At 66.4% G+C, this 54,819-nt stretch carries 55 protein-coding genes and 1 pseudogene (2 of these 56 cut by a window edge); 23 read left to right on the top strand and 33 right to left on the bottom strand.

All coding sequences use genetic code 11. From position 1 onward, the window contains the following. From ACQR13_RS13625 to ACQR13_RS13615, 3 genes are all read right to left on the bottom strand, one after another. Window positions 1-736, bottom strand: partial view of an ABC transporter permease gene (locus ACQR13_RS13625; RefSeq protein ID WP_315750318.1) — the 5' portion only. Its footprint begins 296 nt before the window's first position; 736 of the gene's 1,032 nt are visible here — the first part of the coding sequence; its start codon is at window positions 734-736; its stop codon lies beyond the left edge, outside the window. Between the two features lie 18 nt (window positions 737-754). Continuing rightward, entirely contained in the window at window positions 755-2,374 is a 1,620-nt protein-coding gene (locus ACQR13_RS13620) for an ABC transporter substrate-binding protein (protein ID WP_315750317.1), read from the bottom strand. A gap of 113 nt (window positions 2,375-2,487) precedes the next feature. After that, window positions 2,488-3,903: an NAD(P)/FAD-dependent oxidoreductase gene (locus ACQR13_RS13615; RefSeq protein WP_315750316.1), complete on the bottom strand. Its 1,416-nt coding sequence runs from the start codon at window positions 3,901-3,903 to the stop codon at window positions 2,488-2,490. Window positions 3,904-4,113: 210 nt separating this feature from the next. Here ACQR13_RS13615 and ACQR13_RS13610 point away from each other — a divergent pair, with 210 nt between their 5' ends. Then, window positions 4,114-5,010, top strand: coding sequence for a LysR substrate-binding domain-containing protein (locus ACQR13_RS13610; protein WP_315750315.1), 897 nt, complete (start codon window positions 4,114-4,116; stop codon window positions 5,008-5,010). Between the two features lies 1 nt (window position 5,011). Here ACQR13_RS13610 and ACQR13_RS13605 read toward each other — a convergent pair whose 3' ends face one another. From ACQR13_RS13605 to hydA, 3 genes are all read right to left on the bottom strand, one after another. Beyond that, on the bottom strand, window positions 5,012-5,773 hold the full coding sequence (locus ACQR13_RS13605; protein ID WP_316171556.1) for an SDR family oxidoreductase: 762 nt from the start codon (window positions 5,771-5,773) through the stop codon (window positions 5,012-5,014). Window position 5,774: 1 nt separating this feature from the next. After that, entirely contained in the window at window positions 5,775-6,746 is a 972-nt protein-coding gene (locus ACQR13_RS13600; protein WP_316193116.1) for an NAD-dependent epimerase/dehydratase family protein, read from the bottom strand. A 198-nt stretch (window positions 6,747-6,944) separates the two neighbouring features. After that, window positions 6,945-8,414: a dihydropyrimidinase gene (gene hydA, locus ACQR13_RS13595; RefSeq protein ID WP_316193117.1), complete on the bottom strand. Its 1,470-nt coding sequence runs from the start codon at window positions 8,412-8,414 to the stop codon at window positions 6,945-6,947. A gap of 128 nt (window positions 8,415-8,542) precedes the next feature. Between hydA and ACQR13_RS13590 the strand changes: the two genes are divergently transcribed. Next, entirely contained in the window at window positions 8,543-9,202 is a 660-nt protein-coding gene (locus tag ACQR13_RS13590; protein ID WP_316193118.1) for an aspartate/glutamate racemase family protein, read from the top strand. Window positions 9,203-9,458: 256 nt separating this feature from the next. Here the strand turns inward: ACQR13_RS13590 and ACQR13_RS13585 are convergent, their stop codons facing one another. After that, a complete protein-coding gene (locus ACQR13_RS13585) occupies window positions 9,459-10,385 on the bottom strand; it encodes an N-carbamoyl-D-amino-acid hydrolase (protein WP_434841264.1) in 927 nt (308 codons plus the stop codon). 143 nt (window positions 10,386-10,528) lie between these two features. Continuing rightward, window positions 10,529-11,758, bottom strand: a complete 1,230-nt coding sequence (locus ACQR13_RS13580) for an amidohydrolase family protein (RefSeq protein WP_316193120.1) — start codon at window positions 11,756-11,758, stop codon at window positions 10,529-10,531. A 256-nt stretch (window positions 11,759-12,014) separates the two neighbouring features. Here ACQR13_RS13580 and ACQR13_RS13575 point away from each other — a divergent pair, with 256 nt between their 5' ends. The 3 genes from ACQR13_RS13575 (at window position 12,015) to upp (ending at window position 15,410) form a co-directional block, all read left to right on the top strand. After that, complete coding sequence (locus tag ACQR13_RS13575) at window positions 12,015-13,271, top strand: GTP cyclohydrolase II (RefSeq protein ID WP_315717746.1); 1,257 nt, start codon at window positions 12,015-12,017, stop codon at window positions 13,269-13,271. Between the two features lie 14 nt (window positions 13,272-13,285). Next, complete coding sequence (locus ACQR13_RS13570) at window positions 13,286-14,509, top strand: URC4/urg3 family protein (protein WP_315750307.1); 1,224 nt, start codon at window positions 13,286-13,288, stop codon at window positions 14,507-14,509. Window positions 14,510-14,780: 271 nt separating this feature from the next. Continuing rightward, window positions 14,781-15,410 (top strand): uracil phosphoribosyltransferase, encoded by a 630-nt coding sequence (gene upp / locus ACQR13_RS13565; protein ID WP_231327004.1) that lies wholly within the window; start codon window positions 14,781-14,783, stop codon window positions 15,408-15,410. Between the two features lie 6 nt (window positions 15,411-15,416). Here upp and ACQR13_RS13560 read toward each other — a convergent pair whose 3' ends face one another. From ACQR13_RS13560 to ACQR13_RS13530, 7 genes are read right to left on the bottom strand one after another with little or no spacing between them, the layout of a single operon-like run. Continuing rightward, a complete protein-coding gene (locus ACQR13_RS13560) occupies window positions 15,417-16,790 on the bottom strand; it encodes an amidohydrolase family protein (RefSeq protein WP_434862897.1) in 1,374 nt (457 codons plus the stop codon). Next, window positions 16,787-17,680 carry a polysaccharide deacetylase family protein gene (locus ACQR13_RS13555; RefSeq protein WP_315750305.1) on the bottom strand — a complete coding sequence of 298 codons (894 nt, stop codon included), beginning with the start codon at window positions 17,678-17,680 and terminating at the stop codon, window positions 16,787-16,789. The genes ACQR13_RS13560 and ACQR13_RS13555 overlap by 4 nt, the downstream gene beginning before the upstream one ends. Then, a complete protein-coding gene (locus ACQR13_RS13550) occupies window positions 17,667-18,485 on the bottom strand; it encodes an ABC transporter substrate-binding protein (RefSeq protein ID WP_315717750.1) in 819 nt (272 codons plus the stop codon). Before ACQR13_RS13550 ends, ACQR13_RS13555 begins: the two co-directional genes overlap by 14 nt. Window positions 18,486-18,489: 4 nt before the next feature. After that, the gene (locus tag ACQR13_RS13545; RefSeq protein ID WP_315750447.1) at window positions 18,490-19,257 is read right to left on the bottom strand and encodes an amino acid ABC transporter ATP-binding protein; all 768 of its coding nucleotides are present in this window, start codon (window positions 19,255-19,257) and stop codon (window positions 18,490-18,492) included. After that, window positions 19,254-20,108 (bottom strand): amino acid ABC transporter permease, encoded by an 855-nt coding sequence (locus ACQR13_RS13540; RefSeq protein WP_315717751.1) that lies wholly within the window; start codon window positions 20,106-20,108, stop codon window positions 19,254-19,256. Before ACQR13_RS13540 ends, ACQR13_RS13545 begins: the two co-directional genes overlap by 4 nt. Beyond that, the gene (locus tag ACQR13_RS13535) at window positions 20,105-20,926 is read right to left on the bottom strand and encodes an ABC transporter substrate-binding protein (protein WP_315750303.1); all 822 of its coding nucleotides are present in this window, start codon (window positions 20,924-20,926) and stop codon (window positions 20,105-20,107) included. Before ACQR13_RS13535 ends, ACQR13_RS13540 begins: the two co-directional genes overlap by 4 nt. Window positions 20,927-20,949: 23 nt before the next feature. Then, a complete protein-coding gene (locus ACQR13_RS13530) occupies window positions 20,950-21,900 on the bottom strand; it encodes an N-carbamoyl-D-amino-acid hydrolase (RefSeq protein WP_315750302.1) in 951 nt (316 codons plus the stop codon). 179 nt (window positions 21,901-22,079) lie between these two features. Between ACQR13_RS13530 and ACQR13_RS13525 the strand changes: the two genes are divergently transcribed. Beyond that, window positions 22,080-23,018: a LysR family transcriptional regulator gene (locus ACQR13_RS13525; protein WP_315750301.1), complete on the top strand. Its 939-nt coding sequence runs from the start codon at window positions 22,080-22,082 to the stop codon at window positions 23,016-23,018. Between the two features lie 109 nt (window positions 23,019-23,127). Here ACQR13_RS13525 and ACQR13_RS13520 read toward each other — a convergent pair whose 3' ends face one another. Continuing rightward, window positions 23,128-23,916 carry a creatininase family protein gene (locus ACQR13_RS13520; RefSeq protein ID WP_315750300.1) on the bottom strand — a complete coding sequence of 263 codons (789 nt, stop codon included), beginning with the start codon at window positions 23,914-23,916 and terminating at the stop codon, window positions 23,128-23,130. 303 nt (window positions 23,917-24,219) lie between these two features. Continuing rightward, a complete protein-coding gene (locus tag ACQR13_RS13515; protein ID WP_315717756.1) occupies window positions 24,220-24,462 on the bottom strand; it encodes a hypothetical protein in 243 nt (80 codons plus the stop codon). Window positions 24,463-25,720: 1,258 nt separating this feature from the next. On the opposite strand from ACQR13_RS13515, the gene ACQR13_RS13510 reads away from it, so the two are divergent. Then, window positions 25,721-26,155, top strand: a complete 435-nt coding sequence (locus tag ACQR13_RS13510; protein ID WP_315750299.1) for a DUF2267 domain-containing protein — start codon at window positions 25,721-25,723, stop codon at window positions 26,153-26,155. 67 nt (window positions 26,156-26,222) lie between these two features. Here ACQR13_RS13510 and ACQR13_RS13505 read toward each other — a convergent pair whose 3' ends face one another. The 6 genes from ACQR13_RS13505 to ACQR13_RS13480 form a co-directional block, all read right to left on the bottom strand. Next, window positions 26,223-28,136, bottom strand: coding sequence for a nitric oxide reductase activation protein NorD (locus tag ACQR13_RS13505; protein ID WP_315750298.1), 1,914 nt, complete (start codon window positions 28,134-28,136; stop codon window positions 26,223-26,225). Window positions 28,137-28,139: 3 nt separating this feature from the next. Further along, window positions 28,140-28,949, bottom strand: coding sequence for a CbbQ/NirQ/NorQ/GpvN family protein (locus ACQR13_RS13500; protein ID WP_315717759.1), 810 nt, complete (start codon window positions 28,947-28,949; stop codon window positions 28,140-28,142). A gap of 59 nt (window positions 28,950-29,008) precedes the next feature. After that, complete coding sequence (locus ACQR13_RS13495; protein WP_315717760.1) at window positions 29,009-30,355, bottom strand: cbb3-type cytochrome c oxidase subunit I; 1,347 nt, start codon at window positions 30,353-30,355, stop codon at window positions 29,009-29,011. 36 nt (window positions 30,356-30,391) lie between these two features. Continuing rightward, on the bottom strand, window positions 30,392-30,844 hold the full coding sequence (locus ACQR13_RS13490) for a c-type cytochrome (protein ID WP_315717761.1): 453 nt from the start codon (window positions 30,842-30,844) through the stop codon (window positions 30,392-30,394). 101 nt (window positions 30,845-30,945) lie between these two features. Next, window positions 30,946-31,209 carry a cytochrome C oxidase subunit IV family protein gene (locus ACQR13_RS13485; RefSeq protein WP_315717762.1) on the bottom strand — a complete coding sequence of 88 codons (264 nt, stop codon included), beginning with the start codon at window positions 31,207-31,209 and terminating at the stop codon, window positions 30,946-30,948. A gap of 3 nt (window positions 31,210-31,212) precedes the next feature. Beyond that, the gene (locus tag ACQR13_RS13480; protein WP_315750296.1) at window positions 31,213-31,791 is read right to left on the bottom strand and encodes a cytochrome c oxidase subunit 3 family protein; all 579 of its coding nucleotides are present in this window, start codon (window positions 31,789-31,791) and stop codon (window positions 31,213-31,215) included. 116 nt (window positions 31,792-31,907) lie between these two features. Here ACQR13_RS13480 and ACQR13_RS13475 point away from each other — a divergent pair, with 116 nt between their 5' ends. Next, a complete protein-coding gene (locus tag ACQR13_RS13475; RefSeq protein ID WP_316201166.1) occupies window positions 31,908-32,063 on the top strand; it encodes a hypothetical protein in 156 nt (51 codons plus the stop codon). Window positions 32,064-32,116: 53 nt separating this feature from the next. Then, entirely contained in the window at window positions 32,117-32,305 is a 189-nt protein-coding gene (locus tag ACQR13_RS13470) for a hypothetical protein (RefSeq protein WP_172112235.1), read from the top strand. 6 nt (window positions 32,306-32,311) lie between these two features. Here the strand turns inward: ACQR13_RS13470 and ACQR13_RS13465 are convergent, their stop codons facing one another. Continuing rightward, on the bottom strand, window positions 32,312-32,557 hold the full coding sequence (locus tag ACQR13_RS13465) for a hypothetical protein (protein WP_315717765.1): 246 nt from the start codon (window positions 32,555-32,557) through the stop codon (window positions 32,312-32,314). 298 nt (window positions 32,558-32,855) lie between these two features. Here ACQR13_RS13465 and ACQR13_RS13460 point away from each other — a divergent pair, with 298 nt between their 5' ends. From ACQR13_RS13460 to ACQR13_RS13425, 8 genes are all read left to right on the top strand, one after another. Beyond that, window positions 32,856-34,274, top strand: coding sequence for a M20 family metallopeptidase (locus ACQR13_RS13460; RefSeq protein ID WP_316201167.1), 1,419 nt, complete (start codon window positions 32,856-32,858; stop codon window positions 34,272-34,274). Window positions 34,275-34,299: 25 nt separating this feature from the next. Next, on the top strand, window positions 34,300-35,865 hold the full coding sequence (locus ACQR13_RS13455) for an amidase family protein (protein WP_316201168.1): 1,566 nt from the start codon (window positions 34,300-34,302) through the stop codon (window positions 35,863-35,865). A gap of 259 nt (window positions 35,866-36,124) precedes the next feature. Continuing rightward, window positions 36,125-36,892 (top strand): molybdate ABC transporter substrate-binding protein, encoded by a 768-nt coding sequence (gene modA, locus ACQR13_RS13450; RefSeq protein WP_315827073.1) that lies wholly within the window; start codon window positions 36,125-36,127, stop codon window positions 36,890-36,892. A 26-nt stretch (window positions 36,893-36,918) separates the two neighbouring features. Continuing rightward, the gene (gene modB / locus ACQR13_RS13445) at window positions 36,919-37,608 is read left to right on the top strand and encodes a molybdate ABC transporter permease subunit (RefSeq protein ID WP_316171718.1); all 690 of its coding nucleotides are present in this window, start codon (window positions 36,919-36,921) and stop codon (window positions 37,606-37,608) included. After that, window positions 37,605-38,699 (top strand): molybdenum ABC transporter ATP-binding protein, encoded by a 1,095-nt coding sequence (gene modC, locus ACQR13_RS13440; RefSeq protein WP_316201169.1) that lies wholly within the window; start codon window positions 37,605-37,607, stop codon window positions 38,697-38,699. Before modB ends, modC begins: the two co-directional genes overlap by 4 nt. Window positions 38,700-38,906: 207 nt before the next feature. Beyond that, window positions 38,907-39,770 carry a xanthine dehydrogenase gene (locus ACQR13_RS13435; protein ID WP_315717771.1) on the top strand — a complete coding sequence of 288 codons (864 nt, stop codon included), beginning with the start codon at window positions 38,907-38,909 and terminating at the stop codon, window positions 39,768-39,770. 11 nt (window positions 39,771-39,781) lie between these two features. Then, on the top strand, window positions 39,782-40,372 hold the full coding sequence (locus ACQR13_RS13430) for a DUF2478 domain-containing protein (RefSeq protein ID WP_315750289.1): 591 nt from the start codon (window positions 39,782-39,784) through the stop codon (window positions 40,370-40,372). Next, window positions 40,369-40,791 (top strand): winged helix-turn-helix domain-containing protein, encoded by a 423-nt coding sequence (locus ACQR13_RS13425; RefSeq protein ID WP_315717774.1) that lies wholly within the window; start codon window positions 40,369-40,371, stop codon window positions 40,789-40,791. The genes ACQR13_RS13430 and ACQR13_RS13425 overlap by 4 nt, the downstream gene beginning before the upstream one ends. Here the strand turns inward: ACQR13_RS13425 and ACQR13_RS13420 are convergent. Further along, window positions 40,700-41,179, bottom strand: a complete 480-nt coding sequence (locus ACQR13_RS13420) for a TOBE domain-containing protein (protein WP_315750288.1) — start codon at window positions 41,177-41,179, stop codon at window positions 40,700-40,702. The two genes, ACQR13_RS13425 and ACQR13_RS13420, sit on opposite strands and share 92 nt — an antisense overlap. Before the next feature lie 21 nt (window positions 41,180-41,200). Continuing rightward, window positions 41,201-42,448: a phosphoglycerate dehydrogenase gene (serA, locus tag ACQR13_RS13415; RefSeq protein WP_315750287.1), complete on the bottom strand. Its 1,248-nt coding sequence runs from the start codon at window positions 42,446-42,448 to the stop codon at window positions 41,201-41,203. 289 nt (window positions 42,449-42,737) lie between these two features. On the opposite strand from serA, the gene ACQR13_RS13410 reads away from it, so the two are divergent. Beyond that, window positions 42,738-45,392 carry a flavin-containing monooxygenase gene (locus tag ACQR13_RS13410; RefSeq protein WP_315750286.1) on the top strand — a complete coding sequence of 885 codons (2,655 nt, stop codon included), beginning with the start codon at window positions 42,738-42,740 and terminating at the stop codon, window positions 45,390-45,392. On the opposite strand, the gene ACQR13_RS13405 is transcribed toward ACQR13_RS13410, so the two are convergent. From ACQR13_RS13405 to ACQR13_RS13385, 5 genes are all read right to left on the bottom strand, one after another. Beyond that, on the bottom strand, window positions 45,373-45,873 hold the full coding sequence (locus ACQR13_RS13405) for a DUF3147 family protein (RefSeq protein WP_315750285.1): 501 nt from the start codon (window positions 45,871-45,873) through the stop codon (window positions 45,373-45,375). The two genes, ACQR13_RS13410 and ACQR13_RS13405, sit on opposite strands and share 20 nt — an antisense overlap. After that, on the bottom strand, window positions 45,873-46,220 hold the full coding sequence (locus ACQR13_RS13400) for a DUF3147 family protein (RefSeq protein ID WP_315750283.1): 348 nt from the start codon (window positions 46,218-46,220) through the stop codon (window positions 45,873-45,875). Before ACQR13_RS13400 ends, ACQR13_RS13405 begins: the two co-directional genes overlap by 1 nt. Further along, complete coding sequence (locus tag ACQR13_RS13395; RefSeq protein ID WP_315750282.1) at window positions 46,217-46,852, bottom strand: phosphatase PAP2 family protein; 636 nt, start codon at window positions 46,850-46,852, stop codon at window positions 46,217-46,219. Before ACQR13_RS13395 ends, ACQR13_RS13400 begins: the two co-directional genes overlap by 4 nt. A gap of 94 nt (window positions 46,853-46,946) precedes the next feature. Then, on the bottom strand, window positions 46,947-47,588 hold the full coding sequence (locus ACQR13_RS13390) for a 2-dehydro-3-deoxy-6-phosphogalactonate aldolase (RefSeq protein WP_315750281.1): 642 nt from the start codon (window positions 47,586-47,588) through the stop codon (window positions 46,947-46,949). Further along, on the bottom strand, window positions 47,585-48,523 hold the full coding sequence (locus ACQR13_RS13385) for a 2-dehydro-3-deoxygalactonokinase (RefSeq protein WP_434862896.1): 939 nt from the start codon (window positions 48,521-48,523) through the stop codon (window positions 47,585-47,587). Before ACQR13_RS13385 ends, ACQR13_RS13390 begins: the two co-directional genes overlap by 4 nt. Window positions 48,524-48,554: 31 nt before the next feature. Here ACQR13_RS13385 and ACQR13_RS13380 point away from each other — a divergent pair. The 3 genes and pseudogenes from ACQR13_RS13380 to ACQR13_RS13370 form a co-directional block, all read left to right on the top strand. Further along, window positions 48,555-48,764 (top strand): annotated as a pseudogene (locus ACQR13_RS13380) (hypothetical protein); the annotation flags it as partial. Between the two features lie 84 nt (window positions 48,765-48,848). After that, window positions 48,849-49,421, top strand: coding sequence for a DeoR/GlpR family DNA-binding transcription regulator (locus ACQR13_RS13375; RefSeq protein WP_434862909.1), 573 nt, complete (start codon window positions 48,849-48,851; stop codon window positions 49,419-49,421). 32 nt (window positions 49,422-49,453) lie between these two features. Then, on the top strand, window positions 49,454-50,590 hold the full coding sequence (locus ACQR13_RS13370) for an MFS transporter (protein WP_316193131.1): 1,137 nt from the start codon (window positions 49,454-49,456) through the stop codon (window positions 50,588-50,590). A gap of 93 nt (window positions 50,591-50,683) precedes the next feature. Here the strand turns inward: ACQR13_RS13370 and ACQR13_RS13365 are convergent, their stop codons facing one another. Next, window positions 50,684-51,646 (bottom strand): cation diffusion facilitator family transporter, encoded by a 963-nt coding sequence (locus ACQR13_RS13365; RefSeq protein WP_434862895.1) that lies wholly within the window; start codon window positions 51,644-51,646, stop codon window positions 50,684-50,686. A gap of 131 nt (window positions 51,647-51,777) precedes the next feature. Between ACQR13_RS13365 and ACQR13_RS13360 the strand changes: the two genes are divergently transcribed. Next, window positions 51,778-52,302, top strand: coding sequence for a nucleoside deaminase (locus ACQR13_RS13360; protein WP_316193133.1), 525 nt, complete (start codon window positions 51,778-51,780; stop codon window positions 52,300-52,302). A 52-nt stretch (window positions 52,303-52,354) separates the two neighbouring features. On the opposite strand, the gene ACQR13_RS13355 is transcribed toward ACQR13_RS13360, so the two are convergent. Beyond that, complete coding sequence (locus tag ACQR13_RS13355) at window positions 52,355-53,476, bottom strand: hypothetical protein (RefSeq protein WP_316187224.1); 1,122 nt, start codon at window positions 53,474-53,476, stop codon at window positions 52,355-52,357. A gap of 577 nt (window positions 53,477-54,053) precedes the next feature. Between ACQR13_RS13355 and ACQR13_RS13350 the strand changes: the two genes are divergently transcribed. After that, on the top strand, window positions 54,054-54,819 hold the start of the coding sequence (locus ACQR13_RS13350; RefSeq protein WP_316193134.1) for an ABC transporter ATP-binding protein. 800 nt of this gene lie beyond the right edge of the window; the window shows 766 of its 1,566 coding nt (coding positions 1-766); the start codon lies at window positions 54,054-54,056; its stop codon lies off the right edge, out of view.

Genomic DNA, 54,819 nt, shown 5'->3' with positions numbered 1-54,819 from the left:
GCGCCGTGCGCACGAAGTCGCTGCCGAGCGACACCAGCATCGAGGCGCGGGTGATGCGCGCCAGCGGCGCGATCACGAACAGCGCCATGGTCAGTGCCGGCAGCATCAGCTGCCGGGCCGCCGCCCACCAGCCCTCGACATCGCCGGCGAGCAGGAAGTCGATGATCAGGAAGCCGGTCCGCGACGGCGGCAGTGTGGCGAAGATATCGATGCGGCCCGTGGGGTCCGGCGCCAGGCCGAGCAGATAATAGAACACGTAGATCAGCAGCAGACCGGAGACGAAGGTCGGAACGCAGACGCCGAGCGAGCAGAACAGCCGCACGCCGTGATCGACCAGCGAGCCCGGCCGCAGCGCAGCCAGCACGCCGAGCGGCACCGCCGACACCAGCGCGATCAGCAGCGCCGTCAGGGTCAATTCGAGCGAGGCCGGCAGCCGCTCCTTGAGATCCTTGGCGACCGCCTGCCCGGTCATCATCGAGCGGCCGAGATTGCCGCGGCCGACGTCGTAGAGATAGATCGCGAGCTGGTTCGGCAGCGGCTTGTCGAGCCCGAGCTGCCGGCGGATGACCTCGATCTCCTCCTGGCCGGCATTGGGGCCGGAGGCAAAGAACACGGCCGGATCCCCCGGCAGCACGCGCATCAGCAGGAAGGTGAAGACCAGGACCCCGAACAGCGCCGGCAGCGACGAGACGAAGCGTCGTCCCGCCCGAGCCAAGGTTGCGACGATCGTGCCCATGGTTATCAGCCGTCCCCGTTACTTGCGACTCAGGTTACGATAATCGACCTGCCGCGTGAACTGGTAGACGTAGCCGTCCACCGTCGGCTGCATCACCGCGTCCTGCGCCGCCTGCCAGATCGGGATCTGGAACATCTGGTCGAAATGGATGGCGTTGAGCGCCTTGCCCTGCTCTTCATATTTCGCCTTGTCGGCCTCGAAGCGCGCCTCCTGCGCGATCTTCTCCAGCTCGGCATTGTCAGTCGAGGAATAGTTCCAGCGCTGCTTGCCCGTGTAGAAGTTGCGATAGAAGTAGTCGGTCGAGGGCAGCCAGGCGACGATGCCTTCGGTGAAGAACGGCAGCTTCTTCTCGTTGATCGCGGTCGACATCTGCGCATCCGGCAGCTTCTGGATGTCCACCTTGATGCCGATCTTGGCGAGCGATTCCTTGACCAGCGCGGCCATCGGCTCGGCGGTCGCCGCCTGGCCGACATTGAAGCTGAAGGTGGTGGAGAAGCCGTCCGCCATGCCGGCGTTCTTCAGATAGGCCTTGGCCTTCTCCAGATCGAGCTTGATCGGCTGCGGGATCGGATAGCCGCCGCTCGGCGGCTTGCCGTCGGCCCACGTCGCGCCGTAGAGCGGCGCGCCGCGGCCGAACAAGGCCGCCTTGAACATGTCGTCATAGGGCAGCGCGTAGGCTATGGCGCGACGCACATTGACGTTGTCGAACGGCGGGATGGTGTTGTTCATCGAGATGAAGGTCACCGCGTTGTATTGCGGCGTCGAGATCACCTTCAGCTTGCCCTTGCCTTCGAGCGACTGCACGTCGCTCGCCTGCAGGTCGATGACGAGGTCGGCGTCGCCGCGCTCCACGAGGTTGGCGCGCGTCGCCGGTTCAGGCACCGACTGGATGATCAGGCGCTTGAACGCCGCCGGCTTGTCCGGCGCGCCGCGATTCCAGGCCTCGCTGCGCTTGGCGATCACCTGCTCGCCGGGCTTGAAGGTCTCGACGATGTAGGCACCGCTGCCGGCCGCGTTCTCCTTGGTCCAGTTCAGCGCCCATGGGTCTTCGGCCGTCGCATGCGCCTTGGCGAGCTTGGAGTTGATGATGATCGGATAGACGGTCGCGAGATTCGGCAGCGCCAGCTTGTCCGGCTTCGGCAAGGTCACTTCGAACGTCAGGGGATCAATGACCTTGAACTGATCGGCCGACGTCAGCGAGCCCGTCAGCAGTTGCGCCTTGCCGAGGATTGGCGCGGTGACGCAGCGGTCGAGCGACCATTTGACGTCCTCGGCCGTCACCGGCGAGCCGTCCTGGAACTTGGCGTCGGGGCGCAGCTTGAAGGTGATCTTCAAACCGTCAGAGCTGACCTGATAGGATTCAGCGAGCTCGCCGGTGATCGTGTCGAGATCGAACACCCACTTACCATTGAGCTGCTTGCGGCCGAACGACACCAGCCGGTCGTAGCTCGACATCGACAGCGCGAAGGCCTCGCGCGTCGAGCCCGGAATGTTCGGATCGAGCGTGTTGACGGTGGCACCGGTGACATAGCGCAGAGTCTCGGCGCGGCTCTGCGCATGCGCCGATGGCGCAGCCAGCATCACCGCGAGCAAGGCGGGCGCAGCGAACAACGAACGTTTGGACATCTCGAAACTCATCGCCCTTGTTCCCTCATTGGTCTCAAAATCCGGGACTGAAATACCCTGCCAGCGGTCACCGGCGACGCAAGCACATCAGATGGAAGCGCATCAGATGGGAGTTCAGCAGCAAATCACGTGCCACGGCGCACCTCGGCCTGCTTCACATCGTAGGCCTGGAAGTTGGCCCAATGCTTGTCGATGTCGGCCTTGAACAGCCCGCGCGTCAGCCCATGCACGAGCTTCGGCACCGCGGTGGTCATTGCATTGATGGAAGATCCCGACGCGCCGAAGCTCATCGTCGAGGCAATGGCAAACACATGGACGTCGCGGATCCACGGCGTCCGGCCAGCCACACGCTCGCACAGCGCATAGTCGTCGGCGAGATAGGGAAAGGCGCCAAGCCGGTCGTTGCGCTCGCCGGCATCGGGCGTGTAGCGATCGCACCAACGCGCGATGTTGGCGGCAAAGCGCTGCAGCTCCGGACGCTTTGCGAAGTCCATCGAGATGCCCGTCGCGCTGACCACGAAATCGACTGTGACTTCGCCTTGCGGTGTCCGCAGCACGACTCCCTCTGACGTTTCGCACGCGATCAGCACAGGCGCGCCCTCATGCAGGTGGAACGCAGCATGACGGGCGCAGCGATCATAGGTGTGCTGCGGAAAGCCCTCGCGCAACTCGAGGACCGCGCGCATGAAACGCCAGCGCCAGACGTCGTCGAGTTCGGAGAAATGCCGCAGGAAACCACGGAACGTCAGCCAGCGATAGGGTTGGATCAGTTGGATTTCCGTGCGGCGGCATAGCAGATCGACGCTGTTCGCACCGGATTCGAGCGCAGCCGCCGCATTGTCGAACGCCGAGGCACCGGCCCCGATCACGGCGACGCGGCGGCCGCGCAAGCTGTCGAAATCGATCTCGGCGCCGGAATGGGCGCAGCGCGTTGCGGGCAAATGGCGCAGCGGCTCCGGAATGCTCCAATCGCCCATCCCCTCCTGCCCGGTCGCCAGCACGATCTTGCGGGCATAGATCGTCGTCTCACCATCCTTGCTGCGCAGTGTCGCCTGCAGCAGTCCGTCAGCGGCCGGTGCGATATCGACGACTTCGCAGCCGTTGCGCACGGGAAGGTCGAGCACCTCGCGATACCAGGCGAGATAATCTGCCCAATATTCGCGCGGAATCAGATCAAGATTGCGCCAGCTCTCGCCGCCAAACTTCGCCTCGTGCCACGCCTGATAGGTCAGACAGGGGATGTCGAGATCGGGTCCGGTGAAGTCCTTCGGGCTGCGCAGGGTCGGCATGCGCGCATAGCTGAGCCACGGTCCTTCGCGGCCTGCCTCGGCTTTGTCGAGCACGAGAATGTTGCTGACGCGCGAGCGCAGCAGCGCGAAGGCGGTGGCAAGACCCGATTGGCCGCCGCCGACGATCAGCACATCGCGCGCAGGCCGGCCATCGGGACCGACGACGGGCGTCAGCCATGGCATGCTGGGATGGGCGATCCTGGCAAGATCGCCACGGACCTGGGCCGTCAGCGCGGCGAGGCCATCGCTCATGCCGGGCACCGGAATTGACACGCGCAATCGCGATCGAAACGCTCGCTGTCGCTCACGCTCTCTCCATCAGTCATGTCACCCGGCACGCGAAGCTTAGCAAAGCAGGTCCGGCACCGACCATACCGATTTGTCCGCCGCCCATAACAGCTTGTTATGGGGCGGCAGCGGCGGCTAGAGTCGACAGCCATCCACAGCGAGACAAGAGGTCGCATGCCGCTCAATCTGCGCCAGATCGAGGTGTTCCGCGCGATTATGATGACAGGCTCGATCAGCGGCGCTGCGCGGCTGCTCTCGGTGTCGCAGCCTGCGATCAGCCGGCTGCTGGCCTATACCGAGGATGGCCTCAAGCTCAAGCTGTTCGAGCGCATCAGCGGCCGGGTGCAGCCGACGCCGGAGGCCAAGCGGTTGTTCGCCGAGGTCGAGCACGTCCATCGCGGCGTCGCGCGCATCAACGACCTCGCCGACGAGCTGCGCGCCGGCGGCACGGGCACCATCCGCGTGGTGGCGAGCCCGAGCGCGGCCCACAGCATGGTGCCGGAGGCGCTGGCGCGGCTGCGCGGCCGCTTTCCAGATCTGCGCGTCGAGTTCGAATCGTTGACCCTGCTGGAGATCGTCAGCCGCGTCGGCACAGCCCGCGCCGATCTCGGCATCACTGTGCTGCCGGTCGACGAGCCGACAGTCGCGGCAGAGACGATCGCGGAGGGCGCGCTGCACGTGATCATGCCGGCCGACCATGCCCTGACGAGGCTGCGCAGCATCAGGCCGAAGGACATGCTGCCCTATCCGCTGGTCGGCTTCGGCCCGCAGACGCCTTATGGTCACATCGTCACGTCGGCCCTGGCCGGCGGCCCGGAGCCGACCACGATCGTGCGCTACACGCCCGACGCCTGCGCCATGGCCCGCGCCGGCGCGGGCCTTGCCGTGGTCGACCAATTCGTGCTGCGCGGCCGCGCCTGGCCCGACCTCGCGGCACGGCCACTCGCACCGAAGATTCCGATGCGCGCGTATCTCCTGACGCCTCGCTTCGAGCCGCTGTCTCGCAACGCGGCCGCGCTTGCGGACATTTTGCGCGGGCGCGATCGGAAGTCCGGCACGGCCAGGCGTTGAGCTACGCCGCGAGCCAGCCGCCATCCACCGGCAGCACGATGCCGGTCGTGAACGACGCCTCGTCGCTGGCCAGGAACAGCGCGGCGGCGGCGACCTCGTCGGCCGCGCCAAAGCGCTTCATCGCGTGGCGCTGGCGCGAGGCCTCGCGCACCGGCTCCGGATCGACGTGGCGCGCAAAGCTCCGGCGCAGCAGCGGCGTGTCGATCGCACCCGGCGCCAGCGCATTGACGCGGATGCCGTCGGTAGCGAAGTCGACCGCCATGGTGCGGGTCAGGCTGATGATCGCGCCCTTGGCGGCGATATAGGCGCTATTGCCTTTGCCGCCGGCGACCGCAAGCTGCGATGCCACGGTGATGATCGACCCGGCCTTCTGCTTCTGCATGATCGGCACCGCGACCTTCGCCCACAGCCAGGTGCCGCCGACATTGGCGCGGAACACCGCGTCCCAATCCATGGGATCGGTCGTGACCACGGTGCCGCCGCAGGAGAAGCCGGCAGCGGTCATCAGCACATCCAGCCGGCCGCGCGCGGCTGCCACGCTCTCGACCGTCGCCTTTGCAAAATCCGCATCACCGACATCGCCGACATACACGCGGCCCTGGCCTCCGGCCTTGGCCAGGAGCAACAGGGTTTCCTCCGCGCCTGCCGCGTCGCGGTCGACCAGCGCAACATAAGCGCCCTCGCGCGCGAACATGACGGCGCTGGCGCGGCCGATGCCGGAGCCGCCGCCGGTGATGACCGCGACCTTCGCCTTGAGCCTCATCTCAGTCTCTCCCGTACTGATCGAACCAGCGGCCGAAATGCTCGGCCGATGCCGCGCAGTCGAAGCGCGCGCGCCAGCCGAACTCCTCGGCCAGTCGCGTCGTCGACAGCCGGCCGCGGCTCGGCGCGAACACAGGCACCGTGGGCGTCTCGCCCTGCTCCGCGAGCCGGCAGACGAAGCAGGGGCGGCCTTGCGCGAAGGCGCGGCCCCAGGCCTCGGCTGTAAACGTGGCTACGCTGGAGATGTTGTAGAGCGTGTGCTGCGGCCTCTCGGCTTCCAGCAACCGGTAGACGGCGTCGGCGACGTCGACCGCATAGACCCAGTCCTTGTCGCCCGGCTCGTTCAGCAGCGCCGGCGCATTGCGCGCGCAACAGGCCGCGATCAGCGCCTGCGGCGATGGCGTGTCGCGCACGCCGCCGCCGCGCTCGAACGGGCCGAACACGGCCGACAGACGCACGCTGATCACGTCGGTTTGCCACAGGTCCGACAGCCGCGCCGCGACGCGCTCAGAGGCGAACTTGCTGATCGCATAGAGCGACACCGGCTCGCACGGCGTGCTCTCCTCCAGCACGGCAAAGCGCTGACCGCTGGCGCCGTAGGACGCCGCCGAGGACAGGTTGATGACGCGGCGGATGCCGCTGCGCCGCGCCGCCTGCAGGATCGGCACCTGCGCCAGCAGATTGACCGCGAGGATGCGCTCGGGGTCGGATGCGTCACGCTCCGGACCGGCGGTGATCGCGGCGCCCATGACAACGGCATCGCAGCCGCTGGCGATCGCGGCCGCAACAGCGCTCGCATCGGTGACGTCGCCCTGCACGAGGTGCAGACGCTCGCAATACGGCGCAAAGGCGCGCTCCGCCGCGTTCGGCAGAGCCGCTGCATCGAAGACCGTCGCGGCATGGCCGCGCTCCAGCAGGCCTTGCGCGATGTTGAGCCCGACGAAGCCGGCGCCGCCGAAGATCAGGACATGCATCAAGGAGGTCCTCGCATGGACAGCGATCGACGAGGGGCATTCAGCTCTCGCCCCACGTCATGGCCTGGCGCCGTCCCGGCCATCCACGTCCGGCGGCATCCCGGGAAGCACGTGGATGCCCGGCTCGAGCCCGGGCATGACGGCGGAGAGCGGAGCGACCGCGTCAACATGATCAGCTACTCCAACAGCTCTTCGCGTCTAGAGCAGCTTCGCCCCAAAATTCTGCTCCGGGTCCATATCCGCGACCAGGCGCCCCGTCGGCTTCGCAGCCTCGCCGCCGCTGCGGGCGAGGAACTGGCCGGAGCCGGGCGCGGCCGACAGTCTGCCGTTGTCAATGATGACGCGGCCGCGCGACAGCACGGTCACCGGCCAGCCCTGCACGCTGCGCCCCGCGAACGGCGTGTAGCCGGCGAGGTCGTGCATGGCGGCATCGCTGATCGTGACGTGCTTGTCCGGATCCCACAGCGCGATGTCGGCATCGGCGCCGATCGCGATCGCGCCCTTCCTCGGATGCAGATTGTAGATCTTGGCCGGCGCCGTCGCCGTGAGCTCGACGAACTTGTTGAGGCCGAGCCGGCCCTTTGACACCATCGCATCGAACAGCAGCGGCAGCCGCAGCTCCAGGCCCGGCAGGCCGTTGGCGATCTGCTTGAAGTTGGGGTTGGAGCCGGCGCGCAGCTTGCCGGTCTCGTCGAAGCGATACGGCGCGTGATCGGAGGAGATGGTCTGCAAATCGCCGAGCGACAGCGCCTGCCACAGCGCCTCCTGGTCGGGCGCGCGGCGCGGCGGCGGGCTGCACATCCACTTCGCGCCCTCGATGCCGGGCTTGTCGAGATCCTCGGCCGTCATGAACAGGTATTGCGGACAGGTCTCCGCGAACACCTTCAGCCCCTGCCCGCGCGCATCGCGGATCACCTTGGCGCCTTCCGCGGTCGAGACGTGGAAGATCATGATCGGCTGATCGACGAGGGCGGCCATGCCGATCAGGCGGTTGAACGCCTCGGCCTCGGAGAACCGCGCGTGGCTGATGGCGTGGTATTTCGGCGCGGTGTAGCCGCGCGACAGCAACCGCTTCACCATCCAGGAGATGATGCCATGGTTCTCGGCGTGCGCGCACAGCATGGCGCCGCCCTCGCGCGCGGCGACGAGAATGTCGAGCAGCGGCTCGTCGTCGATCTTGAGCCGGTCGTAGGTCATGAAGATCTTGATCGAGCCGTGGCCCTGGCGGATCAGCGCCGGCAGGTCGCGCTCCAGCGTCTCCCTGGTCGGATCGGCGACGATCATGTGGAACGCGTAGTCGATCACGGCACCCTTGCGCGCCAGCGCGTGATAGTCCTCGACCACCTGCGGCAACTGCATGCCGACATGCTGGGCCGCGAAGGAGATCACGGACGTGGTGCCACCGAACGCGGCCGACCTGGTGGCGCTCTCGAACGTGTCGGCGTTGACGATCCCTGCCGCCGAGAGCTGCTCGATATGGCAATGGCTGTCGACGCCGCCGGGCAGCACATATTTGCCGCGCGCGTAGATCTCGCGCTTCGCCGGGCCGAGGCCGCGGCCGATCGCCGCGATGGTCTCGCCTGTGATGGCGACATCGGCCTCGAACGTATCGGTGGTGGTGGCGACGCGCCCGCCTCGGATGATCAGGTCATAGGCCGGCTCGGTCATCGCGATCTCCTAGTTCTGCCAGATGGAACGCCGTGGACGCGAGGTGACCGCATCGGCCCCATTGCGTCAGCCGTGGCATAGTGGTTGCCTGTCACGCGCCGTCAACACTGAAGAAGCAGGTAGCTCCCATGTCCCGCCCGCGCATCACCGTGATCAATCCGAACTCCAACCAGGTGGTCACCGACGGCTTGGCGGCGGCGCTCAAGCCGCTGATGTTCGCCGACGGACCGGAGATCGTCTGCGAGACCTTGAAGGAAGGTCCCTACGGCATCGAGAGCCAGAAGGATGCCGACAGCGTCACCCTGCCGCTGCGGCGTTTCGTCGAGGGCGACAACGCATCCAGCGCGTTCGTGATCGCCTGCTACAGCGACCCTGGCCTGCACGTCTGCCGCGAGGCCACGGCACGGCCGGTGCTCGGCATCGCCGAATGCGGCGTGCTCACTGCACTGACTCGCGCCGATACGTTCGGCGTGCTCGCCATCGCGCAGCGCTCGATCCGCCGCCACATCCGCTATCTCCGCCAGATGGGCTTGATGGATCGGTTGGCCGCGGAGCGCCCGCTGGACATGACCGTGGCGGAGACGGCGTCAGGCGAAGGTACTTTGGCGAAGATGATTGCTGTCGGCCGCGCGCTGAAGGAGGAGGACGGCGCCGGTGCCATCGTCATGGGCTGCGCCGGCATGGCACGGCATCGCAAGAACCTGGAGGACGCGCTGGGAATTCCGGTGATCGATCCGACCCAGGCCGCAGTGACCATGGCGCTCGGCGCGGTGGCGTTTGCGGGGTGAGTGGTTCGCACATCCGTCGTTTGCCCCTGCACGGACCTGCCCGGCCGGCCATCTCACACTCCGCTGTCGTCCCGGCCTTGAGCCGGGACCCATAGCCGCCGGCCGACGTGAGGCAGGCAACTGTCAGCTCCGTTCCTCGATAGCTTCCGCGGTATGGGTCCCGGCGTTCGCCGGGACGACACTGTTTGTGTAGCGGCGCTGGTGCCTGACAATGCAACTGCTGATCAGCGTGGTCAGGCCCACTCTCTCTCCTGCCTCACTCCGGCGGCACCGCGCCCGTGCGGCTGGTGATCAGCCCGTAATGCTCGATCCGCCGATGCCTTGCGAAATCGAAGATCGTCTGCTTGCCGAACCGCGTCGCATCGAGATCGCAGGGTGCGACCAGCACCTCGTCGCCTTCCGTCACCGCCTCCGCGACGATCTCGCCGTCGGGATTGACGATCAGGCTGCCACCGATCAGGTGATGACCGTCCTCGACGCCGGCCTTCGCGACCGCGACGACCCAACACGAGTTGTGATAGGCGCCGGCCTGCGCGGAGAGCCGGTTGTGGAACAGGCGCTGCTGCAGTCCCTCGGCCGATTTCAATGAGTTCACCGACGGCGTGTTATAGCCGATCAGCACCAGCTCGACGTCCTGCAGCCCCATGACGCGATAGGTCTCCGGCCAACGGCGATCGTTGCAGATCGCCATGCCGATAATGCCATCGAGACTGCGCCAGACGGGAAAGCCGAGATCGCCCGGCTCAAAATAGCGCTTCTCCAGATGCTGGTGGCTGCGCTCCGGCTCGAACTCCTCGTGGCCGGGCAGATGCACCTTGCGATACTTGCCGACGACGTTGCCGGCGCGGTCGGTGAGAACTGCCGTGTTGTAGTGGTGCCCGTCCGGTGTCAGCTCGGCATAGCCGAGATACATGGCCATCTGATGCTGCGCGGCGCGATCGAACAGCGGCTGCACGGCCGCATTGGGCATCTCGCGCTCGAACCAGCTGTCGACTTCGGCCTGATCCTCCATGTACCAGCGTGGAAAAAACGTGGTCAGCGCCAGCTCCGGGTAGACGATCAGGTCGGCGTCCTTGCGCTTGGCCTCGTCCATCAGTGCGATCATGCGCGCGACGACCGCCTCGTGGCTGTCAGCGCGCTGAATCGGTCCCATCTGGGCGGCGGCGACGTTGATCACGCGCATTGCAGAACTCCTATCCGGACTCCGACGTCATTGCGAGCGAAGCGAAGCAATCCAGGGCTACACGAGGACTCTGGATTGCCTCGTCGCTTCGCTCCTCGCAATGACGAATGTGGCGACAGCGTCATGCAACACCCCTCATCGTTTCACCCCGGCCGGTACAGCACCGGCCGCGTCCGCGAGAACGACGGCCGGCCGCGCTTGAGGCCCCAGAGCGGCTGCGCCAGGGTCGCCACGGCCTCGGTCGGCGTCGCCGCATCGATGCAGACGAGATCGGCCGGCGCGCCGACCTCGATGCCGTAGTCATCGAGCCGCATCAGCCGCGCCGCGTCGTGCGTGACCATGTCGAGACACCCCGCAAGATGATCCGGCCGCGAGACGTGGCAGACGTTGGCGTAGAGGTTCGCCATCCGGATCAGCGAGCCGTCGCCATACGGCGTGAACGGGTTCAGCACGTTGTTGGTCGAGAGCGAGCAGGTCACCCCTTGCGCGCGCAGCGGCTCCAGCGGGACCACGCCGCGCGGGATCGCATGATCGTGCCGGCGCCCCATCAGATGCAGGTCGGTCGAGGGCAGCACGGTGACTGCGACGCCGGCATTGGCGAGCTGCGTTGCGATCGCGTCGAAACGCTCCGGCGGCAGCAGCGACAGCTGCGTGACGTGGCCGACCGCGACGCGTCCGCCCCAGCTGTATTCCTCCGTCTTGCGGCAGACATATTCGATCTGCATGTGATCGAGCGTCTCGGCAAGATCGAGATGCATGTCGATGTCGACGTCGCGGTCACGCGCGATCGCGAAGATGCGGTCGATCTGCGCCGGCGGGTCGGTGTCGAAATACGGGGCGGCGCCGATGGTGCGTGCGCCGCGGCGCAGGCCCTCGATCAAGAGCTCCTCGGTGCCCGGATAGTTGGTGAGCCCTTCCTGCGGAAACACGCAGATCTCGAGGTCGAGCGCCCAGGCATAGTCGCGCGCGAGCTGCTGGATCGCCTCGAAGCCGATGAAGCCGATGCCGGGATCGAGCTCGACATGGGTGCGCATCCGCATCGTGCCGTGGCTGACGCAGCGTTCAACGGTCCGCTTCGCCCTGTCATAGACATCGTCGGCCGTGAAGTTGCGCTTGGCGGCCGCAGTCTCGCGCACCGCCTCTGCCACGGTCCCTTCCCTGATCGTGCAGCGGTCGAGGATGCAGGTCTTGTCGAGATGGATGTGCGTCTCGATGAAGCCGGGCACGACGAGGCAGTTCTCGGCATCGCGCTGTTCGCCGTCGGCCTGCAATGACGGCGCGATCGCCACGATGGTGCCGTCGGAAATTCCGATATCGGCCCGGCGCAGCTCACTGTGCTGCGCCAGCACCGCATTGCGAATGATCAGGTCCATGCCGCCGTTGCCGTCGAGAATTCCAGATGCGCGCCAAGCTGGCGGCGCCGCCTGCAAAAGGCAAGCGCCATGCCAGGGCCTGACGCCGCGGGACCGCCGACCGGGATCCGAAACCATTCGTTTACAAATAACCGGCCACCCGGGACCACTTGTTTGGCGGGGAAAAACTGCTATATTGGTGCATGGAAAACGTGAACGCGTTCTGCTCAGGCCCGTCGTCAAGGCGGGCCGTTGCCGTTTTGGGGGTGGCTGTCCGATGACTCGCTCCAACCGTACGGATCACATCCGCCTGACCTCGCACCCGGTGCCAGGCGCCAAGCATAATTTCCCGCTCCACTGGGGCGCCGAAAGCGCACGCGAGCGCGGACCCGTGATCGGCACGGTATCACGTCCGCAGGACCGCAACGTGATCGGCAGCCATGGCGGTTCCTACACGGTCTACCGCGCGCTCGCGGTATCATCTGGTGCGCTCGACCCGATCCGCCGCCCCGATCTCACCAACACCCATCCCGCCGCCACGATCGGCCCGTTCGCGCAGTGGCGAGAGCCGGCGAAGATCGTCGCACTCGATCCCTGGGGTCATCTGGTGGCCGAGAATTTCGGCGGCGAGATCGCGGAAGGAATCGATATCCGGCCGACGATCGCCGTGACCAAGGCGCGGATCGAGCTTCCTGAGTTGCATGCGGCGCTCGCGGCCAAGCGCCTCGTTCATGACGGCGACGTCGTGCATGCCAATGGCAGCGTCTCCGTGGTGAAGATCGCGATCGACCCGGTGTGGTACCTGCCCGGCGTGGCCGCGCGCTTCGGCACCAGCGAGACCAGTCTGCGCCGCGGCCTGTTCGAGCAGACCGGCGGCATGTATCCGGAGCTGGTGACCCGGCCCGACCTGCAGGTATTCCTGCCGCCGATCGGCGGCACCACGGTCTATCTGTTCGGCGACGTCGACAAGCTCAATGACAGCCGGACGAAGATCACATGTCGCGTGCATGACGAGTGCAACGGCTCCGACGTGTTCGGCTCCGACATCTGCACCTGTCGCCCGTATCTGATCCACGGTATCGAAGAATGCGTTGCGGCCGGGCAGAACGGCGGCCTCGGCATCATCGTCTACAACCGCAAGGAAGGCCGCGCGCTCGGCGAAGTGACGAAGTTCCTGGTCTACAATGCGCGCAAGCGCCAGGAGGACGGCGACGCCGCGGCGGCCTATTTCGAGCGCACCGAATGCGTCGCCGGCGTGCAGGATGCGCGCTTCCAGCAGTTGATGCCCGACGTCATCCACTGGCTCGGCGTCAAACGCATCGACCGCTTCATCTCGATGAGCGACATGAAGCATGACGCGCTGGTGGGCCAGGGTGTCGACATCGTCGAGCGCGTGCCGATCCCCGACGAGCTGATCCCGGCGGATGCCCATGTCGAGATCGCGGCCAAGAAGGCCGCCGGCTATTTCTCGCTGGAGCCGCAGAAGCCCGAGGCGCTCGGCGACACCGTCGGCCGACCGCTCGAAAAGTACTAGCGCAGCGGCTGATCATGACCGACGTTTCATATCTCCTGTCCGCCCGCGCAGTGCGCGAGCGGGCGCATCAGCTGCTTGCGCTCGGTCTCGCCGACAAGCTGCCGCACTTCCGCATCGATCTCGCAAAGCTCGATGCGATTGCCGATCTCGTGCTCGACGTGACCCGCAGGGCCTATCCCGATGGCGAGGTGCCGTTCCACTCGCGCTGGCGGCATTTCGTGGTCGGCGGTGTCGATCGCTGGGCCGCGATCGCCGACAAAGTGAATTGGCCGAATGCGGCTTCACGGGCGCGCGCCGAGTTCGATCTCGCCATCACCAGCGTGCTGCTCGACGCCGGCGCCGGCGCGGCGTGGCGCTATCAGGATGCCGTGACCGGCGCGCGCATCGGCCGCTCCGAAGGGCTGGCACTGGCGAGCCTCGACATGTTCGCACGCGGTGCGTTTTCGACCGATGCAAGCCATCCGCTGCGGGCCGACGCCGCGAAGCTGCAGCACATCATCGTCGCCGATCTCGAACGCGGCTTCCAGGTGAGCGCCGACAATCCGCTGGTCGGACTCGAAGGCCGCGTTGCGCTGCTGCGCCGGCTAGGCGAGGTCACGGCTGCAAAGCCGGATATCTTCGGTCGGAAAGATACCCCACGTCCCGGCGGTCTGTTCGATCAGCTCGCCGCCGGTGCGACCGGCGGCCACCTCCAGGCCGCTGACATTCTGCAGCAGGTGCTGCTGCAGCTCGGCCCGATCTGGCCGTCGCGGCTGACGCTGCAAGGCATCGCGCTCGGCGACTGCTGGCGCCATGCTTCCCTGGTCACCGATGACGCGACCAGCGGTCTCGTCCCATTGCACAAGCTGTCGCAATGGCTGAGCTATTCGCTGATCGAACCGCTGCAGCGCGCCGGCCTCGTGGTCGAGAACATCGACGGCCTTACGGGACTCGCCGAATACCGCAATGGCGGCCTGTTCGTCGACGGCGGCGTGCTGGTGCTGCGCGATCCCGCCGATGCCGCGCGGGCGCATGCCGTTGATTCCCCGCTGGTGGTGGAATGGCGCGCGCTGACCGTCGCCCTGCTCGATCGCCTGGCCGCGCTGATCCGCCAGCGCACCGGCCAGACGGCGGAACAGCTGCCCTTGGCGCGCATCCTCGAAGGCGGCAGCTGGGCTGCCGGCCGCAAGCTCGCCTTCGCCCGCCGCCCGGACGGCTCGCCGCCGCTGACCATCCTCAGCGACGGCACGGTGTTTTAAGAGGTGTTTGGTAGCCTTGCTTCATAACAGCCGACGTCATTGCGAGCGAAGCGACTTGTCCGCCATAGCCCGAAGGGCGACGGCGGAAGCAATCCAGGGCCCGGAAGAAAGTCTGGATTGCTTCGTCGCTTCGCGCCTCGCAATGATGCGATTCATAAGTTGCGCGTAGGGTGGGCAAGGCGCAGCGTGCCCACCATTCCAAGCTGAGCTAGTATCAGGTGGGCACGGCGCTTCGCGCCTTTGCCCACCCTACGCTTTGGAGATGAAAGCCATGGAAGGCGTCACGGTCGTCGATCATCCGCTGGTGCAGCACAAGCTGACCTTGATCCGCGACAAGTCGATCTCGACCAAGTCGTTCCGCGAGCTCTTGAAGGAGATCGGCATGCTCCTGTGCTACGAGGTCACGCGCGACCTGCCGCTCACGGAGGTCGAGATCGAGACGCCGCTGGCGCGAATGCAGTCGGCCAAGATCGCCGGCAAGAAGCTGGTGTTCGTGCCGGTGCTGCGCGCCGGCGTCACCTTCGTCGACGGCATGCTCGATCTGGTGCCGACCGCCCGCGTCGCCCATATCGGCCTGTATCGCGAGCCGCAGACCTTCACCGCCGTCGAGTATTTCTTCAAGGCGCCGTCCGACCTGCACGAGCGCCTCGCCGTCGTGGTCACGCCGGTGCTGGCGACCGGCAACAGCGCAGTCGCCGCGGTCGACCGGCTCAAGGAGCGCGGCGCCAAGGATATCCGCATGGTCTGCATGATCGCGGCGCCCGAGGGCGTCGAGCGCGTCCGCGGCCTGCATCCCGATGTCGCACTGTGGACCGCCGCGATCGACGACGGCCTCGACGACGACGCCTTCATCGTTCCCGGCCTCGGCGACGCCGGCGACCGCGCCTACGGCACGCGGTAGCAGCATTCAGCCGGCGAATGCGGCCTCCGCCTCCGGCAGCGCCCAGATCCTCTCGATCGCGGCAGTCCCTGCGGCGGTGATGGCAGCCTCGTCACCGTGGAGATAGCGGCCGTCGTGGATCAGCAGCCGGCCGTCGATCATCACCTGGTCGATGTTGGCGCGGTTCGCGAGCGCGATCAGGCCGCGACGCGGGTCGTGTAGCGGCTGAAGATGTGGATGCGTCATGTCGACGACGGTGAGGTCGGCGGTCGCGCCCGGCGCGATGACGCCGAGATCGTCGCGCTTGATCATGGCGGCGGCCGTCGTGGTGACGGCGTCGATCAGTTCCGGCGCGCTCGCCGTCTCGGCGCTTCCCAGCGCGATCTTCGAGATCATCGACGCCGCGTTGAGCTCGCCGAGCAGATCCATGTTGTAGCCGTCGGTGCCGACCGCGGTGCGGACGCCATGCGCGGCGAAGCGGCCGAAGGCGGCGGTGACTCCGGCGCGCGCGAACACGCGCGGGCAGTTCAGCACGCCGGCACCACGCGCCGCCATCAGCGCAAGGTCCGCATCGGTCGACGCGTGGCAATGCGCCGCCAGCAGATCGGGTCCGAGCAGGCCGAGCCAGTCGAGATATTCGGCCGGGGTGCGGCCGCCATGGCGCTGCGCGATCGTCGCGACCTCGCCCGCGCTCTGCGCCATGTGCGTGGTGATGGGAACGCCGAGCTCGCGCGCCCGGCTGGCAGCCGCGCGCAACAGATCCGGTCCGCAGGTATCGGTCGCGTGCGGGCTCATCGCAAGCCGGATGCGCCCGTCGCCCTGGCCGTGCCAGCGCTGATGGAGCGCATTCCAGACCGCCATGTCGGCCTCGCCGTCATCGCCGGCGTAAGTCACGACGCCGGAGGCATCCGCCTTGGCATCTGATGTCGAGAACAGATAGGGCGCGCCATAGAAGCGCAGGCCCATCTCGAGAGCCGCATCGAACAGCTCCGGGATCGTGTTGCGGAACGGCTCCATCACCGTGGTGGCGCCGCCCTTCAGGAGCTGCAGCACCCCCATGCGGCCGATCGCCAGCCGCTCCTCCACCGAAAGGATCTCGGCCCCGCGCTTGGACAGCGGCAGCAGCACGGTGTAGACGATGCTCTTGTTGTTGCGCCGGCCGTTGCCGTCCTCGGTGAGCGTGCGTGCGATCGCCTCGCTGAAGATGTGGTTGTGCAGGTTCAACAGGCCCGGCAGCACGAAGCGACCCGGACGATCGAACATCTCGTCCGCCGCCGGCCGATCACGCGTCACGGCCGCGATGCGCCTGCCCTCGACCAGCACCCAGTGATCGCGCAGGACGTCCTGCGCGCCGTCCTTGCGCGTCAGCACGTAGCTGCCGAAGATCGCCGTCGTACTCATGCGTCCTTCGCTTCCGCCGCCTCATGGCGCTGGTAGTTCGCCGCGATCTCGGCTCCGGTCGTGATCCACACGTCCCGGCACGATTTGGCGTAGGTCAGGAACTCGCGCAGCAGCCGGAAGCGCATCGGCCGGCCCGAGACCTGCGGATGCAGCACGGTCGTCACCATCGCGCCCCAATCGCGGACTTCGTCCAGCTCATCCTTCCACATCGACAGCACGTGCTCTTTCGGAAAGATCGAGCGCGGCGAGAACCGCGCCGACAGGCCGTGCATCCAGTCGTCATAGCTCGCGGTCACCGGGATTTCGATCGTGCCCGGCGAGCCGGAGGCCAAGCGATGGCGATAGGGCCTGACGTCATCGCGGAACGAGGAGGTGTAGACGATGCCCTGGCGCACCAGCGCTGTCAGCAGCTCCTCGCAGAACTCGCCGAACGGCGCGCGGTAGCCGATCGGCCGGATTCCGAGCCGGCGCTGGATCGCCTCGAAGCCGCGCTCGATCTCCTCGACGATGAAGGGATCGCCGGGATCCGGCAGCAGATGGTGATAGCCGTGATGGCCGATCTCGTGGCCCGCCTTCAGCACCGCTTCCGCCATCGCCGGATGCGCATCGACCGCCCATCCCGTGATGAAGAACGTCGCCTTGAGATCGAGCTCGGCGAGCAGCTCGAGAAGCTTCGGCGTGCCGACGCGCGCCTCGAAGCCGCCGAAGCTCATCGTGACCAGACGCGCCGCATGCGCGGGATCCTTCGAGGTCCAGGCGCTCTCGGCGTCGATGTCGAACGAAAGGAACATCGCCGCTCTGTGCGGCGCAGGCCATGGATAGTCCGGCGCCGGCGGCGCGGTGTTGGCGGGAACGACCGGGATTCCCGCGAGCGCCTTACTGTCCAGCATTGATCAGCACCTTCTCGATTCCATTGTCGCTCAGCTTCCACTTCGCCAGCAGCGCCTTGTAGCTGCCGTCGGCAATCAGGCCCTCCAGCGCGGCGCGCAGCGCCTCGCGCAGTTCGTCCGCCTTCACCGGCGTCGCCAGCCCCGTATATTGGTACGCGATGGGCGTGCCGACCGGCACGTAAGTGTTCGGCTCGAGATCCATGATGTAGGGCAAGGTCTCGTTGCCCTGCACGGCGGCGTCGATGCGGCCCTGCTTGAGCTGCGTGCGGGCGTCGGCCGAGCCCTCGGTGCCGACGAACTCGATTCCGCTCGCGCCGCAGTTCTTCTCGCTCCAGGCGGCGATGTCCTTCGGGAACATCGTGCGCCTGGAGGCGCCGACCCTCTTGCCGCACAGCGCCGTCGGCTCCTTGAACTCGCTGGCGCGCGAAGCCTGCACGAAGAATCGCGGACCGCTGCGCAGGTAGTCGATGAAGGTCGCGGTATCCTGCCGGCTCTTGTAGTCGGTCATGCCGGTCAGGATGATGTCGAAACGCTGCGTGGCGAGGCCCGGCATCAGCTGGTCGAAGCTGGTCTCCTGCCACACCGCGTTGACGCCGAGCTTCTTGGCCAGCGCCTCGCCGAGCTCGACGTCGAAGCCGGTCAGGGTCGCGGTGGCCGGATCCTTGAACTCCATCGGCGGATAGTTCGGCACCACCGCGATGCGCAGGCCGTTCTGCTTGATCTCGGCCGGCAGCTCGGCGGCGAGAGCCGCGCCCGCCACGGCCGCGCTCATGAGCCCAGCCAACACGATCGACTTCAATTCCATCACCTCACCCCACTTCAGCTGCCAGAAATGCCTTGGTCCTCGCCTCGCGCGGCGCACGCAGCACCTCGCCGGCCGGACCACTCTCCACGATCACGCCCTGGTCCATATAGACAACCCGGTCGGCGACCTCGCGCGCGAAGCCGAGCTCATGCGTGACGACCAGCATGGTCATGCCGGACCTCGCCAGCTCCTTCATCACACCGAGCACCTCGCCGACCAGCTCCGGGTCGAGCGCCGAGGTCGGCTCGTCGAACAGCACCAGCCGCGGCTTCATTGCGAGCGCGCGTGCGATCGCCACGCGCTGCTGCTGACCGCCGGACAGTTGCGCCGGATAGGACTGCGCCTTGTCGGCAAGGCCGACCCGGCGCAGCAGCGACAAGGCCTCGTCCTTCGCCTCGGCAAGCCTGCGCCTCTGCACCTGCACCGGCCCCTCGATCACGTTCTCCAGCGCCGTCATGTGCGGGAACAGGTTGAAGCGCTGGAACACCATGCCGCAGGCGAGGCGTTGCCGCGCGATCTCGCGCTCCGACAGCCGATGCAGCCGACCGGCCGTCTCGCGGAAGCCGAGCAGCGCGCCGTCGAGCCAGATGCCGCCGCTGTCCGCCGTGGCCAGCTGGTTGACGCAACGGAGCAAGGTGGTCTTGCCGGAGCCGGATTGCCCGATCAGGCACACCACCTCGCCCTCGAAGACATCGAGCGAGACTTGCTTGAGCGCCTGGAATTCCCCGAAGCGCTTGCTGACCTGACGGATGGCGACGAGCGGCGTCATCAGCGCCCCCGCGCGATGCCACGGGCAAAACGGTGTTCGAGCAGCATCTGCAGCGGCGTCAGGACCGAGACCACGAGCAGATACCAGAGGCCGGCGACGATCAGGAGCTCGATGACGCGCGAATTGGCGTAGTAGATGTTCTCGGCCGAGTGCAACACCTCCGGATACTGGATCACGCTGGCGAGCGAGGTCGCCTTGACCAGGCCAATGAACTCGTTGCCGAGCGGCGGGATCACCACGCGCATCGCCTGCGGCAGGATGATCCGGCGCAGCGCCTGCAGCCGTCCCATGCCGATCGCCTGCGCCGCCTCGTATTGCCCGATGTCGACCGAGAGCAGCCCTGCCCGCATCACCTCCGAGGTGTAGGCGCCCTGGTTGATGCCGAGCCCGAGCAGCGCGGCCAGGAACGGCGTCATCACGTCGACGGCGCGCGCGCTCCACAGGCCGGGGATGCCGATGGTCGGAAACACCAGCGCGAGGTTGAACCACAACAACAACTGGAGGATCAGCGGCGTACCGCGAAACAGCCAGGTGTAGCCGGCGGCGACCGACCGCAGCACCGGATTGGGCGACAGCCGCATGATCGCGACGACCACGCCGAGCGCGATGCCCAGCGCCATCGCCGCGACGGCCATGACCATGGTGTTGACGATGCCGCGCAGGATCACCGGCGCGGTCACGAAGCGTTCGACGTAAGACCATTCGATCTGGCCTCTGGCGAAGGCGCGGCCGATCGCCAGCAGGATCACGACAATGACGGCAGCCGTAAGCCAGCGGCCCCAATGCGCCTTGCGCGCGATCCTGTGCGCCGACAGGTCGGGAAAGCCATCGGCCAGTACGTCGGCGCGGCTCATTGCGGCGCCGCGTTGAGCATCGGCTCGCGCACCGCATTGGCGCCGAGACCCCATTTGTCGAGAATGGCCTTGTAGCTGCCGTCGGCGATCATCGACTTGAGCTGTTCGGTCACGACCTCGCGAAAGCCTGCATCGTCCTTGCGGAACATGATGCCCTGGTAGCCGAAGGCGATGGGCTCACCGACGATGCGATACTTGCCGGCCTCCTGCGACTGCGCATAGGGCAAGGTCTCGCTGCCCTGCACGGCGGCATCGATGCGGCTCTGCTTGAGCTGATTGCGGACATCGATCGAGTTCTCCCCCGGCACATATTGCGCGGCAGGCTTGCCTGCGGCCTCGCAATTGGCCTTGCTCCATTTCTCGATCTCCTGCGGGAAGCTCGTCGAGCGCGTGGTGCCGATCTTCCGGCCGCACAGATCGGTCGCGACCTTGGCATCGCTCTCCGCCAGCACGAAGAACTGCGGGCCGGTGACGAGATAGTCGACGAAGTCGGCGGTCTCGCGCCGCGAGGCACGGTCGGAGATGCCCGAGATGATGAAGTCGGCGCGCCGGGTCTGCAGCGAGGGAATGAGTTCGGCGAACGCCGTCTCGCTCCACACGATCTTGACGCCGAACCGCTTCGCCAGTTCGTTGGCGAGATCGATGTCGAGCCCCTTCAGCTCGTTGGTGGCGGGGTCGTGATATTCCATCGGCGCGTAGGTCGAGTTGACCGTGAGCTTGAGCACGCCAGCCTGCTTGATCTCAGCGGGCAGCTCCGCGGCCCCCGCCGGAGCAAGCGAGGCGAGGATGACGAAACCTGCGAACAACGAACGGCGCATCCTGCAACTCCCCACGTGAACGGCTAATCGACCACGACCGGCTCGACGGCGCCGGCGCGCTCGGTGATGAGCCTGTACTGATCCGGCCGACGATGCGCCGCGAAGTTGAACATCTTGTCCTTGCCCTGGCGGCACAGATCGAGGTCGATGTCGGCGACGACGACCTCGTCGGCGAGCGTCTTCGCCCGCGCCACGATGCAGCCATTGGGATCGACGATGCAGGAGCCGCCGATCAGCCCGCTGCCGTCCTCGTCGCCCGCCTTTGCGACCGCGATCGCCCACGTCGCATTCATGTAGGCGTTGGCCTGCGCCACCAGGGTCGAATGGAAGGTGCGCAGCGAGGCATCCTCGGTGTTGCCGCCATTCGGATCATAGGCCGCGGAATTGTAGCCGACGCAGACCAGCTCGACGCCCTGCAGCCCCAGCACCCGCCACGATTCCGGCCAGCGCCGGTCGTTGCAGATCATCATGCCCATGATGGCGCCGCCCCACTCGCGGCCGGCGCGCACGGCCGGAAAGCCGAGATCGCCATAGCTGAAATAGCGCTTCTCCAGCTGCTGATACTTGGCACTCGGGCGCGGCTCGACGGAGCCGGGCAGATGCACCTTGCGATATTTGCTGATGATCTCGCCGTCGGGATCGACCAGGATGGAGCTGTTGAAGCGGCGTCCGTCCGGTGTCAGCTCGGCATAGCCGACATAGAAGCCGACGCGAAGCGCCCGCGCCCGGTCGAACAGCGCGGCAACGGACGGGTTCGGCATCGCGCGCTCGAAATAGCTGTCGAGCTCATCGCCTTCGAGGATCCAACGCGGGAAGAAGGTCGTGAATGCGAGTTCCGGAAACACCACCAGCTTCGCGCCCTGGGCGGCCGCCTGTTCCAAGAGCCCGATCATGCGCGACAGCGTGTGCCCGCGGCTGTCGGCGCGCTGGGTCGGCCCCATCTGGGCGGCGGCGGCGCGGAAGATACGGCTCAAAACTCTGCCTCCGATCTGTGCGTCATGCCTTTCCAGCAGGCGGCAGCACCGCCCCCTGCGACGCGCAAGAGAAGCATCAATGAAGCGAAACCGGCGCAGGAATTGCAACCAGTCGGGACGACCTCGGTCTATGATATTTTGGCCGAGACCATCACCCGGGCTAATAGGGCGACCATGCCATGAACCTGCGCCAGTTGGAGATCCTGCGGGCGGTCATCCGCCACCACACCACGGTCGCTGCGGCCGAGGAGCTCGCGCTGTCGCAGCCTGCGATCAGCAATGCGCTGAAGGCGATGGAGGCGCAGGCCGGCTTCACGCTGTTCGAGCGCGTCAACAACCGGCTGTTCCCGACACCCGAGGCGATGACGCTCTATGAGGAGAGCGAGGCGATCTTCACCCTGCACGTCCGGCTGGAAAACCGCGTGCGTGACCTGCGCGAGCAGAAGACGGGTCATCTGTCGATCGTCGCCACGCCGCCGCTCGCCTACAGCATCATCCCGCCGACCTTGTCAGGCTTCCTGCGGCGCCGGCCGCAGACGCGGATGTTCTTCGACGTGCGCCGCTACGAGGGCATCATCGAGGGCGTGCTCGGCAACGTCGCCGAGCTCGGCTTCGCGCTCGGACTGTCCGATCATCCCGGGATCGCCCATGAGGTCGTGCATACCGGGGAGATGGTGTGCGTGATGCCGGCCCGGCATCCGCTTGCCGAATGCGACGTGATTTCAGCGCGGGATCTCGCCGGCTTCCCGCTGATCGGCCTTGAACGCGGCACGCGCCTCGGCGAAGCGGTGCGCGAGAGCTTCCGGCAAGCCGATGCCGACTTCCAGCCGACCGTCGAAGTGCGTTACTGCAACACGGCCTGCGTGCTGGCTTCGACCGGCGTCGGCGTCGCCGTGGTCGATCCATTCTCGCCGCGCCAGGGCGGGCATGATCTCGTGGTACGGCCGTTCACGCCGAGCACCAAAGTCTCGGCCTATGTGCTGTGGTCGGAGGCGCGGCCGCTGTCGAACCTGGCGAAGACGTTTCGCAGCGAGGTGCGAAACGCGAGCCGCAGTCTTGCGGACGGCCTCGACGCGATCGGAGCTCCGAGCCTCGCCGCTTCCGCGCAGCACGGCTGAGCTTGCCGATCGGCATGCGTCCATCAAACCCGTGGACGTATCGTTTGCGGCCCATCATCCGAAACGCCCGCCTGCGACGGGCTTCTCGGGATGATGCTCCGCGTCACTGTCATCTTGCGGCTGGCGGCGGAATTGGTGCAGTGGACCATGGCTCGCCCGCCCGCAATCGCGCCGCCAGCGCCGCCGCGCAGCCGGCGAGCAGCTTCTCGCCCTTTGCAGCAGATGCCTTGCGCGCATCGCCTGCGACGCCGGAGGTGGTGATGTCGGCGAACGATCTGAACATTTTCAGCGACGGGACCAGCGAGCCCATGATGTCGAAGCTCGGCCCAAAGGCAGCGTCGAGCCCCGCCGCGTCGACGAGGCCGGGATGAGCCGCCATCATCATCGAGGTCTCGGCTTCGCAGGCATGCATCACGCCCGCCTGATCCTCGAGGACCTTGGCCATGGTCTCCCGCCCTTCCATGAAATAGGTCGTCGTCGCGATCGGCGCGTTGAGCTCGCGCGTCAGTTCGCCGGTGAGGGTGGCCAGCGCCTGGATGTTGCCGCCATGGCCGTTGACGATCACGATGCGGCGGAAGCCGGCATTCAGAATCGAGCGGCACAGGTCTCTGAGCACGGCGTGGTAGGTGGAGAGACCGAGGGTGAAGGTGCCACCGAACGGAACGTGATGGTCGGCGAGCCCGCACCAAACGGTCGGCGCGACCACGATGGGATGGTCTGGAGTCAGCTCCAGCGCGGTGCGACGGCAGACCTCGCTGCACAGGAAGTCGTCAACTCCCGTCGGCAGATGCGGGCCGTGCTGCTCGGTCGAGGCCACCGGCAACAGCACGATCGCGTCTCGGGCCGCGAGCGCGCGAAGCGCTGCGGCGGAAAGTCTGTTCCAGGCGGTTTCGGTCATGATGGCTGCTCGCATGGTCGGAGATGAGGCAGATTGGCTCATATCACGCAGCCACCGCAACAGCCCATCCCGGCGTATCGGGCGCGCAGGCCGACAGTCGCCTGCGTGCACCTCAGACCGCACGCCCCTGCGCGATACTGCGCCCTCTCCCACAGGGGCGAGGACGCGGCGACCGACACCGCACCCTCGGCTACATCAGGAGCATGCTCTCCATGCACTCAAACATCGACAGCGATTGCGGGCTCGACAAGGTGCAACGGCCTTGCGTCCTCACAACACCACGGCCCGCGCGGCAGGCCGGTCTCACGCCCGCGTCAGTTCGATGTCGTGGGTCTGCTTCGTCTCCGCGTCGTACACCCTGATCTGCAACATCGGAAACCGGCGCTTGAGGTCATGCGCGCCGTTGTGTGCGCCATCCTTGGTCTTGAATTCGGTCTTGATCTGACCATCGACCACGACGGCATAGCCGGTCAGCGGAAGGTCGTTGCCGGATTTGTCTTGAGCAGGCTTGTTGTGAACAGACTTCTCTTGGGCAGACTTGAGCATTGCGAGCCGACGTCGATTCGTGAGTTGAAAGGGGTGTCGAGCGCGCGATCTCTCCGCCTCGGACGACTCCGATGTAAGGTGAGTCTGTCGCGACGAGCAAGCGAAGACGTGTTCTTCACAAGCAGGGCGATTACGGGTTCAACCTGACGGCGCAGCGACGGCCCGCGATGATCTCGGGATGTTCGGCGCGAACGAGTCGCGCAAGTTCCGGACTTGCAACGCGAACGTTCCGGTCGCTCGCCATCATGCGCGCCACCGCGAACGAGGAGCGCCGTGGTCGCGCGTCTCTCAGCGCCCGCAGCGCCCACCTCGCGCCGCCCCCAAGGCAGCAGCCCGATCCCAACTTGGATGCGCTCTCCGACTGAGCACGGGTAGACGCAAAATCCCGGGGCCCTCGGACGAACGAATCAGCATGACCGCCATGCGCGAATTGCCCGTCGTGCCAGTCTGCCGCAGATAAACAGCTTGCCCCGTCGGGCAAATCAGGACGACATTTCCGCGCATCCCGCCTCATGAAGAGGGGCGTGTCGCGAACGTCACGAGACGTGGAGTGCGGGATGCGATGGACGCGACGTGTCGCAGCGGGTGTCATGCCTGCGGACGAACGGCACGGCGCGGACGGCGAAGTCGCATGGTCCTGGCGCCGCGACGCTGGCGTCAAGCTCGTGACGAGGTTTCAACCTCGCGCGGGTGACGGTGGCAAGACAGCCCGTTCACCGGGGAGAATGCGTATAAACCGTAACACTATCGCGCAGGGAAGGCCGGGATGTCTCAGCCGATCCTGTGGTTCCTGCCCCGTGCATTCTTTCCGCACGGGGGCCATGGGGGCGGCGAGCTCCCGGCCTTCCCTGCGCCCTCTCACTTGAAGAGGGCTCCGTCAAGCAAGACTCGGGCGCGATAGGCGCCGCGAGATCGCGACGTGCTGATTTGTAGACGTTCTGTTTGTCGATGGCTGTTTATCAGTGTGAACTGCTGACCACGTGCCGCGCACGGGACCACGACGATCCCCGTAAGATGACGGATGGGCTTGCCGACCGCTGGTGCCGCTGCGGCAGCGAGGGATCGTAAACGACTGCGCGGGACGTTGACCCGCCATTTACCTCACGGTCCAACCACGACATCGTGATTTGATGCAGGTCAACATGACCGACCCGAACGCACCACCTACTGACAAGGCGTTCAAGCGAATCAGGCCTTGCCGTTACCTTGTTCGGCGTCCCTCGAACGGTCCTGTGCACTTGTCATCATGGAGAACCACATGAGCGAGACCGGCGTGACCGCCCTGGATCACACCGTCCAGGAAACCAACATCTGGCTGAAGGCCATCGAGCAACGCCTCGCGCTGGCGAGCCGGCAGCAGGCCTACAATGCACTGCGTGCCGTGCTGCATGTGCTGCGCGACCGTATGCCGATGGCCGTCGCCGTGAATTTCGGCGCCCAGTTGCCGATGCTCATTCGCGGGATCTACTACGAGGGCTGGCACCACGCGGCAACCCCGACCAAGGACCGCCATCTCGAATATTTCGTCGATGACATCTTCCGCCAACTGCCGCCGCAATTCCCGGTCGATCCGCTCACGGCTGCGCGCGGCATCTTCGAAATTCTCTGGGAGAAGCTCGATCCCGGCGAGTTCGACAAGCTGATGGGCCACCTGCCGGTGCCGCTGCGCAATCTGCGCGAGCCGGCGACCTGAGGGCCGGACCCCTTCGATCAGCTGACCGGTATCGGTCGTCGGTACGGCGGCAGTGCGCCTCTCGCCTTCAATGCGCGAGCTGCCGGTACAGCGCCGGCAGCGCGGCGGGCAGTCGCCTGATGTTGCCGACGATGGCGTAGCCGCCGCGGCCGAACAGGGTGGGAAAATACGACTGCGCCGACGCATCGATGGTCACGCCGAACACCGCGACGCCGCCGCGCCGCGCTTCCTGCACCGCCTTGCGCGTGTCCTCGATCGCGAACCGTCCCTCATAGTGATCGACGTCGTTCGGCTTGCCGTCGGTCAGCACCAGCAGCAGGCGCTTGCGCTCGGATCGCTCGGCGAGCTGGCTGGCGGCATGACGCACCGCCGTGCCGATACGCGTATAGTAGCCGGGCCTGAGCGCGCCGATGCGGCGCTCGACCCGCCCGCTCATCGGCTCGTCGAATGCCTTCACGGTCTCCAGGCGGACCCATGAGTTGCGCCGCGAGGTGAAGGTGAGAATGCTGTGGCTGTCGCCGCAGGCCGACAGCCCATGCGCCAGCACCAGCAGCGCCTCCTTCTCGACGTCGAGAACGCGCACGCCGTCGATCCACGCATCGGTCGATAGGGACACGTCGACCAGGAGAGTCACCGCGAGATCATGCGCGAGCGGGCGCATCGCCAGATGCACGCGATCAAGTCCGCCATGGCCGGCATTGAGATCGCTGCGCGCGCGCACCAGCGCGTCGATGTCGAGGTCGTGGCCGTCGGCCTGCGCGCGCATCACCTCATGACGCGGCCGCAAGGTCTCGAACCTGCGCCGCACGCTGCGGATGCGCCGGCGCATCGCATCGTCCGGAGACCACGCCTCGCCCGCCTCGGCGGCATCGCCGGTCACGACGCGACAATGGTCCGGCAGATAGGCGCCGCTGCGATAATTCCACTCGGGATACAGCCGGCCGCTGTCGAGCCGGGCCGTGTCCACCGCCTCGGGCGGCAGGTCGAGATCGAACTTCAGCTTGCTCGCCGGACGCCCCTTGCGCCTGGCGATCGCGAGCTCATCAAGATCGTCGGCAGCCTTGCGGGCGTCGTCATCGTCGGTATCGTCGGACGGACGATCGACATTGACCATCTCCGCCATCGCCAGGATCTTCTCGAAGCGGTTGAGGATGAATGGATCGCGCTTGGCCGTGTCGTCGCGCTCGCGCCGTGCGAAGCGCTTGCGGGTGTCGGGTGCCCCCTCCTGCTCTGCGGGCGTCTGCGTCTCGTCGTCCTCGCGCGCCGCGGCAACGGCATCGCGGCTCCAGCAATCGCCCCACAGCGGACACGGCAGCATCGGCCGATAGCCGGGCGGGGCGGCCTCCGGCAACGCGCCGCCAGCGATGACCGCATTCCACAGCGCGCCCTTGGGCGGCGCGCCGGCGCCGAGCAGGGCCATGACGATGTGCTCGACCTGCTGCTCGAGCCGAGGCAGCGGCCGCCGCGGCCGCGCCGCAGCCAGCGCTTCGGCGAGTTGCGCATGCGGACACGCCAGTCCAGGGAAGCGCGCCAGCACCAGCGAGGTCGTCTCACAGGCCCGGCGCAGCGCCAGCAGATCATGCCGCAGCGGATCGCGCTCCGTGATCGGCTCGACCGCCATGGTCGCGAACCACGCCGCGAGCCAGTGATAGAGCTGCGCATTGAGCGCGCGCCCCGGCAGCAGCGCGATGGTCTCCGGCAGGAACACGGTGGCGCCATCGCGCCCGGCCTGATCGAGGCATTCGTCCCCGAGGCCAATGCGCTGGCGCCAGCCGAGCCGATGGCCCGATTTGCGCGCCTTGGCTCCGGCGACCTGCACGCCGCTCTCGCCGCCCAGCGCGCGGAACATCACGGCGATGCGGCCGCTGATCTCGTTCAGGGCGACGGCCTGATCCGGATGGACCGGATAGCTCGAGGTCGTGCCGACCAGGCGATGCCAGGCGCGGCCGACGGTCTCCTCCAGTTCGAGGAAGTCGAGCATGGCTCACCCGATCACGGCATGCGCGACCTCGCGCAACGCGGCCTTGACGTCGGCGTCGTCGGTGAGCGGCTCGATCATCGCGGCGAGCACGGCGTCCGCGATGGATGCTCCGGCAGCGACGAGCGTCGCGCAATAGACCAGGAGCCGCGTCGAGACGCCCTCCTCCAAGTCATGGCCTTGCAGCGCGCGCAGCCGATGCGCGAGCGCCACCAGCGGCCGAACGCGCTCCGGCGCCAGCCCGCTCTCGGCGGCAACCACCGCGATCTCCTGCTCGGCGGGCAGGAAGCCGAATTCGATGGCGATGAAGCGCTGCCGTGTCGATGGCTTCAGCGCCTTGTGCAGCGACTGATAACCCGGATTGTAGGACACCACCAGCATGAAGCCGTCGGGCGCGAGCAGCTCCTCGCCGGTGCGCTCCAGCGGAAGAATGCGGCGGTCGTCGGTGAGAGGATGCAGCACGACGGTCACATCCTTCCGCGCCTCGACGACCTCGTCGAGATAGCAGATGCCGCCCTCGCGCACCGCGCGGGTCAGCGGGCCGTCGGTCCACACGGTGTCACCGCCCTTGAGCAGATATCGCCCGGTGAGGTCGGCGGCGGTGAGGTCGTCGTGACAGGCGACCGTGTGCAGCGGCAGGCCCAGTCGCGCCGCCATGTGCGCGACGAAGCGGGTCTTGCCGCAGCCGGTCGGCCCCTTCAGCAGCACCGGTAGGCGATGTCGGAACGCATGCTCGAACAGCGCGCATTCATTGCCGGTCGGCGTGTACGAGGGGAACGACAGGACGGTATCGATCGCGTGCAGCGCGGGCTTCATGATCACTCTCCGAATCGGGGGATGCAGGCGGCGGCATCGAAGCCGCCGCCTGCGGGGTTTTACTCCGCCGGCTGCAGGGCGCCGGGGATGATCGCCTGCTTGGCGCGGCCGGGCACCAGCACGGCCCAGACGAACATCAGCGCCGCGATCGCCACGAACACACCGGAGCCGAGCCGAACCCAGTAGAACATCGCGAGCTGGTCCTGCACGTCCATGTAGCTCTGGCCGAGCACGCGCTGCAGATGCACCTGGATGATGCCGGCGAAGGTCAGCGCAAAGGTCATCGTCATCATCGCCGTGCACATGATCCAGAAGCTCGCCATCGAGAGCCACTGATTATACGGCGCACGCTGGCGCAGCTGCGGCACCGCATAGGCCATGACCGCGAGGTTGAGCATCACATAGGCGCCGAAGAAGGCGAGATGGCCGTGCGCGGCGGTCACCTGGGTGCCGTGGGTGTAGTAGTTCACGCTGGACAGCGTGTGCAGGAAGCCCCACACGCCGGCGCCGAGGAACGCCATGACGGAGCAGCCGACCGACCACAGCAGCGCGGCGCGATTCGGATGCTTGCGTCCCGCCTTGAGCGTCATCTGCACCGTGAAGATCACCATGGTGAAGAACGGCGCGACCTCGAGCGTTGAGAACAGCGAGCCGATCCACTGCCAATAGCCGGGCGCGCCGATCCAGTAGAAATGATGGCCGGTGCCGAGGATGCCAGAGAACAGCGCCAGGCCAATGATGACGTAGAGCCACTTCTCCACCACCTCGCGGTCGATGCCGTTGAGCTTGATCATCAGGAAGGCCAGGATCGAGGCCATGATCAACTCCCAGACGCCCTCCACCCAGAGATGGACGATGTACCACCAGTACATCTTGTCGACGGCGAGATTTGCCGGATTGTAGAACGCGAACAGGAAGAAGATCGCGACGCCCCACAGACCGAACAGCAGGATGTTGGTCACCGTCGTCTTGCGACCCTTCAGGGCGGTCATCGTGACGTTGAACAGGAACATCAGGCAGACGACGACGATGCCGACCTTGATGATGAAGGGCTGCTCGAGGAACTCACGGCCCTCATGGTAGTGGAAGAGATAGCCGACGACGGCCGCACCCGCGGCGCCGAAGAACATCCAGAACTGGATCTTGGCGAGCAGCGGGCTGTAGAGCTCGGTCTCGGTCTCCTCGGGCAGCAGGAAGTAGGTGGCGCCCATGAAGCCGATCAGCGACCACACGATCAGCGCGTTGGTGTGGATCATGCGGACGATGTTGAAGGGAAGCAGGACCGACAGCGTGTTCGGCAGCACGTAGATGGTGCCGGCGAGCAGGCCGAAGATGACCTGGGCGAGGAAGAGCGTCAGCGCGCCGTAGAAATACAGCATCGCGACCTTCTGGGTCTCATATCTCATCGCGGATCTCTCTCATGACGGGGACGGGATGCCGGCTCAGCCGGCCTTGTTCGGCGGCCAGTCCTGGCGCTTGATCGTGTCGGTCCATTGCAGGAAGTCGGCGAGGTCGTTGAGCTCCTGGTCGGACAGATTGAACTGCGGCATCTGCCTGCGGCCGGGCGCACCGGAGGGTTGCGACTGCATCCAGGATTTCAGCATCTCGCGCGCGGCGGCCGGGTCCTGCCTGCCGCCCCAACGGTCCCAGACATTGCCGACCTCTGGCGCGAAATAGGCGCCCTCGCCGAGCAGGGTATGGCAGTTGATGCAGGAGTTTCTCTCCCAGACGTGCTTGCCGCGAGCGACTCCGTCGGACAGCGTCGACGCATTGGTCGAGGTCGTGACCATGTAGTAGTGGCTGTGCGCTGTGAGCCCGAGGAAGATCGCAAAGAAGAAGGCCGAACCGCCGTAGAAGACGTTCCGTGCGGCCGACTTGGTCAGGCGTTCCGCCATGACACGTCCTTTCCGTTTTGGTGAAGGTCGATGGTGAAGGCAATCTACCGGCACTGCCGGGAGTCTCTTTGTCGCGGCGCAAGCAGCACGGCGATGGCCCGTCAGACCAGCGCGCGGAGCGCCACCGCCAGCCCGGCGAGCGCAACCAGGCCTAGGAGCCACGATGCGAGCAGGCCGCGCCACAGCGCGGGCGCATGGCGCAGGCCGAGAAAATCCAGCACGATCACCCTGCCCTTTGCCAATGCGAGCGCGAGCACGAGGGCATCGGCGAGCCAGCGATTCGGCAGCAGCAGCGAGGCCGCGAGCGTGGCAACGGCGAAGCTCAGCAATTGAAGCCAGGCGAGCGTGAGGCGATCGCGGACCATGACTCATCCCACCAGATAGAGGATCGGGAACATCACGATCCAGACCAGATCGACCATGTGCCAGAACGCCGTCCCGGTCTCGACGCTGGTGGGCGCGGCATGACGACCGACGATTCCGAGGATGACCATCCCGAGTACGACGTGAAGCAGATGGAAGCCCGTGAGCAGAAAATAGAGCGTGAAGAACGGCGACGTCTCCAGGCCTGCGCCGGCGGCAATCTCCCTGCCATACTCGGTCAGCTTGACGGCAATGAAGGCCGTGCCGAGCAGGATCGCCAGCATGATCCAACGCCGTGCTGTGGCCGGCGATCCGCCTCTCGCCGCCGCCGCCCCGCGCGCCGCAGCCCACCCGCTCGTCACAAGCACGATCGTGTTCAATGCGGCGAGAGGTCCGTCCAGCATGGCCTGCCCGGCTGCGAACACGACTGGATTGACTGCGCGCGCCACGACGAAGGCGCCGAGCAGCAGGCCGAAAGCGACAAGCTCGCTGAGGATCAGGACCCACATCATGGGGTCGCCCGGCAACCCGTCGAGCACGCCCCAGCGCTCCGTTGGTTCCGGTTCGTATGTGAGTGCCGACACCGCCACCTCCGATCAGATGTCGGCAAAGCTAATCGGGGCGGCAGACATGCTCTTTGTCGGCGCACAAACAGCACGGCGCCTGGATGCGCTACCGGATCGACATCAGGAGCATGTCCATGACCGAAGCGCGGCTCGGCCTCGTCACCGCCACCCCGATCATCATCGTGTTTGCAGCGGCGCTGCGGCGCATGGGCGTGCTGTCGACCACGGGGACCGTGTCCGCGATCGCGCTCTCCGTTGCGATTGCGGTTGTCCTGTTCACCACGCAATAACCTGGCCTGGAACCTTTGCCGTCCTCGGGCGTCAGATCGTCCGGAGGTGCCGCATGGACGACAACCGGTTCGCAGAGCTGCTCGGCAACGCCGCCATCGGCGTCTGGGGCGACATGCCGCGCGACATCCAGGAAGCGCTGTTCGAGACGGCGATGCGCGGTCACGACGATCTGAGGCACGAACTCGCCAAGCTGCTTCACGACCGGCATCCGCGGACACAGCATCCGCCGCATCCGGCTTGAGCGGTCTCAGTCGCGATGATCATCAGCCCCGAACTGTGATGGCTCGTCGTAGCCCTTGCGGCTGCTGTAGAACAACAGCACCATCAGCCCGATCCCCACGATGAGCGAAAACACCACGCCGAGCGTGAGCGCGATCCAGCCCTCGGTCGGCATCGGATCGCCGGGCAAGGTCATGCCCTGATAGGCGAAGACGACGGCGGCCGCGAGAATCAGCAGCAATGCGACGATGATAGTGATGGGTCCTGCACGCATGGCGGTCGCACTCCTGACACGAGAACAGGACGCGACCACGATCGTTCCTGGACGGGTGCGGTAACGGCGCACGGCGGCAGTTCCGAAATTTGAGGACGGCGTCCCACCCTTCTCGCTGCGCCGCCGAAAGCATCGCGCTGCATCCAATCGCAGCATCATCTGCTCAAAGGATGACGCGCGCTCCACCGCGCCTTGCCGCGCGCCGCATGGCTGCTCTCGCGGCGGATCGCTAGGCGTCGGGGAACTTAGCTGATAACCATACCGGCTCCCTATCGGCAGCAGAGGACAAGGACCGGAGATGGACAACCGCAGCGAGATCTGGCGCGGCGTCGACGCGATCAAGACCCGTTTCATCGAGCTCAGCGACCGGGTGTGGAGCATGCCCGAGATCTGCTACACCGAGGCCCGCTCGTCCGCCGAACACCTCGCCGAGTTGAAGCACCAGGGTTTTCGGATCATCGAAAAGGTCGCGGGCATCCCGACCGCGCTGATGGGCGAATGGGGCGAAGGTGGTCCGGTCATCGCGTTCATGGGCGAATACGACGCCCTGCCCGGCCTCAGCCAGGAGGCCGGCGTCGCCGAACATCGTCCGATCGAGACCGGCGGCCATGGCCATGGCTGCGGCCACAATCTCCTGGGCTCGGCGGCGCTGCTCGCGGCAACCGCCGTGAAGGACTGGCTCGCCGCCAACAAGGTTCCGGGACGCGTGCGCTACTACGGCTGCCCTGCCGAGGAAGGCGGCGCCGCAAAGGCCTTCATGGTGCGCTCAGGCGCGTTCGAGGATGCCGACATCGCAATCACCTGGCATCCGTCGAGCTTCTGGGAAGTGGTGATGACGCCCTCTCTCGCCAACACGCGCGCCGACTTCATCTTCACCGGACGCACCTCGCATGCGGCCGCCTCGCCGCATCTCGGCCGCAGCGCGCTCGACGCGGTGGAGCTGATGAATGTCGGCGTCAACTACATGCGCGAGCACATGCCGAGCGACGCCCGCGTGCATTACGCGCTGCTCGACACCGGCGGCATTGCGCCCAACGTCGTGCAGGCGCATGCGCGCGTCCGCTACTCGATCCGCGCGCGCGACCTGCCCGGCATGAACGAGCTGGTCGGGCGCGTACACAAGATCGCGCAAGGTGCCGCGATGATGACCGAGACCAAGGTCGAGATGAAGATCATCTCGGCGGTCTCCAACATCCTGCCCAACACGCCGCTCGAAGAGGCGCTGCACGGGATCATGGAGGAGCTGGGGCCGCCGCATTTCGACGCGAGCGACAAGGATTTCGCCGGTCAGATCCAGGCGACCCTGACCGACAAGGACATCGAATCCGTCTACTACAGCATCGGCATGGATCCGACCGACAAGCCGCTGGCCGACTTCCTGGTGCCGCTGAACGCCAAGCGCAATCCGCAGATCGGCTCGACCGATGTCGGCGACGTCAGCTGGGTGGTGCCGACGGTGCAGGTGCACGCGCCGACGGTGGCGATCGGCACGCCGTTCCACACCTGGCAGGTCGTTGCGCAAGGTAAGACGCCGGCCGCGCACAAGGCGATGGTGCAGGCCGCCAAGGCGATGGCCGGTCTCGGCATCAAGGCGCTCAATGAGCCGGCGCTGATCGCAGCCGCCAAGGCCGACCTGAAGAAGCGGACGCTGCGCACGCCCTATGTCAGCCCGCTGCCCGCCGAGGTCGAGCCGCCGCTGACCATGTCGGTCGTTTGAGAGATACACTGGGGGGGGAAACACAATGGCGAAAACAGCGACAAGGAAGAAGCCGGCGGCAAAGACCGCCAAGCCGGCTCCGAAGCGCGTGGCCACGCGCGCCACGGCCAACAGGAAGCCCGCAAAGGCGAAGCCGCAGGCCAGACCACAGGCGAGGGCCACCGCGCCGAAGCCGCGGCTGCCGAGAGGACCGGTTTGGCAGTGGTCGGCGCTCGACACCGCCGCTGCGATCCGCTCGGGCGCGGTCTCCTCGGTCGAGGTGACCGAGGCGCACATCGCGCGCATGCATGAGGTCAATCCGAAGCTGAATGCGGTCGTCGTCGATCTGTCCGAAGAAGCATTGAAAGCTGCGCGCACCGCGGACAAGGCGCGCAACAAGGACGGCCTGCTGCATGGCGTGCCCGTCACCATCAAGGAGAACGTCGACTACCAGGGACGGCCAAACCCCAACGGCGTTCCGGCGCAGATGGGAATCATCGCGCCGTCGGACGCGCCCGTCGTGCGCAACCTCAAGAACGCGGGCGCGATCGTGCTCGGCCTCACCAACACGCCGGAATTCTCATTCCGCGGCTTCACCGACAACCCGCTGCACGGACTGACCTTGAACCCGTGGGATCCCGAGATCACCTGCGGCGGCTCGTCGGGCGGCGCTGGAGCTGCGGTCGCCGCCGGTATCGGCACCATCGCGCATGGCAACGACATCGGCGGCTCGCTGCGGTGGCCGGCGCATTGCAACGGCGTTGTCACGATCAAGCCGACGCAGGGGCGCATCCCGGCCTACAACGAAAGCGCCGCGGCCGAGCGGCCGATGCTGGCGCATCTGATGTCGTCGCAGGGCCCGCTGGCGCGTAGCGTCGCCGACGTCAGGCTGGCGCTGGAGGTGATGAGCCGGCGCGATCCGCGCGATCCCTGGTGGGTGCCGGCCCCGCTCGAGGGCGAGAAGCCCAAGCGGCCGATCAAGGTCGCGCTCGCCAAGATCCCCGATGACATGGACGTCGATCCTTCGGTGCAGGCCGCGCTGCGGCAGGCCGCCGATCATCTGGAACGCTCCGGCTACCGGGTCAGCGAGGTCGAGGTCCCCGACATCTCCGGCGTCTGGCAGACCTGGTGCGACGTCATCACCACCGAGGTGGTCGTGATGCAGGAGGCCAAGATGCTGGCCGTCACCTCGGAAGACTTCCACAAGGCGTGGGGCGGGATGCGGGCCAAGGCCGAGATCCTCGACCTCGCGGGCTGGATGAACGCGACGGCGCAGCGCTCCACCCATATCCGCGCCTGGCAGCTGTTCTTCGAGGATTATCCGGTGGTGCTGGCGCCGACGACGGTCAAGCCGACGCCGGGCCCGCGCGAGGACACGGTAAGCCCGGAGCGCGTGCGCGAAATCTTCTTCAACGATATCCGCTTCATCTCGGCCATCAACGTGCTCGGGCTGCCCGGCGCGGTGGTGCCGGTGGCGGTTCACAATGGCCAGCCGATCGGCGTGCAGCTGATCGCCGGCCGCTATCGCGAGGATCTCGCGCTCGATGCCGCCGCGGCGATCGAGAAGCGTGCGGGCATGCTGGTGCGGCAGCTCTGGGAGCGGATGGCTTAGTCTCGCGCCGGCCCGAGAACCCCGGCTCTCGGGCCGTCATGTTTCCAACATCGCTTCAGCCTCGATTGTCGAAAGTCGTACACTGACGCCCATCGCGTTTGCCCGAGGGGCCCCTCGGGTTGACGGGACGTCGCCGACCTGTCTATTTTGATGTATACGAATGAATATAGCACGGCATCGGTACGGGCGCTGCGCCGGAACGGGACTTGCAATTCACCGAAGCGAACCCGTCTCTGCGATATGAACGAGGACAATTGTGATGAGATCGATGCGCTTCGTCGCCGCTGCCCTGTGCGCGGCTGCCGCTCTCCTGACTGGCGCAAATGCGTTCGCCGGGAGCGCCAACATCGCCGTGGCCGCCAACTTCACCGAGCCGGCCAAGGAGATCGCCGGTCTGTTCAAGGCCAAGACGGGACACGAATTGGTGCTGAGCTTCGGCGCGTCCGGACAGTTCTACACCCAGATCAAGGAGAACGCGCCGTTCGCGATCCTGCTCTCCGCCGACGACGAACGGCCGAAGAAGCTGGTCGACGAGGGCCTCGGCGTCGCCGGGAGCCGTTTCACCTACGCGATCGGCAAGCTCGTTCTGTGGAGCAAGGACCCGAACGCGGTGAGAGGCGAGGAAACGCTGAAGGCGAACGCGTTCAACAAGCTGTCGATCGCCAATCCCGCCGCCGCGCCCTATGGCGCGGCTGCAGTGGAGACGCTGAAGGCGCTCAATCTCTATGAGACGATCAAGCCCAAGATCGTGCAGGGCAACACGATCTCGCAGGCGTTCCAGTTCGTCGATACCGGCAATGCCGAGGTCGGCTTCGTCGCACTGTCGCAGCTGATGCCGAATGCGGGCGGCTCGCGCTGGCTGGTGCCGCAGAACCTCTACAGCGAGATCCGTCAGGATGCCGTGCTGCTGAAGGCATCCGCCGGCAACGAGGCGGCGACCGCGTTCCTGACCTTCCTCAAGACTCCGGAAGCCCGTGCGGTCATCGAGAAGTTCGGCTATGCTCTGGACCCGAAGTCCGGCAGCTGAGCGCTCACGTCGATGAACTTCCAAGGATGAACTTGCACGTCTCGGCCGATATCTGGCAACCGGTCAGTCTGACCCTCGAATTGGCAGCGATCACGACCGTCATTCTGATGATCGTGGGAACACCGATCGCATGGTGGCTGGCGCGGTCGCAGGCGTGGTGGAAGGAGGCGGTCGCAGCCCTGGTGGCGATTCCGCTGGTGCTGCCGCCGACCGTGCTCGGCTTCTATCTGCTGGTCGCGCTCGGCCCGAGCGGTCCGGGCGGGGCGCTGGCGTCCTTGTGGGGCGCACGCACCCTCGCCTTCACTTTCCCAGGCCTCGTGATCGGCTCGGTGCTGTTCTCGATGCCGTTCGTGGTGCAGCCGATCCGCAACGCCTTCGAGGCCATGGGCGAGAAGCCCCTGGAAGCAGCCGCCACGCTGCGGGCCACGCCCTGGCGCGCGTTCTGGACGATCGCCGTGCCGCTGGCGAGCCCCGGCTTCCTCACCGGCGCGATCCTCGGCTTTGCCCACACCGTCGGCGAGTTCGGCGTCGTGCTGATGATCGGCGGCAACATTCCCGGCAGGACAAAGGTGCTGTCGGTCGCGATCTACGACTACGTCGAGACCTCGCAATGGACCGAAGCCTCGGTGCTGGCGCTCGGCATGGTCGTGTTCTCGTTCGGCGTCATTCTGACGATGATGCTGATCGAGAAGAAGATGACGCGACGCGCGTCATGAGCACCGTCAAGGTCGATTTCCGCGGTACGCTCGGGCGCTTCGAGCTGAACGCGCGGTTCGAGGTGCCGGCGCGCGGCGTCACCGCGATCTTCGGCCCGTCCGGCTGCGGCAAGACCGCCGTCATGCGCAGCATCGCCGGCCTCAACCGCCTGGACGGACGATGCTCCGTCGCCGGCGACGTCTGGCAGGACGAGAAGACCTTCCGCCCGGTGCACCGGCGCCCGATCGGCTACGTCTTTCAGGAAGCCAATCTGTTCCCGCACCTCTCCGTCCGCCGCAACCTGATGTACGGGCATCCCGGCCCGTCCGGCCCCACCGCCATCGGCTTCGATGAGGTCGTGTCGCTGCTCGGCATTGCCAAGCTGCTGGAGCGCTCGCCGCGCCATCTGTCCGGCGGCGAGCGGCAGCGCGTGGCGATCGGCCGCGCGCTGCTCAGCCAGCCGAAGCTGCTGCTGATGGACGAGCCGCTGTCGGCGCTCGACCAGATCACCAAGGACGAGATCCTGCCCTATCTGGAGCGGCTGCATGCCGCGCTCGACCTGCCGATCCTCTACATCAGCCACGATATCGCGGAGGTCGAGCGGCTCGCCGATCAGCTGGTGCTGATGCGCAATGGCAGCGTCCTGGCTTCAGGTCCGCTGTCCGTGCTCCAAGCCGACCTGACACTGCCGCTCGCGCTCTCCCGCGATGCAGCGGTCAGTCTCGACGCCACCGTTCTGAAGCACGACGCCATCGACGGCATGGTGACGCTTGCGGTGCCGGGCGGGCATTTCGTGCTGCCGGCCGAGCCGCTTGCGCCGGGAACACGCCGCCGCCTGCGCGTGCTGGCCGATGATGTCAGCCTCGCCTTGGAAACGCCGAGCCGCAGCACCATCGTCAACGTGCTACGCGCGAAGATCCTGGAAATCCGCAGCCAATCGGACCACCGCGTCACCGCCCTGCTCGGCCTCGGCGAGGACGGCCAGGGTGCACGATTGCTGTCGCGGGTCACCCAACGCTCGTGGAACGAGCTCGGCCTGCAGGTAGGGCTTGCCGTCTACGCCCAGGTCAAGGGCGTCGCGCTGGTGCGCCGCGAAGAGCCCATCGCCTGATCGGCACGCGCCGACCTCCCCCGCACCATCACAACATGTTGTATAAGCGACAATATAGCATCCGATGTTATATCCTAAACAATACATCTTTGGATCAGAAAAACCGAGGCCTGCCTGCTTTTCCTCAATGCAATGAACAAGTTGATCGGCGCGCAACGATCTGGCCCGCGGCTTGCTCGTTCGATCTCGCAACACGAGGTCATCAGCATGAAAGCCGCCGCCGTCACCTGGCATCCGAACGCGCCCAAGCCGCTCGCGCTGGTGCTGGGCACCAACGAGATCGCCTCCGCGATCGCGGCCAAGCTCAACCATGAGCGCTTCGCGCTCGTCCTCTGTCACGACGCCTTTCCGCCGGTGATCCGACGCGGCATGGCCTTTCACGACGTCCTGTATGGCGAGGCCTGCGACATCGACGGCGTGGTCGGCTGCCGGGCCGAGGGCATCGCGGACGTCGTGCGCATTCATCGCGAGCCCAGCCAGGTCGCCGTCACCGGGATGCATCTCACCGACATCATCGCGTTCCGCTATCCCGCGGTCATCGTCGACGCACGGATGCAGAAGCATCTGGCCACGCCGGATCTGCGCGGCGTTGCCGGCATCGCCGTCGGCATCGGACCGCGCTTTGCGGTCGGGCACAATTGCGACATCGCGATCGAGACGCATCCTTGCGAGACCGGCGCGATCGTGGCGCACGGCACCACGCGCGACGCGGACGGCAAGGCGCGTGCGCTCGGCGGCGCCGGCCGCGAGCGCTTCGTCTATTCCAATCAGGACGCCGTCTGGCATACGCCGCTCGACATCGGCACCCGCGTCTACAAGGGACTGCAGCTCGGCTCGCTCGGCGGCACACCTGTGCTGGCGCCACTCGATGGCGCACTGCGCGGCATCGCCCGCGACGGATTGCGCGTGCCGGCCAACGTCAAGCTGCTGGAGATCGATCCGCGCGGCCGCCACGCCGCATGGACCGGCATGGACGACCGCGGGCGATCGATCGCCGCGAGCGTTGTCTCGGCGGTCCACGCGATCATGCAAACCGGTCGGAAGGCGGGCCGCGTCTCCGCCAACGTGTGAGGAGGACTGCCATGGGTGTCGCGGAGGTCGGGACGTGTCAGATCGTGGCGCTGCAGGGCGCTGCGTCCACCGTCATCCAGGAGCTGCTCGATGAGCTCGCCACGCGGCTCGCAGGCATCGGGCTGCGCGTCTCCGGCGTGATCGAGAGCAGCGCCGACAAGACCAGGCCGTGCAAGGCCATGATGCTGCGCAGCCTCGACGACGACCGCGTGTTCTCGATCTCGCAGGATCTCGGCCCGGGATCGCAGGCCTGCAATCTCGATCCCGAAGGATTGGTGCTGGCCTGCGCCGCCGTGCAGCAGTCGATCGCGCGTGGCACGGATGTCGTGATCCTCAGCAAGTTCGGCAAGCAGGAGGCGGCGGGAGGAGGCCTCGCCGACGCCTTCGGCTCGGCGATGTCAGCCGGGCTTCCGATCATCACGGCGGTATCGCCCGCGATGATGGAGGCGTGGACGCGCTTCGCCGGCGTGTTCGCCGAATGCGTCCCGGTCGATGTCGCGCGCCGTCCCGGCTGGATCGAGGCGTGGTCCGGCCGCATGGTGACAGCGCGAAGCCCGCGTGACATGATCGGCTCACAACGCGAGCGGATCGGAATAGGATGAAGCGCGAAGCTCAGATCGCATTGACCATCACTTTCGGCAACGGCGGAAGTCTGTCGCCCGAAGATCTGCTGCTGATCGACTTCATCCGCCGGGAGCGCTCGATCCTCGGCGCTGCGCGCGCGAGCGGCATCTCCTACCGCAAATGCTGGCTGATGGTCGATGCGCTCAACCGCACCTTCGAGACGCCGGTGTTCGAGACTCATCCGGGGCGACGGGGCGGCGGCGCTGAGATCACGCCGTTCGGCGAGCGGCTGATCGCGCTGTATCGCTCGATGGAGCGGCGCACCCGCACGGCCACCGCCGCGGCGCTCGCTGAGCTGCAGAAGGCTACCGATCCCCGCTATCAGAAGCGGGCCAGCGGCGCGGCCGAGGCAGCTCCGAAGGCCGAACCGCGCCGGGCCCGATCGCGACGCTCTTGATCATCGCCCAGGCCGACAGATCCGGCTCCAACGCCAGCCGCTCGACGGACTCCAGCGTGACCAAGGCGTGCAGCTTCGTCGCACCGAGATCGAACGTCACGCGCACATAGGGCGGATCGAGCGGCAGGATCTCCTCGATCCGGCCGGGCAGCCGGTTGGTGATCGAAACATCCATCGGCCGCGACAGCGCGATCGACACATCGCGGGCCTCGATGGTCACGGAGACGCCGGCGTCGATCGCGGCGTCGACCATCGGAACGCGCAACTCGCCGTCGGCGAAGAACAACGTCGACATGCCATATTGCGGATCATGGCGCAGCACGCGCGCCGGCACCGTCGTGCTGAGAACGACGGTCGAGGCTGAGGACGATGCAGACGAGCCGGTCATCGCGCGGCAGCCTCCACAGCCTCAGGGCCGGTCGTGATCGTACAGGACGCGAACGCGGATCGTGCCCTCCACCGCGCGCAGCTCCGACAGCAGCGCCTCGCCCTCACCGCCGACCACGTCGGTCTCGAGCACGACATAGCCGACCTCGGGATCGGTTTGCAGATATTGCGCGAGGATGTTGATGTTGTGCCGCGATACCGCCTCGTTGACCTGGCGCAGCACGCCGGGCACGTTGCGATGAACGTGGATGAAGCGCGTGCCCGTCGGGCGCGCCGGCAGTTGCACCTGCGGGAAGTTCACGGCGCCGAAGGTCGAGCCGACATCGGAATAGTCGATCAGCTTGCGCGCGACCTCGCCACCAATGCGGTCCTGCGCCTCCTCGGTGGAGCCGCCGACATGCGGGGTCAGGATCACGTTGGGCAGGCCCTGCAGCGGCGAGACGAACGGATCGGCGTTCGATGCCGGTTCGACCGGAAACACGTCGACGGCAGCACCTGAGAGCTTGCCCTCGCGCAATGCGCTGGCCAGCGCCTCGATGTCGACCACCGTGCCGCGCGAATTGTTGATCAGATAGGCCCCGTCCTTCATGTGACGGATCTGGCGCTCGCCGATCATGTTGGCGGTCGCCGGCGTCTCCGGCACGTGCAGCGACACGACGTCGCTCATCGCCAGCAGCTCGTCGAGGCTCTCGACCGGCTCGGTGTTGCCGTGACGGAGCTTGTCGGTGAGATCGAAGAAGATCACCCGCATGCCCATGGCCTCGGCGAGGTTCGACAGCTGCGAGCCGATGTTGCCATAGCCGATGATGCCGAGCGTCTTGCCGCGCACCTCTCGGCTGCCATTGGCCGACTTGTCCCAGCCGCCGGCATGCGCCGACACCGAGCGCGGGAAGATGCGGCGCATCAGCATCACGACCTCGGCGATCGTCAGCTCGGCGACGCTGCGGGTGTTCGAATAGGGCGCATTGAACACGGGGATGCCGAGCCGCTTCGCGGCATCGAGATCGACCTGGTTGGTGCCGACGGAGAAGCAGCCGACCACCATCAGCCGGTCGGCCGCCTGCAGCACATCGGCGGTGAGATGCGTCCGCGAGCGAATGCCAAGCATGTGCACGCCCGACAGCATACGCTTCAACTCCGCCGAACCGAGCGCCTTCGGCAACCGCTCGATTTCCGTATAGCCGTTGGCCTCGAACATGCGGACAGCCGAGTCGTTCACGCCCTCGAGGAGCAGAACGCGGATCTTTTGCTTGGGAAGCGATAACGGCATGGGCCTGGCCTGGTTCAGTCGTGGATGTGGCGTAGTGTAGCGGTTGTTACAGTCGCGATGCGTTGAAACTTGGTGAATGCGACGCGGCAGGGTCGCTTTCTGTCGCTTTCTCAGGGTCTTGTCCACTCCGTCGCGGCCTTTTGACCGGCGATGCAAAATCAGCGCCTGGCATACCGGCCGCACCGCACGGCCCGCACTGCAACAACCGCAGATCGCTGTTTTGGCTGCTGACAAACCATGCGAGCAGAGCTAGCCTTTCTTCCAATCACAAAATCATCGGGAGGTCAGCATGTCAGACGGGGTTGTCGAGACACGCGCGTCGGAGGTGTCGGGCGGTGAAACGCAGACGGTCGATGTCGCCGTCGTGGGTGCCGGATTTGCGGGACTTTACCTGCTGCACCGCCTGCGCAAGGCGGGCTTCTCGACCGTGGCTCTGGATACGGCCAACGATGTCGGCGGCACCTGGTACTGGAACCGCTATCCCGGCGCGCGCTGCGACATCCAGACCGTCGACTACAGCTACACCTTCGATCCCGAGCTCGAGAAGGCCTGGCAATGGTCGGAGAAATACGCCACCCAGCCGGAGATCCTGCGCTATCTCGGCTTTGTCGCCGATCGCTACGATCTGCGCCGCGACATCCGCTTCGGCACCCGCGTGCTCGGCGCCTCCTGGGATGACGCCAAGGAGCGCTGGCTGCTGACGACCGACAAGGGCCCCGCCGTCTCCTGCCGCCACTACATCATGGCGACCGGCTGCCTGTCGCAGCCGAAGCCGCCGGAGATCGACGGCGTGCACGACTTCAAGGGCGAGATCTACTTCACCAGCCGCTGGCCGCATGACGGTGTCGACCTCCGCGGCAAGCGCGTCGCGGTGATCGGCACCGGCTCGTCCGGCATCCAGTCGATCCCGATCATCGCCGAGCAGGCAGCACAGCTCACGGTTTTCCAGCGCACGCCGAACTTCGCACTGCCGGCGCATAACGGCCCGCTCCCGGCCGATCGCGCCGCGCAGCTCGCAGAAGATCGCAACGGGCTGCGCGAGCAGGCGCGCTGGTCGATGGCTGGCGTGCCGATCCCGCCGGCCACCGACTTCAGCTGGGCGTTGAGCGAGGCCGAGCGCCGCGAACGCTTCGAGAAGCTGTGGGCGTCGGGCGACCTCGTCGGCATGCTGACGCAGCTCTGGGCCGACCAGGGTGTCGACCCCGACGGCAATGCGCTGCTCGCCGACCTCATCCGCGAGAAGATCCACGAGATCGTCAAGGATCCCGAGACCGCCGCCGCGCTCACGCCTCACGACCATCCGTTCGGCGCCAAGCGCCCGTGCTTGGACACCAACTACTATCAGACGTTCAACCGCCCCAATGTCACGCTGATCAATCTGCGCCAGGAGCCGATCACATCCATCACCGCTGATGGCATCAAGACCGACAGGCGCAGCTTCGACATCGACGTCATCGTGTTCGCGACCGGCTTCGATGCCATGACCGGTGCGATCCGCGCCGTGCATCCGATCACCGGGCGCGGCGGCAAATCGCTGGAGGATGTCTGGGCCAACGGACCGCAAACCTATCTCGGGCTCACGGTCGCAGACTTTCCCAATCTGTTCCTGATCACGGGTCCCGGCAGCCCATCGGTGCTGTCGAACATGGCGGTCTCGATCGAGCAGCATGTCGACTGGGTCGTCGATCGTCTCGTCGCCCTGCGCGAAGCCGGGTTCACGACCATCGAGGCCACGGAGACTGCGCAGGCCGGCTGGGCACGCCACATGGCGGACTGCGCGACCGTGACGCTGCATCGGCTCGCCAACACCTGGTACACTGGTGCCAACGTGCCGGGCAAGCCGCAGACCCTGATGCCCTATACTGGCGGCGTCGGCCCCTATCGCGGCATCTGCAACGAAATCGTCAGCCGCGGCATGCTCGGCTTCAAGCTGTCAGGTCCGAACGGCGCGTCCCAATGCAATGACGGCGAGATCGTGCGGCTGCAGCCGGATGTCAGGCTGGTGCTGAACATGCTGGCCGAGATGAACTTGCCGCCGATCGAATCGATGGGCGCCGCTGGCGCCCGCGAATTCGTTGCGCAGTTCAACGCGACGAGGCCGCCTGGACGTCCCGTTGGCGAAGTCAAGGATGGCACATTGCAGGGCGCCGACGGTCCCCTGCCCTATCGGCTTTATCGGCCGGCGACGCCCGGGCCGCATCCGATCGTCGTCTACTTCCATGGCGGCGGCTGGGTGCTCGGCGACGAGCAATCGGACGATCCATTCTGCCGCGACATGTGCCGCCGCTCCAACATGATCTTCGTCAGCGTCGGCTATCGCCATGCGCCCGAGCACCGCTTCCCGGCGGCGGCCGAGGACGGCTATGCGGCGACGCGCTGGGTGGCCGAGCACGCCGCCGAGCTCGGCGGACGCGACGGACCGGTGCTGGTGGCCGGCTGGAGCGCCGGCGGAAACATCGCTGCGGTCACTTGCCAGCTCGCGCGGGATCGTGGCGGGCCTCTCGTCGGCGGACAGTTGCTGGTCTGCCCGGTGACCGATTGCAGCTTCGATCGGCCGTCCTACACCGACAACGCGGCCGGCTATTTCCTGACGCGCGGCCTGATGTACTGGTTCTGGGACATCTACTGCTCGCCGGCGGATCGCACAGATCCGCGCGCGTCGCCGTTGCGAGGCAAGCTGCAGGGCCTGCCGCCGGCCTACATCGTCACCTGCGAGTTCGATCCGCTGCGCGACGAGGGCGTCGCCTATGCGGAGGCGCTCGCCGCCAACGGCGTGCCGGTCGGGCAGCTCAAGGCCCACGGCCACTTCCACTCGTCGTTCACGATGGTCGACGTCGTCATCACCGGCGTCGGCGGCCGCATGCAGATGGCGGAGGCGCTGCAGGCATTCACCCAGTCTGCGGAAGAAGGCGAATCGCAGGAGATCAACGCCGCCGCCAGCTGACCAGCGGAGGCTGCGGCCGAGACGTATCGCAACGGCCCGCAACTTTGCGGGTCGTTGCCGCAACACGCAGCTTGCGCCGGATCGCCCACGCTGTCACCGAGACAACGAGCCATGCCGTCGTTGCGGCGACGAAGGCGGTCGCGACGCTTGACTGAACCAGCGTCGAGAATACGGCCGCGAACGCCAGCATGCCGAGGCTGCCGAGCACTGCACCTGCGGTGTCGAGTGCGGCCGCTTCGCGTCCGCGCCGCTCGCCGGAGAGTCCCTGACGGCGCTTGCGCCTGATCTCGTGCGCCTCGATCAGGGTGACGCTGGCACAGAAGATCGCCGGCAATGCCAGGAAGAGGCCGCCGATCGCAGGACCGAAGGCTTTGGCAATGAGCCCGGTCGCGACTGTGGCGGCGCCGCCCAGCGCAAAGCGGATGACGTATTCATGCCACTTGCCGTCCTTCAGCGCCGAGGGCGAGATGCGGATCAGCATCACGCCCCTCCGGAGAGGACCGCCTGCAGTCCCAGCGCTGCGACCAGCCACACGGCCGTTGCGAGCAGGCTCGCGCTCAATGCGCGCATATGCTGCCGCATCAGCAGCCGGCACACGGTCATGCTATAGAGACAGAGCGCGGCTGCGCCGAACATCATCGAACGGCTCTGGACCGCCGCATAGGCGGCATCATGCGTGACAACCGCAACGCCCAACGTCGCCAGCGCGACCGAGGGCGCTGCTCCGAACAGCCCGGCAAAGCTCTTCGGACGCAACACATCGCCAATTATCGCGAATGTCGAAACGATGACGCCGCCGATCAGGAAGCGGATGACGGATTCGGTCATGTCCGGCTTGCTCCCGGTTGTTCGTAGCCGGTCCATGCGCGCAAGCTGCGCTCGAGGGCAGCGCCGAGCATGAATCCGACAACGACGTCGCTGGCCCAATGCGCAAGCAGCATCACGCGCGTGACACTGAGCCCGACGGCAGCACTCCTCACCGCAATCCTTGCGCGTGCCGGCAGCGGACCGGCGGCGGAGTAGAGCGCACCCATGTGCAGCGCATGTCCCGAGGGAAAGGCGTCCTGTGCATGGCCGGACGGCGCCACGCCGTTGAGATGGCCGCGCAAGGTGGTGCGATCCGGCCGGGTCTGATCAAAGATCGCCTTCAAGGCATGCGGCAGAGCCGAAGCCGCAACCGTGACCAGCAATGCATGAGTGGTCGTCGCGCGAACGCGGCTGCTTTGGCCGCGCGTCACCAACCAAGCCACCGATGTCAGGGCCAACCACACCTTCTCGTCCGCACCCCACGCGAGGCCGCGTGCGAGCTTTTGCAGCCACGGCTCCGTGGTTCGTGCAGCTACGTCCGCAATGATGCGGTCCGCCTTGGTCGGCTCGACGTGGATGGCCGTGGCGGAACTTTGCTTGAGAAAGGGCACCGAAATTGCCGGTGTGATCTTCTTCCCGATGGCGCGGATCATGGCACTTGCCAAGGACGAACGATAGTTCACCTACAACGCCGAGCCCTCACCACGGGTTTCAGGAACAGTCACGAAACTGTCACGAGTTACCAGCTCAGCCCTGATCGCGAATAGTCTCGTCATACGCCTTGACCGAGGCGCGAGCTGTCTCCCGCACATCGCTCGCGCTCATGCCCGGCTTGTACAGGCTCGAGCCGAGACCGAAGGCGCGCACGCCGACGGCGACGTAGGAGGCGAGCGTCTTGTCCGACACACCGCCGACGGCGCCGACCACGACGCCTTTCGGCAGGACGGCAAGTTGCGCTGCAATCCCCGACGGACCGAGCACCGACGCCGGAAAGTATTTCAGGGCCGAGGCGCCGCAACGCAAAGCAAGAAAGGCCTCCGTCGGCGTGAAGACCCCGGGCATGGTGACCATGTCGTAGGCCTGCGCCGTCGCCAGCACTTCGACATCGACGTTGGGGCTGACCATCAGACGCCCGCCGGCCTCCGCGACACGCACGCAATCTGCGGCATTGACGACCGTCCCTGCACCGATCAGGCAGTCCTTGCCGAACCGGGCGGCGAGACGCTCGATCGAGACGAACGGTTCCGGCGAGTTGAGAGGAACCTCGATCAGCTCGAAACCGGCTTCGATCAGGACATCGACGATGGCCTCGGACTCGTCGGGTTTGATACCGCGCAGGATCGCAACGAGCGACCGCTTCACATGCGGCCAGGCAACGGACTTTGTCATGGTCGGAAACGCGCTCCCCAGATCTGCCGCGCGGCCTTGACCAGGCCGCGCCGGGACGCCTGCTCGGCATCACATTCGTTCACGTCGAAACCAGCAGCGGCGAGCGCCGCGCGATAGAGCCGGCCGAGCCGGCCCGCTCCGATCAACCGGAGTGGAAGCTCGGCGCCAAACCGCGCCCGAGCGTCGGCGATCTCACTGCCGATCAGAAGCCCGGAGAGCCTCGCAGCCCCATCGGACCGCTGCTCAAAACCGAGGAGCTGGGCTGCGCGCAGCCGGAACAGCGCATTGGTCAGTGCCGTCGGCGCGGCAAGCGACGCTGCGAAGCTCTCGCGGAACGCCGCGTCGTGCTCGACGGCCGAGGCCTCCGGTTCGACGGCGTGCATCAAAATGCTATGTTGAGAGACGACCGCGAACAGCTCGCCGGTCATGTAGGTGGCAAAGTCGATCACAGCGCCGGCATCGATCCGGATCCATTTGCTGTGGGTGCCCGGAATGCAGACGATCCCGGTGAAGTCCGGCTCGGTGACGCCGAGCAGCTGGGTTTCCTCGCCGCGCATCACGTCCGGCTGATCCGCCCGCGCCTGCGCCAATCCCGGCAGAATCCTGACGTCGCCATCCATGTCGACGCGAATCGCGCCGGCATGCAGCGCCTCCGGCCGGGTGGGCGTGTGCAGATAAGGCGCCTCGACCCAGCCTTGCCGCGCGCCGGCCATGCCGCAGATCAGCACCGGAACATCGGCCGGCGCGCCGAGCTTCGCCAGATGGTCGCGCAGCACCGGCGCGAAGCCAGATGTCGCGCAATGCAGCATGCCCTCGCTACCGCGGCTCTCGGCCAGCTCCGTCCCGTCTCCGGCCATCAGCCAGGCGCGGAAGCTGGATGTCCCCCAGTCGACGGCGACAAGGGCCGGCGTTGCTGACGAATAGACGGCGGTCACACCCTGCTCCCGATCACTTCGACATCTGGCAATGCCATGCCGCGCGGGCCGCGCAAACAACAAATTGCGCGGTGCACGATTATGCACGTTGTTATTCTTGTTTATGCCTGATATGAGGACGGCCATGTCAGACCTTCCACTGGCGCGCCGCGACCAGATCGCCGGCCGCCTCTCGGCGGGGCACGCGGTCGTCGCGGCCGCCCTGGCCCACGAATTCGGCGTCTCCGAGGATGCCATCCGGCGCGATCTTCGTGCGCTTGCCGCCGAAGGACGCTGCCGCCGGGTGTATGGCGGCGCATTGCCGATCGCCGGCGGCATGACACCGATGGCGGCGCGGATCGGGCAAGATCGCGAACGCAAGCTGGCGCTCGCCCGGACGGCCGCCCGCGGCATCGCGCGTGGCGAATTTCTCTTCCTCGATAGTGGCAGCACCAATCTCGCCCTCGCTGAAGTCCTGCCCGATGATTTCGATCTCACCGTCGCAACCAACGCCATCGACATTGCCGCAACCGTGCTGCACCGGCAGGACCTGCAGCTGACCATGATCGGCGGCTCCGTTCACCCCGCAGTCGGCGGCAGTGTCGACGCCGACGCCCTCATGCAGGTGCAGCGCTTGAACATCGACCGCTGCTTCATCGGCGTCTGCGCTGTATCGGCGCAAGGCGGCATCAGCGCGGTTGATCCGACTGACGCAGCATTCAAGCGGACGCTGCTGTCGCTGAGCCGCGTAAGCGTCGCAATGGTCACCAACGAGAAGCTCGAGACCCGAGCCCCCCACCGTATCGCCGGCGCCAAGACCATCAGCCAGCTCACCGTCGAGCATGATGCGCCGGCGGCCCGCCTCGCCCTGCTCAAACGGGCGGGAGCCGCCATCATGACGGCCGCCCCGCCGGTGTGACGGCGCCCTTCAGAAAGTCAGGGATCTTCCAAATGAGTTCTGATCACAGCGCGGCGCGGCTCGCGACCCGCCTGGCCTTCTTCGTCGCCGGCTTCGGCATCGCCTGCTGGGCACCGCTGGTGCCGTTTGCCAAACAGCGGCTCGGCGTCGATGATGCGACGCTCGGGCTGCTACTGCTCTCGCTCGGCGTGGGCTCAGTCGCATCGATGCTGGCCGCCGGACTGCTGACCGCCCATTATGGCAGCAAGCCGGTCGTCATCGTCAGCGGCATCGCTCTCGCGCTGTTCCTGCCGCTGCTGGCGATCGCAGCAACGCCAGCGACTCTCGCACTCGCATTGTTCGCCTTCGGTGCGGCGCTGGGCTCGCTCGACGTCGCGGTGAACATCCAGGCGATCGACGTCGAGCGGCTGAGCGAACGTCCGCTGATGTCAGGTTTCCATGCCCAGTTCAGCATCGGCGGCTTCGCGGGCTCCGGCGTCATGACCGCGCTGCTCGCGTTCGACGTCGCGCCGCTGCTCGGCACGCTCGCCTGCTGTGCCCTCGCCCTGGCCGCGATGATCGTGGCTGCCCCGCGACTGATGGCGAGCAAACCCGCGCAATCGGGGCCTCTGCTCGTGCTTCCGCACGGCGCGGTGCTGCTGCTGGCGGCGCTCGCCGCAATCATGTTCCTGGTCGAGGGCGCGATGCTCGACTGGAGCGCGCTGCTGCTCGCCGGTTCCGGCCGCCTGCCGGCCGCGCAGGCCGGATTGGGCTACATCATGTTCTCGATCGCAATGACCGCAGGGCGCCTCGTCGGTGACGCCGTGGTTGCACGGATCGGTGATCGCGCAACGTTGCTCGGGGGCAGCGCCACCGCCATCGCGGGCTTCGTCCTGCTGCTCACGGCTCCGTGGGTTGCTGCTGCCATGGCGGGCTTTGCGCTGATCGGCCTCGGCGCGTCGAACCTGGTCCCGGTGCTGTTCCGCCGAGCCGGGGCGCAGACCGCCATGCCGGTCGGGCTGGCCGTCGCGGCCGTCACCACCGCAGGCTACTCAGGCGTGCTGCTGGGCCCCGCAGGCATCGGCTTCATCGCCGCAGCCACCAGCCTGCCGGCCGCATTCTGGATGTTGGCTGCGCTGCTGGTGATCGTGCTGCTGAGCGCGCCGTTGGCCGCGAGCACGCAGCCTTAGGAACGAGGAGCGCGGCGCCGGCTTGACCCGGCATCTCATGCCTCGGCCGTTCGTCTGCACGAAGCGACGTCGTCTATCGCTGAGCTGCCGATCTCACGCCGGAGTCGAGCCATCTTGGAGCACGCTCTCGCGCATTTCCTGATAGCGCGCACCGGTCTGCGGCTTGGCGAACAGCGCCGCGACGATCGGATGCCGCGCCCTCAGCTCGCTCTCGATCGCAACCACGGCGCGCTCAATGTCGTCGGCGCGCTGATCGTCCGCAAACTCGATGCTCAGCGCGACAACGACATGCTGCGGTGACAGCTGCACCGTGAGCAGGCCATTGGCTGACTTGACGCCCTTCCTCTTGCGCGCGATGTCGAGGATCGAACGCGCCAGCTCCGGGTCCGCCGGCTCGCCGATCAGGAGACTCTTGCTCTCCCGCGCGAGCACCATCGAGGTCGCCGCAAGCAGCACACCGATCAGGATCGATCCGATGCCGTCCCATGCCGGCTCATCGAAGGCGACGGCCGCAGCCATCGCGGCAGCAGCAATCACGATGCCGATCAGTGCCGCGCTGTCCTCGAACACGACCATGAAGGCCGGCGGGTCCTTGCTGCGCCTGAACGCCTCGAGATAGGAGAGACCCGGCGCAGCCGAGCGAAACCGCCGCACCGCCACCCACCAGGAGCCTGCCTCGAACACGAAGGAGAGCCCGAGCACGACGTAGTTCACCGTCGGGTCTTCGATCGGCAGCGGATGCATCAGGTGCGCCACGCCTTCGTACAGCGAGACGCCGGCGCCCAGCGCGAACAAGAGCAGCGCAACGATGAAGCTCCAGAAATAGAGCTCACGGCCATGGCCGAGCGGATGCCGCTGGTCGGGCGGACGGCTTGCGCGATGAAAGCCGTAGAGCAGCAGCAGTTCGTTCGAGGTGTCGACGGCGGAGTGGATCGCCTCGCTCATCATGGCCGAGCTGCCGGTCCACACCGCCGCGGCGGTCTTGGTGCAGGCCACGAGCAGATTGCCGGCAAGCGCGGCATAGACGGCAACCTTGGAATCCGCGTTTGCCGCCATGTCGCCTGCCTGTTCTCTTCTCTGCGCTCGTGCGCCGGGCAACGCGAGCTGCGGGGCATCGGTTCCCTTGGCGCGCTTGCGGACGTCGTCGCGCCGGAGCAGGATCGCCCGATCCGCAACGGAGCAGAGTGATGATGGCGCCGAGAGATCAGGCGAGAGACGGACAGAGGCAAGCCGGCGCCCAAGACCGGGACACACATTTCCTGCGGCACAGCTTCGCCATCGCCCGCCGCGCGACGTCCAACGGCAATCATCCATTCGGAGCGGTGCTGATCGCTGCCGACGGCCGCGTTCTGATCGAGGCTGAGAACGGCTACATGCCAGCTCATGACGCCACGGCCCATGCCGAGCGGCTGGTCGCGACCCAGGCCTGCGTTTCGATAGCGCCCGAGATCAGGGCGGCGGCCACGCTGTATTCATCGGCAGAGCCGTGCGCGATGTGCGCGGGCGCCATCTACTGGGCCGGCATCGGGCGCGTGGTGTACGGCCTCAGCGAGCGGCGACTGCGCGACCTCACCGGCAACCATCCGGAGAACCCGACGCTCGATCTGCCGTGCCGCGACGTGTTCGCGAGCGGCCAGCGTGCGACCGAAATCGTCGGCCCCCTGCTGGAGGAGGAAGCCGCGACGCTGCATGAGGGAGCCTGGGACAAATGAAGCAGGCGCCGCGACCGGAGGCGCGGCGCCCGCTTGCGTGGCTCGATCGATATCAGAACTTCACGGTCACGCCCGAATACAGCGACGACTCGGTGCAGGCGCCCGTGGCGACACGGGTGCCGCCGACACCGGCGACGGAACAGCCGACCGCGTTGTTGTGGTCGAGGCCGAACTTGTTCTGCCAGTAGCGATAGGCCACCCAGACGTCGATCAGGTGGCTCTGCTTCTCACCCCACATCGCCTTCGACGCATCGAAGGTCAGGCGGATCGGCTCGGAATTGAACTCGATCTTGGTCGGATAGACGCCGTTCGCGACGCTCGCCGGGAGCGGCTCGGTGTCGGTGCCCTTCTTGCCGTACCAGCCGGCGCGGCCCGAGATCGAGAAGAACTGCATGCTCTCCGGCAGGAAGCCGAGATCCATGTAGTAGTTGGTCTCGACGGCCCAGGTCGGCTTGAACGAGGTATTGCCGTCATTGATGCAGGGGTTCGACCAGCCGGCCCCGCACTGCGAGAACGAATTGTGGTTGGCGAACTCCCAATACATCAGGGGAGCGACGTTGAAATAGCCCTTGTAGGGCAGGTTGAACGCGAACTGCAGGCCGGCAACCACGTCGCGTTTGGCGGCGCCGAAATAGCGGTTCTCGGTATTGGCATCCATGCCCACTTCGAACGAAATGTTCTGCAGCGGGCCCATCGTGAAGGCCTTGGTGTTGAAGATCTGGTTCCAGCCGAAGGTCGAGCGGAACAGTCCGTAGATTTCGGTCGCACCGGCACAGCTCGCCGGCGTGAAGGCGAAACCTGCGTTGGGCGACACGATCCCGCCGGTCTGCGTGCACGGCCCAGCCGGGTCGTTGTGGTCCGACTTGAACAGCGAGATCGTGAAGAAGTTGGTGCCGTAACCCCAGACGTCGAAATGGGTGAACGAGTAGACCTGCTTGGCGGTCTTGGCGTTGAATGTGCCGTTGCCGTTGACACTCCATGCACCAGGCTGGCTGGCATCGAAGATATAGGAGTAGCTGACGCGATTGTCGACGACGAGGAAGAACGGCACCTCGGCCGGCGCCTTCTTCGCGATCGCCTTGGCGGGCAGGTCAGCGGCCCCCGCTGCACCGACCGACGTCAGCGCTGCCGCGCCCAGTGCGACGACCGCCGCGATTGTTTGACGTAACGACATTCAGAACACCCCCAGTTGACAAGCGCCGATTCCCGACTTGCATGCACAGTTGCGCCGTTCCACGGGTGGGAGAAGCCTCAACTTTCTCCAGGACTTGCCCGCAGTTTGATCAAGGTTCCGTCGTATTGCAGCGGCGACGACATCGGTCGCGAGCTTGGGCATGGGACGATTGGCCGCGGCCACGATGCTCCCAGACTCCGATCTTGCGGCTTCACATTGCTGAAGTTTTTCCGAAGAGCCCCGCCTGCCCTTCCGCGCGCGTTCGCGGCAACGCGCGAGCGCAAGCGCGCCCCTGGACGCGCATGGGATGACGCTGCTCATCCAACGGGCAACGTGCTGCGGCGGATCGATTTCCGGCCGGTGTCTCAAAACTGCCACAGAACTTTATCGTTCGCTCCGCTCGACCGATTGCGGGACGTGATGCCTGCAACCACTGGCGCACGGCATTCGCCGATCGCGGCGCGATGGACGCTTGGACAAGAGTTGGGCAGAGGATGGCGCTTTTCGCCTCTTACGCGCCGCGGCAAATTAGATCACAATTGAGGCAGCTTCATTCCCCTGCCCCATGACGCAGCAAATGCCTGACCTCGCGCCGGCCGATCCGACCCCTACGCCTCCGCTCCTGCAGACGATCGGATTGACCAAGCGCTATGGCGACTTCGTTGCCAACGACAAGATCGACATCGAGATCCGGCCACGCGAGATTCACGCCTTGCTCGGCGAGAACGGCGCCGGGAAGTCGACGCTGGTGAAGACGGTCTACGGACTGGTGCAGCCGAGCGCCGGTGAGCTGCGCTGGCAGGGTGTGCCCATCAGGCTGTCCGGTCCCGCGGAAGCGCGATCCCTCGGCATCGGCATGGTGTTTCAGCATTTCTCCCTGTTCGACAACCTCACCGTGGCTGAGAACGTGGCGCTCGGGCTCGATGGCAAGGAGCCATTCAAGGCCATGTCGGCGCGGCTCGCGGACGTCGCGCGTGACTACGGACTGCCGCTCGATCCGAAGCGCGAAGTCTGGCAATTGTCGGTGGGCGAGCGGCAGCGCATCGAGATCGTGCGCGCGCTGATGCAGAATCCGAAATTCCTCGTCCTGGACGAGCCCACCGCCGTGCTGACGCCGCAGGAGGCCGACCAGTTGTTCGTCGTGCTGGAGCGACTGAAAGCGGAAGGCCGCGCCATCCTCTACATCAGCCACAAGCTCGAGGAGGTGAAGCGGCTGTGCGACACCGCCACCATCCTGCGCGGCGGCAGGAAGGTCGCGACCTGCAATCCGAAGCTGGAGACGGCTGCCTCGCTGGCCCGCATGATGGTGGGGACCGAGATCAAGGACGTGAAGCCGCCGGCCG

This window comes from Bradyrhizobium sp. HKCCYLRH3059 (assembly GCF_051168035.1).
Taxonomy (GTDB): domain Bacteria; phylum Pseudomonadota; class Alphaproteobacteria; order Rhizobiales; family Xanthobacteraceae; genus Bradyrhizobium.
The sequence above is the reverse complement of the archived record's forward strand: the minus strand, read 5'-3'. Positions and strand labels throughout refer to the sequence as shown.

Excerpts from the sequence above, each read along its gene's own strand:
- ACQR13_RS13460 (WP_316201167.1), top strand. The coding sequence starts at position 32,856 with ATGGACAACCGCAGCGAGATCTGGCGCGGCGTCGACGCGATCAAGACC.
- ACQR13_RS13435 (WP_315717771.1), top strand. The coding sequence starts at position 38,907 with ATGAAAGCCGCCGCCGTCACCTGGCATCCGAACGCGCCCAAGCCGCTC.
- ACQR13_RS13360 (WP_316193133.1), top strand. The coding sequence starts at position 51,778 with ATGATGGCGCCGAGAGATCAGGCGAGAGACGGACAGAGGCAAGCCGGC.
- modC (WP_316201169.1), top strand. The coding sequence starts at position 37,605 with ATGAGCACCGTCAAGGTCGATTTCCGCGGTACGCTCGGGCGCTTCGAG.
- ACQR13_RS13420 (WP_315750288.1), bottom strand. The coding sequence starts at position 41,179 with ATGACCGGCTCGTCTGCATCGTCCTCAGCCTCGACCGTCGTTCTCAGC.
- ACQR13_RS13600 (WP_316193116.1), bottom strand. The coding sequence starts at position 6,746 with ATGCATGTCCTGATCTTCGGCGGCGCCGGCTTCGTCGGGCTCAACATC.
- ACQR13_RS13405 (WP_315750285.1), bottom strand. The coding sequence starts at position 45,873 with ATGCTGATCCGCATCTCGCCCTCGGCGCTGAAGGACGGCAAGTGGCAT.
- ACQR13_RS13485 (WP_315717762.1), bottom strand. The coding sequence starts at position 31,209 with ATGGTCCGCGATCGCCTCACGCTCGCCTGGCTTCAATTGCTGAGCTTC.
- upp (WP_231327004.1), top strand. The coding sequence starts at position 14,781 with ATGGAAGGCGTCACGGTCGTCGATCATCCGCTGGTGCAGCACAAGCTG.
- ACQR13_RS13390 (WP_315750281.1), bottom strand. The coding sequence starts at position 47,588 with ATGACAAAGTCCGTTGCCTGGCCGCATGTGAAGCGGTCGCTCGTTGCG.
- ACQR13_RS13365 (WP_434862895.1), bottom strand. The coding sequence starts at position 51,646 with ATGGCGGCAAACGCGGATTCCAAGGTTGCCGTCTATGCCGCGCTTGCC.
- ACQR13_RS13620 (WP_315750317.1), bottom strand. The coding sequence starts at position 2,374 with ATGAGTTTCGAGATGTCCAAACGTTCGTTGTTCGCTGCGCCCGCCTTG.
- ACQR13_RS13500 (WP_315717759.1), bottom strand. The coding sequence starts at position 28,949 with ATGAAGCCCGCGCTGCACGCGATCGATACCGTCCTGTCGTTCCCCTCG.
- ACQR13_RS13400 (WP_315750283.1), bottom strand. The coding sequence starts at position 46,220 with ATGACCGAATCCGTCATCCGCTTCCTGATCGGCGGCGTCATCGTTTCG.
- modB (WP_316171718.1), top strand. The coding sequence starts at position 36,919 with ATGAACTTGCACGTCTCGGCCGATATCTGGCAACCGGTCAGTCTGACC.
- ACQR13_RS13410 (WP_315750286.1), top strand. The coding sequence starts at position 42,738 with ATGTCAGACGGGGTTGTCGAGACACGCGCGTCGGAGGTGTCGGGCGGT.
- ACQR13_RS13370 (WP_316193131.1), top strand. The coding sequence starts at position 49,454 with ATGAGTTCTGATCACAGCGCGGCGCGGCTCGCGACCCGCCTGGCCTTC.
- ACQR13_RS13475 (WP_316201166.1), top strand. The coding sequence starts at position 31,908 with ATGACCGAAGCGCGGCTCGGCCTCGTCACCGCCACCCCGATCATCATC.
- ACQR13_RS13535 (WP_315750303.1), bottom strand. The coding sequence starts at position 20,926 with ATGCGCCGTTCGTTGTTCGCAGGTTTCGTCATCCTCGCCTCGCTTGCT.
- ACQR13_RS13490 (WP_315717761.1), bottom strand. The coding sequence starts at position 30,844 with ATGGCGGAACGCCTGACCAAGTCGGCCGCACGGAACGTCTTCTACGGC.
- ACQR13_RS13425 (WP_315717774.1), top strand. The coding sequence starts at position 40,369 with ATGAAGCGCGAAGCTCAGATCGCATTGACCATCACTTTCGGCAACGGC.
- ACQR13_RS13570 (WP_315750307.1), top strand. The coding sequence starts at position 13,286 with ATGACCGACGTTTCATATCTCCTGTCCGCCCGCGCAGTGCGCGAGCGG.
- ACQR13_RS13495 (WP_315717760.1), bottom strand. The coding sequence starts at position 30,355 with ATGAGATATGAGACCCAGAAGGTCGCGATGCTGTATTTCTACGGCGCG.
- ACQR13_RS13540 (WP_315717751.1), bottom strand. The coding sequence starts at position 20,108 with ATGAGCCGCGCCGACGTACTGGCCGATGGCTTTCCCGACCTGTCGGCG.
- ACQR13_RS13505 (WP_315750298.1), bottom strand. The coding sequence starts at position 28,136 with ATGCTCGACTTCCTCGAACTGGAGGAGACCGTCGGCCGCGCCTGGCAT.
- hydA (WP_316193117.1), bottom strand. The coding sequence starts at position 8,414 with ATGACCGAGCCGGCCTATGACCTGATCATCCGAGGCGGGCGCGTCGCC.
- ACQR13_RS13615 (WP_315750316.1), bottom strand. The coding sequence starts at position 3,903 with ATGAGCGATGGCCTCGCCGCGCTGACGGCCCAGGTCCGTGGCGATCTT.
- ACQR13_RS13465 (WP_315717765.1), bottom strand. The coding sequence starts at position 32,557 with ATGCGTGCAGGACCCATCACTATCATCGTCGCATTGCTGCTGATTCTC.
- ACQR13_RS13605 (WP_316171556.1), bottom strand. The coding sequence starts at position 5,773 with ATGAGGCTCAAGGCGAAGGTCGCGGTCATCACCGGCGGCGGCTCCGGC.
- ACQR13_RS13455 (WP_316201168.1), top strand. The coding sequence starts at position 34,300 with ATGGCGAAAACAGCGACAAGGAAGAAGCCGGCGGCAAAGACCGCCAAG.
- ACQR13_RS13590 (WP_316193118.1), top strand. The coding sequence starts at position 8,543 with ATGTCCCGCCCGCGCATCACCGTGATCAATCCGAACTCCAACCAGGTG.
- ACQR13_RS13515 (WP_315717756.1), bottom strand. The coding sequence starts at position 24,462 with ATGCTCAAGTCTGCCCAAGAGAAGTCTGTTCACAACAAGCCTGCTCAA.
- ACQR13_RS13395 (WP_315750282.1), bottom strand. The coding sequence starts at position 46,852 with ATGATCCGCGCCATCGGGAAGAAGATCACACCGGCAATTTCGGTGCCC.
- ACQR13_RS13580 (WP_316193120.1), bottom strand. The coding sequence starts at position 11,758 with ATGGACCTGATCATTCGCAATGCGGTGCTGGCGCAGCACAGTGAGCTG.
- ACQR13_RS13375 (WP_434862909.1), top strand. The coding sequence starts at position 48,849 with ATGGCGGCGCGGATCGGGCAAGATCGCGAACGCAAGCTGGCGCTCGCC.
- serA (WP_315750287.1), bottom strand. The coding sequence starts at position 42,448 with ATGCCGTTATCGCTTCCCAAGCAAAAGATCCGCGTTCTGCTCCTCGAG.
- ACQR13_RS13355 (WP_316187224.1), bottom strand. The coding sequence starts at position 53,476 with ATGTCGTTACGTCAAACAATCGCGGCGGTCGTCGCACTGGGCGCGGCA.
- ACQR13_RS13520 (WP_315750300.1), bottom strand. The coding sequence starts at position 23,916 with ATGACCGAAACCGCCTGGAACAGACTTTCCGCCGCAGCGCTTCGCGCG.
- ACQR13_RS13525 (WP_315750301.1), top strand. The coding sequence starts at position 22,080 with ATGAACCTGCGCCAGTTGGAGATCCTGCGGGCGGTCATCCGCCACCAC.
- ACQR13_RS13470 (WP_172112235.1), top strand. The coding sequence starts at position 32,117 with ATGGACGACAACCGGTTCGCAGAGCTGCTCGGCAACGCCGCCATCGGC.
- ACQR13_RS13560 (WP_434862897.1), bottom strand. The coding sequence starts at position 16,790 with ATGAGTACGACGGCGATCTTCGGCAGCTACGTGCTGACGCGCAAGGAC.
- modA (WP_315827073.1), top strand. The coding sequence starts at position 36,125 with ATGAGATCGATGCGCTTCGTCGCCGCTGCCCTGTGCGCGGCTGCCGCT.
- ACQR13_RS13585 (WP_434841264.1), bottom strand. The coding sequence starts at position 10,385 with ATGCGCGTGATCAACGTCGCCGCCGCCCAGATGGGACCGATTCAGCGC.
- ACQR13_RS13510 (WP_315750299.1), top strand. The coding sequence starts at position 25,721 with ATGAGCGAGACCGGCGTGACCGCCCTGGATCACACCGTCCAGGAAACC.
- ACQR13_RS13575 (WP_315717746.1), top strand. The coding sequence starts at position 12,015 with ATGACTCGCTCCAACCGTACGGATCACATCCGCCTGACCTCGCACCCG.
- ACQR13_RS13430 (WP_315750289.1), top strand. The coding sequence starts at position 39,782 with ATGGGTGTCGCGGAGGTCGGGACGTGTCAGATCGTGGCGCTGCAGGGC.
- ACQR13_RS13610 (WP_315750315.1), top strand. The coding sequence starts at position 4,114 with ATGCCGCTCAATCTGCGCCAGATCGAGGTGTTCCGCGCGATTATGATG.
- ACQR13_RS13550 (WP_315717750.1), bottom strand. The coding sequence starts at position 18,485 with ATGGAATTGAAGTCGATCGTGTTGGCTGGGCTCATGAGCGCGGCCGTG.
- ACQR13_RS13555 (WP_315750305.1), bottom strand. The coding sequence starts at position 17,680 with ATGCTGGACAGTAAGGCGCTCGCGGGAATCCCGGTCGTTCCCGCCAAC.